We start from the raw sequence: 57,671 nt of genomic DNA, 5'->3' as shown, positions 1-57,671 counted from the left end.
CCTTGATACGGGCTCACATTGGCCATATTGCCGAGGACTTCCGCGCCTGATGTTTTGTCGGTATCAGAAAGGGTATAGGTATTTGTTCGATAAGGTGTTGAATTCGCAACCAATACGACACCTTGCTGATTGGTGAGGGTGGTTTTATCTGAATTGACCATCATGTTATTGGCTAACGGCGCTTCGATAATGGTGTAGGTTTGGCCTGTTTCACCTGAAAAAACAATATGTTCAGGAATGGCGACTACCGTTCCCCTTGCCCCCAAACCTGCTTGGCGGTAGTTATTGGCTTCGGTATATGAACCTGAAAGGGTCGTCGATGGAAGTTGATAACTGGCATTTGCACCTACTAAATTATTTCCACCGCTTTGATTAGTCGCGGTAACCGTATAATTGACTTGATCATTTTTACCTGCATTGCCGCTAACGCTCAACGCTGTTTGTTGGTAATGTGAATCGGTAAAGTAACTGCCGAGATTAATATTGGCGCGTTTCTCAAACAATGAGAATGGCACACTGACATTCGCATACACCCGTGTTTCTTCTTTATTATCATAATTACGAATACGAGAAACTGATACGCTGTAGGACACATCATTGTAGTTATTGGCATAGCCCGCTTGGTATTCACGGCTGCTGCCATGGGTATTCCAATAATCGCGATGGGTACCAGAAACAAAGACAGACCCATAACCATCCGCGAGTTGTTGATTCAAATTCAACGTAAAGGTGTTTTTTGCACGAGACCCCCGTAGGGCATCAAAATTGGTTAATGATAGGTCTGAAGGTGCATTATTCCCCAGCTGTTGAGAGAGGTCATCTTGATAAGATTTCCACGCGCGATAGTTATCTTGGGCGTAGATAGCATCCATAAAGCTATAATAACCACTTGTTGAATAGCGGTAAGATGCCAACGTTAAATTGGTTGAGGTTGAATTAATGTATTTACTGTAAGTTAGCCGGTAACTTTGTCCACTCTGAGATCCAGCATCTAGTTTCGCATTCGCGTGCGTCACATCGGCAGAAATAGCACCAAAACTGAAGTTCCAACCACTCCCCACAACACCAGAATAATATTTCTCACTGAACAGCATTCCTGCATAGAGAGTGACGAGGTTATTCAGGCCGTAGTGTATCTCACCTTGTGTAAAATTAGGCTGGTAGTGCGTGCTTTCAATTTTTGTTTTCCCAGCAAGAAGGTTGTAGGTGTAAATACCTTCTTTAAGCATATCAGGAACCGCAGAATAGGGGACGGTGAAGGTTTCTTTGCGGCCATCAGCCTCTTGTACAACGACAAATAAATCTCCCCCGCCTGCGCTGGGTTGAATATCATTAAAAGAGAACTCACCTGGTGGGACGTTTTCTTGGTAAACCAAGTTATTATTTTGATACACGCTCACCAATGCGTTGGTCTGAGCTACGCCGCGAATGATAGGAACAAAATTCTGACTCGAATTGGGGTACATTCCCATTTCGGTCGCCAGCGCAATTCCGCGAATACGTAAACTGTTAAACAGTGCCGCAGGGGTGTAAAAATCCCCCACTTTAACCCCTGATTTTATTTGGCTAATAGGCCGATAGGCATAACGCGTATTATTTTTCCATTTTGATGATCCATGGGAACTCTTGCGATAACTTGATTCATCACTAAATTGCCATGCCCCTAGATTAATGCCGGAATTTAAAGTTGCATAAAAATTATCGCTGCTAGTTTTGGTATTTTTCTTTTCTTTGTAGCTGTAATAGTTTGTATTGTAGGAAAAAATAATCGCGGGTTCGCCGTAATTCCATAAACTCGGGTCGACATAGTTGGCCTCAGATTGTTTTAATGCCACTTGGGGCACAGTCATGTCGAGCCGTAATTCATTGATATTGAGTTTGTAATGAACATTTGGCACTAAAGAGTCAATAGGAATAACATTTTGTTGTTGAATTTTTTCAATCACACTCGGCGATAAGTTTAAATTTAATTTTTCAACATCGTTAGAGGAAAGACTGATGAGCTTACCGTCATTATCAACCTCAATTTCAAATTGGCCTTTCCAGTTATTATTTACATAAAGGTCCGCTAACTGTTTACCCGAAGGAATTTTACTGTCTGTATAAAATCGTGAAATATCGCCCTGTGCGGATTTACCGACCAATAGGGATGTCTCAAATTCATCCGCTATCGCGTTTTTGAGACAACTTTGCAGACCTAATAGAATTAGGAAATAGAGATAGTTTTCTTTTTTCACGATGATATCTTCTTTTAAAGTTTAATATTATGAGATTTGAAAACGCCATAATCATCGACATAAACTAAAACAAGGTCACGGTTTTTTAATGCATGCTTTAATGGAAACGCAAGGGAAGACATTGGCGATACCATTCCCGAATCAATCAATGAGTTTTTTTTATCGTTTGTTGTTGTCAGTGCGGCAACCGTAAAGTGATATTGCGAGTTATTTTTTATTAATAGGGTGTTATTGTTTAATTGGTAATTAATTTTATTAATCACATCATCCGGTAATTCTGTTAATTCAATAGGACGATAAAAAACTTTTATTCGAGAACGTGTGGCTAACTGAATCGTATTTTTACCTTTAGCGGCATCGGGTGTTTTAGGAATATCTAATACATTTAAATAAAATACACTTTCAATATGGTTTGGTAGCGCCTTATCTATTTTTTTAATTTTAAGTTGTTGCCCTTGTAAACCCTCAATTTTAACAATAGGGGGGGACAGGTAAAAAGGGGCATCTGAATTTTCGGGAGTCGAGTTTTCATCGCCATTATCAATCCATGACTGAACAAGAGAAACTGTATGACTATTATTGGTTAATTGCACAGCAATGCTATCTGCACTTTCGGGGTAAATAACTCGAGTTCCTGTAATGATGACATTCGCAAATATCAATTGCGGAAATAATAATAAGGTAATTGTCATTAATATATTTTGCATAAACACCCCAAAAAACCAGACCCATTTTGAGTCTGGTTTCAATTTATTTTTATAAATAAGACACTGTGTAAATGACGTTAGATTGCAATGCACCAACTTGGGCTGCGGTTGCATTCGTTTTATAATAACTCGCAATCAGGTTTAGTGTTGCACCTGTTGCACCGGTGGTGTTTGCTGCGGTAAGGGCGGTATCAAATGTTGCATTTAAAGGGATAGCAACGGTTGGCGACGTGGTTTGTGACAAACTAAAACCCACATTACGTGCAACAGCTGGGTCGTTTTCATTCGCTGTGGTATTCACCAGATATAGGCCTGAAGGCGATATATTACTGGATGAAAAGTGCAGTTTTAACGTACTAGCAGGCGTTCCGCCGCCAACTTGAGCACAATTTGAAAACGTTAATGCAAATGTTTTTTGGTTTTTGGTTATCACTGTATTTGCCGTTGTTCCAGCATCACTTGCAACAATTGGATCTAAGGCAATGGACATATCAGCACTGTTGCCACCATTAATGGTACAAGTGGTATCACTGATAGCACCGGAGATTGAAATAATACCTCCAGGGCTGTTTGTCGCCGCGAGTGCTGAACCTGATATAACAGATAAAGAAAGTAAAGACAGAGGTAGTATATATCTAGACATAGTTAACCCCATTAAGGTCAAAGAGAATAAAGTTATATAACTTTGAATGGCAACCTGTTAATCATTAGCTGCCTTATTTTATGCTAGATATGGTTTTTATATTTTTCAAATATAAATTCAAAAAAATTAAAAATGAGATTGTCGTCTTTTGTATATTGATGAAAATAATGAAGATGCATTTTTATTTTTAAATGAAAAAATACACGCAATAAGCGTATTTTGGGTGTTAAGATATTAATGTGAATATTTCTGTGGTTTTTGTCATTAGCGTGATTATTTTTAATATCTAAAATTTTTATATTGATAATGATGGTTTTCAGTTTCAAACTGAAATAGTTTTTTTTGAAACAACCTAAATAGGTTGTTTCTTTAAGAATAAAAATAACTAATTAAAGGAGTAAAATGGCAGGTTTTTATGAAAAGCTATATTGATTAGAGCTAATCGTTATAAGTTTGAGATTGTTATGACTAATGTTTTATTAGCTTACGAATACTAATAAAATGTGTAATTTTATTTAGGGTAGGTTAATGGGTATAAAAAGCCCACATATAAAGTGGGCTTTTAACGAAAAAAGAAATTAACGTTTTAATGCTTCAGATAATTCATCTTTCATGACAGACAATATATCGCGAACGACGCGAGGGCTACCTGCAACTAAATTGCCAGAAGCTAAATAGTTATGGCCGCCGATAAAGTCAGTCATGATCCCGCCTGCTTCACGCATGATGAGTTCGCCACCTAAGAAATCCCATGGTTTTAAACCGATTTCAAAGTAAGCATCGACGCGACCAGCCGCCACATAGCATAAGTCTAATGCCGCAGAGCCTGTGCGACGGAAATCTGCGCATTTATCAAACATCGCTGTCATGATGTTCATAAATGCAGGTGCGTGTTGTTTTTGTTTGAATGGGAAGCCTGTTGCAACGATAGCACCGTCAAGGTCACGTTTCTCATCGATACGCACACGGTAGCCGTTCAACTGCGCGCCTTGTCCACGAACAGCGCTGAATAATTCATTACGCATTGGATCGTAAACCACAGCAACTTCGGTACGGCCTTTAACGCGTACGGCGATAGAAACAGAGAAGTGAGGGAGACGTTTTGTGAAGTTGGTAGTGCCATCCAGTGGATCGATTACCCATTGAACATCATCATCTTTACCTAATAATTCACCACTTTCTTCAGTGATGATTGTGTGGTCTGGATAAGATTTACGGATGATTTCAATAATTAACTGCTCAGATTCATGGTCAACGTTGGTGACGAAATCGTTCGTCCCTTTCTGAGTGACTTTAATATTGCTAGGCATTTCATAGTTTTTAGCTATGTGATTACCGGCCTTACGTGCGGCACGTATGGCGATGTTAAGCATCGGATGCATGGGCTTTTTCCACTGGAATGTTAAAGAACAAAAAACTTGAGAGCCGAAGTATATAGATGTTCGTCACAATAAGCAATTTTGTGTTAAGCTATGCCGATAATTTTTCATTAAACGTATAAACCATGTTAGATAATATTCGTATCGTTCTTGTTGAAACCTCACACACTGGCAATATGGGCTCCACAGCTCGTGCAATGAAAACTATGGGGCTTTCAAACCTGTATCTTGTTAATCCTCTTGTCGAACCTGATTCGCATTCAATCGCGCTCTCTGCTGGGGCGAGTGATGTCATTGGTAACGCGACCATCGTAAAAACCTTAGATGAAGCCCTCGAAGGGTGCAAATTGGTGATTGGAACCAGCGCACGTTCACGGACATTATCATGGCCAATGGTTGAGCCGCGTGAATGTGGCGTAAAATCTGTCGAGCAATCAAAAGAATCGCCAGTCGCAATTGTTTTTGGTCGTGAGCGAGTGGGGCTAACCAACGAAGAACTGCAAAAATGCCAGTATCATTTGTATATTCCAACTAACCCAGAGTACGGTTCGTTGAACCTTGCGATGGCAGTACAATTGGTGAGTTATGAGATCCGTATGGCGTATTTAGCCATGGATGAAAAAAATGCCGTGACCTCAAATGATGATGAGGTAGAATACCCACCTTCTGAAGATGTTGAACGTTTTTATGTGCACCTTGAGAGCGTATTAAACGAATCGGGCTTTATTCGAAAAGCACATCCAGGCTTAATTATGAATAAGTTACGTCGTTTATTTACCCGTGCACACATCGAGACGCAAGAGCTACATATCCTGCGCGGCATTTTAACGTCGATGGAAAAATGGGCGAAAAAGTGAGTTGAAATCCGTGGTGAAAGCCAGTGAATAATACTTGAGTAAAATAGTCAGGTAAATAGTTGACTAAATTACTCAGGAATGTCACAATTCAGCCATATTTTACCACGGAGTAATATGTTATGAGACTCACTTCCAAAGGACGTTACGCAGTAACTGCGATGCTCGATGTCGCGTTACACTCTCAGTCAGGTCCAGTACCTTTAGCTGATATTTCTGAACGTCAGGGAATTTCCCTCTCTTATCTTGAGCAACTTTTCTCTCGTTTACGTAAAAACGAGCTAGTTTCTAGCGTCCGCGGTCCGGGCGGTGGTTATTTGCTTGGTAGAGACGCTGACCAAATTTTTGTTGCTGAGGTAATCGCTGCGGTTGATGAATCTGTTGATGCAACCCGTTGCCAAGGTAATAAAGAAGGGTGCCAAAACGGCGACCGCTGCTTAACTCATGCATTATGGCGTGACTTAAGTGACAGAATCACCAGTTTCCTCAGCAGCATCAGTCTTGATGAGCTTGTGAAAAATCAAGAAGTGATGGTTGTTGCTGATAGACAAGATAATGAACAGCGCAAAACCATGCCAAACGGCATTACGCCTGAATCCATTATTAATGTACGTGCTTAAAATATTATATTAAAAATTGCAGTCGATACCGAGTAGTGAGTACCTAGACGAAGAGCTAAGTTCCGCCATCGGTATCTTTAAAAAATTAAAGGCAAGTTAACTTGTCCTTTGGAGTATGTGAGCAATGAAATTACCAATCTATCTTGATTATTCAGCAACAACACCGGTTGACCCGCGCGTAGCTGAAAAAATGATGCAATGCTTAACGATGGATGGGAACTTCGGTAACCCAGCGTCCCGTTCTCACCGTTTTGGTTGGCAAGCCGAAGAAGCGGTTGATATTGCACGTAACCAAATCGCTGAATTAGTGGGTGCTGACCCACGTGAAATCGTCTTTACATCAGGCGCCACTGAGTCTGATAACTTAGCCATTAAAGGCGCAGCGAACTTCTATAAGAAGAAAGGCAACCACATTATTACGTGTAAAACGGAGCACAAAGCCGTTTTAGACACTTGCCGCCAATTAGAGCGTGAAGGCTTCGAAGTGACCTATTTGTCACCACAAAGCAATGGCTTAATTGCGATGCAAGACCTGATTGACGCTATCCGCGAAGAAACTATCCTGATTTCTATCATGCATGTGAACAACGAAATCGGTGTGGTTCAGGATATCGAAGCTATCGGTGAATTATGCCGTAGCAAAGGGATTATTTTCCATGTTGATGCAACACAAAGTGTCGGTAAATTACCTATCGACTTAAGCGCATTAAAAGTGGATTTAATGTCATTCTCTGCACACAAACTTTATGGCCCTATGGGGATTGGCGCGTTATATGTTCGCCGTAAACCTCGTATTCGCCTTGAAGCACAACAACACGGCGGTGGTCATGAGCGTGGAATGCGCTCGGGCACATTACCTGTTCATCAAATCGTGGGCATGGGTGAAGCTTACCGTATCGCCAAAGAAGAAATGGCGGCGGAATCTGAGCGCTTGCGCAGTCTGCGTTTACGTTTGTGGAATGGCATTAAAGATATCGAAGAAGTTTACCTCAATGGTGATTTAGAACACGGTGCGCCGCACATTCTGAACGTCAGCTTCAACTATGTTGAAGGTGAATCACTGATGATGTCATTAAAAGATTTGGCTGTATCTTCAGGTTCTGCATGTACTTCTGCAAGCCTAGAACCTTCTTATGTACTGCGCGCTTTAGGGATGAATGATGAGCTAGCACACAGCTCAATCCGTTTCTCTTTAGGTCGTTTCACGACAGAAGAAGAAATTGACTATGCAATCAAAATGATTCATGGCGCAATTGGCCACTTACGCGAGCTGTCTCCTTTATGGGATATGTTTAAAGACGGCGTAGATCTTAACAGCATCGAATGGTCTCACCATTAATCAGACGGTTTCAGGAGTTTAAAAATGGCTTACAGTGAAAAAGTTATCGATCATTATGAAAACCCACGCAACGTTGGTTCGTTCGACAACAGCGACCCAAGCGTTGGTAGTGGTATGGTAGGTGCACCTGCTTGTGGTGACGTCATGAAGCTACAAATCAAAGTTAGCGATGACGGCATTATTGAAGATGCACGCTTTAAAACTTACGGTTGCGGCTCAGCGATTGCGTCAAGTTCACTGGTTACTGAGTGGATGAAAGGCAAGAGCTTAGACGAAGCGGAGTCAATCAAAAATACAGCGATTGCAGAAGAGTTAGAATTGCCGCCAGTGAAAATTCACTGCTCAATTTTGGCAGAAGATGCAATTAAAGCTGCTATTGCAGATTACAAAAGCAAACGCCAAAGCAAATAAGGTTTAAATCAGTTTATAGGGCAACCCATATTAATAAATAACAAAAAGTTATCGCCCTATAACTGGTCAAAATATCGGTCATCCAACATGTTGAATATCGTTAAGTAAGTGATTACTTATCAACGGGGTGAAAGGTATAAAAATAATTTGAAGGCGGATGCGACAATTGTGTAGCATCTGCCTTGTTTGTTTCTAAAGTGAGGTTTGCAATGTCTATTTCTCTTACAGAAAGTGCAGCGCTGCGTATTCAATCTTTCCTGCAAAATCGCGGTAAAGGTGAAGGTTTGCGTTTAGGTGTAAGAACTTCAGGTTGTTCAGGAATGGCATATGTTCTTGAGTTCGCTGATATAATCAATGAAGAAGACACAGTTTTCGAAGATAAAGGTGTAAAAGTCATTGTTGATGGCAAAAGCATCGTTTATCTGGATGGTACCGAGCTGGATTTCGTCAAAGAAGGCTTAAACGAAGGGTTTAAATTCAATAACCCTAACGTCAATAGCGAATGCGGATGCGGTGAAAGTTTTCACGTATAATGCCTTCATAAACGCATGATTTTCGACCAATGTAGCTGATACTGTTAAACAAGGTGTTTGTTGCATTGGTAACCGGTTCGAGACACTAAGCACTTATGGATTATTTTACTCTCTTTGGGTTAACCCAAAATTACGCAATTGATAGCGAACAACTCACACAGCGCTTTCAAGATTTGCAGCGTCAATACCACCCTGATCGTTTTGCTGCTTCTTCTGAGCAGGAAAAAATGCAAGCCCTTCAAAAAGCAGCCACGATAAACGCGGCTTACCAGTCTTTACGTCACCCGTTAAAACGGGCGGAATATCTGCTTTCATTGCATGGTTTCGATATTAATAATGAACAACATACTATGCATGATACGGCATTTTTGATGGAGCAACTTGAGCTGCGTGAAGAGCTCGACAATATTGAAAATAGTGCCAATGCGCTTGATTTATTGGCGGTGTTTATGAAAAACGTCAAAAAAATGCAGCAAGATAGAAGCCTGTTAATGGTCAACGAATTGGATGCGATGCAGTGGGAAAAAGCTGCTGATACTGTACGCAAACTGCGTTTTCTCGATAAGTTACAGCAACAAGCTGAGCAGCTCGAAGAACGGTTACTGGACGAATTTTAAGAGAAAACGATTATGGCCTTATTACAAATCAGTGAACCGGGTATGACCGCTGCGCCACACCAACGTAAATTGGCGGCGGGTATCGACTTAGGAACAACGCACTCGTTGATTGCCACGGTGCGCAGTGGTGAAGCTGCTGCACTACCTGATAGCCAAGGGCGCGTTTTGCTGCCGTCTATTGTCAATTACCAAGCCACCACAAAGCGTGTAGGTTGGGATGCAAAGCAACTGGCTGAACAAGACCCCGTGAATACCATTATTTCTGTAAAAAGAATGATGGGGCGTTCATTGGCTGACATTCAAAAACGCTATCCTGATTTACCCTATCAACTGACTGCTAGTGAAAACGGATTACCGTTCATCCATACCGCGGCAGGGCAAGTTGACCCGATCCAAGTGTCGTCAGATATCTTAAAAACACTGGCACAACGCGCTGAAAACACCCTTGGTGGTGAAATGGATGGCGTGGTGATCACGGTGCCAGCCTATTTTGATGATGCGCAGCGCCAAGGAACTAAAGATGCAGCACGTCTTGCAGGTTTACATGTATTGCGTTTGCTCAATGAGCCGACAGCTGCCGCAATTGCTTATGGATTAGATTCAGGCCAAGAAGGGGTTATCGCAGTTTATGACCTCGGTGGTGGCACATTTGATGTATCAATCTTACGTTTAAGCCGCGGTGTGTTCGAGGTATTAGCCACGGGGGGTGATACAGCGCTCGGCGGTGATGATTTTGACCAAGTGCTTGCGCAGTGGATTGCCGACCAAGCCAGTGTTTCACTGCAAGGTGACCACCATTTAAATCGCCAATTATTGAATATTGCCACTGACGTAAAAATTGCGCTGAGTGATGCAGATACCGCAACTATTCAGCTTGCCAATTGGCAGGGTGAAATTCACCGTGAACAATTTGAAGCGCTGATTGAAACGCATATCAAACGTACGTTAATGGCGTGCCGCCGTGCATTAAAAGATGCGGGGGTAGAGGCGGATGAGGTGCTGAATGTCGTGATGGTCGGCGGTTCGACTCGAGTGCCACTTGTGCGCCAAAAAGTAGGTGAGTTTTTTGGTAAAACTCCATTAACCTCCATCGACCCTGATAAGGTTGTCGCCATTGGCGCGGCTATCCAATCCGATATTTTAGTGGGTAATAAGCCTGATAGCGATATGCTGCTGCTGGATGTGATCCCGCTTTCCCTTGGTTTAGAAACCATGGGGGGCTTAGTGGAAAAAGTCATTCCACGCAATACCACTATCCCCGTTGCACGTGCACAAGAATTTACCACATTTAAAGATGGCCAAACTGCTATGAGTGTTCATGTAGTGCAAGGTGAGCGTGAAATGGTGGCAGACTGCCGCTCTTTAGCGCGTTTTACACTGCGTGATATCCCTGCAATGGCAGCGGGTGGTGCACATATCCGTGTCACATTCCAAGTGGACGCCGATGGTTTGCTCAGTGTGAGCGCTATGGAAAAATCCACGGGAGTGGAAGCCTCAATTCAAGTTAAGCCATCCTATGGTTTAACGGACAATGAAATTTCAAACATGATTAAAGATTCAATGACTAACGCGCAAGATGATTTAACTGCGCGCCGCCTCGCGGAGCAAAAAGTTGAAGCGGCAAGAGTGCTTGAAAGTTTAACGAGCGCATTAGAGCAAGATGCTAATTTACTGACGCCAACCGAAGAGTCAGAAATTGATAATGCGGTCAATGAGTTAATTAAAGCGGTTGAGGGCACAGACCCCGCCGTAATTGAAAATGCCATTAAACAACTGGATAAGCAATCGCAGGATTTTGCAGCGCGACGAATGGATGCCTCTATTCGCCAAGCGTTGTCAGGCCATTCTGTGGATGAGATATAATTATGCCTAAAATAGTTTTTTTACCTCATAGTGATTTATGTCCAGACGGTGCTGTTGTTGAAGCACAAGAGGGCGAGTCGATTTTAAACGTGGCGCTGCGTAGCGGTATCGAACTGGAACACGCATGCGAGAAATCCTGTGCCTGCACAACCTGCCACTGCATAGTTCGCGAAGGCTTTGATTCTCTAGAAGAAAGCAGCGAATTAGAAGACGACATGTTGGATAAAGCGTGGGGCTTAGAACCCGAGAGCCGACTGAGTTGCCAAGCAATGGTGACGGATGAAGACCTAGTCGTCGAATTGCCGAAATATACGATTAACCACGCCCGCGAACACTAATGCTCGTCATATTTCTCGTTGTCGCGGTGTTGGCTTCTTTCAAGTACTCGGGTCACATACTTGTGTATGCTCCCCGAAATACTTTCAATCGCCGCCTACCGACAACACGAACTATTTAGAGCATAGTATGGTTTGCCGTATTTCGCGTTGTCGCGGTGTTGGCTTCTTTCAAGTACTCGGGTCACATACTTGTGTATGCTCCCCGAAATACTTTCAATCGCCGCCTACCGACAACACGAACTATTTAGAGCATAGTATGGTTTGCCGTATTTCGCGTTGTCGCAGTATTGGCTACTTTCGACTACCCTAGTCACATACTTTTGTATGCTCCTAGGGATAGTCTCACTTGCCGCCTAGCGAGAACATGAATTATTAAAAAAATCGAAATGGTCGTCATATTTCTAGCATTGAAGTGCTGATGAAAGCTTGATAATCAAATAGGTGAGAGAACATGAGCTTAAAATGGTCAAATAGCCGTGAAATCGGTGAAGCCTTGTATGATGCATTTCCAGATGTTGATCCAAAAACAGTACGTTTTACCGACATGCACCAGTGGATTTGTGATTTAGAAGAGTTTGATGATGATCCGCAAAAATCGAACGAAAAAATCCTCGAGGCAATCTTATTAGTTTGGCTGGATGAGTTCGAATAATTAGCAATAAACACTAAAAACCGAGTGGCTATTAGAAATAGTGCTCGGTTTTTTATTTTATATCAGCACTATAATGATATCCCTAGCGCTATTAATCAGTTAAGGTAATGACATCTGCCGACAGAGTATTGGGCTTTTGCTGTCTGCAAAAATAGACAAAGTGAGAGAAACGATGACAAAACAAATTATGCCAGTAATGATTTCTTGTGAGCCTGCCGCACCATGTTGGGGGGAAGGCGCATTGTTAAGCTCTGGCGATAAAGGGATGACAATTCACCTGAAACATGCCGGTAAACTCTGTGCAGTGCAAAGTGCGGGCCGCAAATTAGATGGTCAAGGCATCCGCAATGTTGCATTGACTGGCGAAGGTTGGGATTTAGAAAAAAGCTGGGCATTTTGGCAAGGTTTTCGTGCACCCAAAGGGGCGAGAACCATTGAATGGCCAGTATTGCCAGAAGATGACCGTAAAGAATTAGAAAACCGTATTCGTACCGTTGATTGGGTGCGTGATGTGATTAACGCACCAGCAGAAGAGCTTGGCCCTGAACAATTGGCTCAACGTGCTATCGATTTACTCTGCACCGTTGGCGCGCAAGATATTAGCTATCGCATTGTAAAAGGTGACGACTTATTAGAGCAAGGCTATACCGGTATTCATACGGTAGGGCGTGGCTCTAGCCGTCCACCGGTATTCTTAGCACTCGATTATAACCCAGGTGCTAACCCAGATGCGCCCGTATTCGCGGCATTAGTGGGTAAAGGAATTACATTCGATTCAGGCGGTTACAGCATCAAGCCATCTTCTTCCATGAACTCCATGAAAGCAGATATGGGCGGTGCCGCAACACTGGCGGGCTCATTAGCATTGGCGATTTCACGCGGCTTGAAAAAACGCGTCAAAATGTTCCTGTGCCTTGCAGACAACATGGTCAGCGGTAATGCATTTAAATTAGGTGATATTATTCGCTACCGTAATGGTAAATCCGTTGAAATCATGAATACGGATGCAGAAGGCCGTTTAGTCCTCGCAGATGGCCTGATTGATGCAAGCAAAGAAAAACCGACACTCATCATTGATGCTGCAACCTTAACAGGTGCAGCCAAAACCGCAGTTGGTGGTGATTACCACAGCGTATTAAGCTTTGATGATAAACTCGTTGCTGACTTAATGAGCGCTTCCGATGTGGAGTTTGAACTGTTCTGGCGCTTGCCATTGGCTGAATTCCACCGCCAACAGTTGCCATCAGGTTTTGCCGATTTAAATAACATTGCAGCACCGTCACACACAGCGGGTGCGAGCACCGCAGCGGCGTTTTTATCTCACTTTGTCGAAAATTACCGTCAAAATTGGGTGCATATTGACTGCTCTGCAACGTACCGTAAATCACCAGTCAGCTTATGGGCTGAAGGCGCGACCGGTATTGGTGTGCGTACATTGGCGAATTTGTTAATCAGTAAAGCAAAATAAATCGCGATTATTGATATCAGGCACGAAGGGGAAACTTTTCGTGCCTATTTTTTTACCTCAACAATTTTTACCTCAACGAAAGTACGCGTATAATAGGCGATTATTTTTCATGGTAGGGGATGAGCATGTCGCAGCAATCGAACAATAATGCTAACCAAGAAACTGAGATCCAATTTACAGAGTTAACAGTGCCGAAAGGTTTCTCTCTAAAATTAAGTGTATTAGACGAAGAACCACAAGCGATTGTTGATGCACTGACTGAGTTCTTTAAGCAACATAAAGTCGTTAGACGGGCTTTTATGGTGTCAGCGCTTGAAAATGAAGAGGGTGACGAAAGCCCTATCTTAATGATTGCATTAGAATTTACGACAGGCGCAGAGAATATCGACACAATTATTCATGAAGCGGGTACATTGGCTTGTGAATATTTAAATGATGATGAATCAATTGATTTTTGTGTGGTTAATGAACATGAAAAAGGCATTAGCCATTTTATTACCCAACATGTTCAGCCATTTTATCAGCGCCGTTTAGGCAGTTTTTTACGAGATACCATCCCAGTAAAAAATACCTAATAAAATTCCGTATTGAGTGGGGGAATTGTATTTTCTCACTCATAAATGGATAATAGATAATTAATTACACTTATATTCCCCTTTCTATTTATAAAATATCCCGCAAATTTACTGTTTTTGCCCCTGATAGTTTTTTCCGTTTTGTCTGATAGGTCTTTTTATAACATTCTGTTAAATTATGTTGATGAATGAAACAAATATCTATCGTTTTCATTTATGCATAATTTAAAGCCATTCTAAATGCATAATGGGTTTTAACCTCCTGTTAGAACCTTAAAAAAACAGCATATTTCTAACTAATTAAAGGGCGGGCGGTAATGAAACAACAATCAAGTTGGGCTTCATTGGCGGGTCTAAAAACGAAAAAGCGTTATATTGCAATCGCATTAGCATCGGTCGTGGCACTATCTGGCTGTGATGACACGGCGAAAGAGCCAACGACTAAAGAAAATAATGTCGCATCGTCGGCAGAAAACCAAACCAAAACCGCACCGGTTGCCGAGCAGAAAAAAGTGGCACCTAAACTTTCCACTGAAGAGCTGATTAAAAAATACGCAGGGAAAGATTTAACGGTATTGGATGCGTCTGAACTGCAACTTGATGGCGCAAGTGCGATGGTCATTACGTTCTCGGTTCCACTACAAGCAAACCAAGATTTTGGGCAGTTTGTGAACCTGATTGATGTGAAATCAGGGAAATTAGATGGTGCTTGGGAACTGTCTGATAACCAAATGGAACTGCGTTTTCGCCATTTACCGCCGTCAAAAGAATTAAACCTCACCATTAACCCGGGTATTAAAGCGGTTAATGAGCGTACCATTTCTGAAACGTTCGATAAAAAATTCACCACGGCGCAAATCATCCCTACTGTCGGCTTTGCAAGTAAAGGTTCTTTGCTGCCAAGTAAAGTGGCGCAGGGCTTACCTGTTATTGCGTTGAATGTTGATAAAGTCGATGTGAATTTCTTCCGTGTGGACGAAAAACAGTTGCCACAATTTTTAGCCCAGTGGCAATATCGCAGTAATTACGAATATTGGTACTCGGAAGAGTTTCTCGATAAGGTCGAACTGGCTTATACCGGGCGTTTTGATTTAAACCCGGATAAAAATACACGCCAAACTGTTTTGTTGCCGCTAAAAGATATCAAAGAACTTCAGCAAGATGGCGTGTACCTCGCGATCATGCAAAAAGCGGGCTCATACAGCTATCAATTCCCAGCGACAGTGTTCACATTGAGTGATATTGGTGTATCGCTGCACAGTTACCAAGACCGTGTGGATATTTTCACTCAATCATTAGCGAAAGGTTCCGCAATTAAAGGCGTTGAACTGCGCATTTTGGATGAAAAAGGCCAACTAGTGACCAAAGGTACCACTGACGGTGACGGTCATGCGCAATTAGATAAACTGGCAGGCGGTAAGTTATTACTGGCAACCCACGATGGGCAAACCAGTATGATTGATTTAACGCAACCTGCGTTAGACCTGTCTGAATTCGATATTTCAGGGCCAGAAGGCTTTGCAAAACAATTCTTTACCTTTGGTCCTCGTGATTTGTATCGCCCGGGCGAATTATTACTCGTGAACGGTTTACTGCGTGATGGTGACGGTAATCCAGTTAAATCACAGCCAGTTAAAGTCGATATTTTGAAAACCGATGGGCAAGTGGTACGCAGCTTTGTTTGGCAACCTGAGGAAAACCAAAATGGGTTATATCAATACCAATTTGAAATTCCAAAAAATGCGGAAACAGGTGGCTGGTCATTACGCTTCGATTTAGGGGACGGTTCTCCTCAGCGTTACTACAAATTCAATGTTGAAGATTTTATGCCAGAGCGTATGGCATTAGAAATCGTTGGCAGTGATGTGCCTCGCTTAACGGATCAATCCGTTGATTTTGATATTCAAGGCCGTTATCTGTATGGCGCACCGGCAGCAAGTAATGAGCTGCAAGGGCAAATACTCCTGAAAGCCAACCGTGAAGCGGTCGCAAAATTACCCGGCTTTGAATTTGGTGCCGTCAACGAAGAAGGCTTGCCACGTAAGTTGGATGAATTTGACTTGACTCTCGATAGTAATGGCGAAACCGTTATTTCTATCCCAAATAGCAATTGGAGTTCAACTCGCTCGCCAATTTCTGCGGTATTACAAGCTAGCTTATTAGAAGCGGGTGGCCGTCCTGTGACGCGCCGTGCGGAACAAGCAATTTGGCCAGCGGAAAAACTGGTGGGTATTCGCCCATTATTTGCGAAAAAAGAAATCTACGATTACCGCACCGACCGCTATGTAAAACGCCATAATGTGGACGAAAATTCACTGGCGGAGTTCGAATTGGTCATGGCGGATGCGGCGGGTAATAAACTAGCTGCTGACAACTTAACCGTGCGTTTAGTGTATGAGCGCCGTGATTATTACTGGAGTTGGTCTGAAAGCGGTGGTTGGTCATCCAATTACGACCAAAAAGATTTAGTGATGGCGAATGAAAATATCGCGATTGCCAAAGACGGTACCGCCAAAGTTTCATTCCCTGTGGATTGGGGCGCGTTCCGCATTGAAGTGCTGAACCCAGAAAACCAGTTAGTCTCTAGCCTGCAATTCTGGGCGGGCTATTCATGGCAAGATAACACGGGCGGAAGCGGTTCTGTACGCCCTGACCAAGTGAAGTTAAGCCTGAATAAACCTGCTTATTTGCCGGGTGAAAAAGCGAAAGTTCGCATTGAATCACCAAAAGCAGGTAAAGGTTACGTCCTACTTGAGTCGAGCAATGGCCCGCTGTGGTGGGAAGAGATTGATGTGCCTGAAAAAGGCTTAGACGTTGAAGTGCCTGTGAATAAAGAGTGGGCACGTCACGACTTATATATCTCAGCCGTTGTCGTTCGCCCGGGTGATGACTCGAAAGAAGCCACCGTTAAACGTGCGGTAGGTGTGCTGCATCTGCCGATTGCAGATGAAAACCGTAAAATTGCCTTAGCATTAACGTCGCCAGGCAAAATGCGTCCAAACCAAGACTTAACGGTGAAAATTAAAGCGACAGCGCAAGATGGCAAGCCACTGCCTGAAAAAGTGAATGTGCTGTTATCTGCGGTGGATACGGGCGTACTGAATATCACTGATTTCAAAACGCCAGATCCATACGACGCGTTCTTTGGTCGTAAGCGCTACAGCGTTGACCAATATGACGTTTATGGCCATCTGATTGAAGGGCAAGGTAAAGTTGCAAACCTGCGCTTTGGTGGTGATAGCGAAGATGCAGCGCTGGAACGTGGTGGTATGAAGCCACTGACTGAAGTGCAAATTATCGCTGAGCAAGCCAAACCTGTCACGCTGGATAAAAATGGGGAAGGGGAAATCTCCCTCGCGATCCCTGATTTTAACGGTGAATTACGTGTGATGGCGCAGGCATGGAATGAAAAAGATTTTGGCCACGCAGACAGCAAAGTGATTGTTGCCGCGCCATTAGTGACGCAGATGTCGATGCCTCGTTTTATGGCGGGTGGGGACAAATCCTATTTTGCCCTCGATCTAACGAACATGACTGACAACACGCAAAACCTGACTGTGAATTTCAAAGCGTCAGGCATGGTGAAGCTAGATGGTGTGACGAGCCGTGAATTAGAGCTGCCAAAAGGTAAGCGCACGACAATCAACTTGCCTGTCAGTGCTGATTATGGCTTTGGTCAAGGTGAAGTATCGATGACCATTAACGGCATGAAGATTGATGGGGAAGCAAACAAGGATTACAGCAATAGCTGGAAAGTGGGTGTCCGTCCTGCACAGCCTGCGGAAACCGTTGCTTTCGCAACAGCAATTGAGCCGGGCACAGTGTGGTCATTGCCAGCCAACCAACTTGCCGCATTGAACCCTGAAACTCTAGAAGGGCAAGTGCTGTTGACTAGCCGTCCACCGTTAGATATTTCTCGTTATATTCGTGAGCTATTTGCGTATCCGTATGGTTGCCTTGAGCAAACAATCAGTGGCTTGTATCCATCCTTGTTCTCGACGCAAGCGGAGCTGAATAAGTTAGGCATTAAAACGCAAACAGATGCGGATCGCCATAAAGCGATTGAAATTGGCATTCCACACTTGTTAAGCATGCAACGCGGTGACGGCGGTTTCTCCTTATGGGATAGAAACGGACGTGAGGAATACTGGTTAACGGCTTATGCCGCAGACTTCTTAAACAAAGCGAACCAGCGTGGTTTTACCGTTCCACAAGACGCGTTGAGCAACGCCAACACGCGTTTATTAAGTTACTTGCAAGATGGTAATCAAATCAATTACCCATACACTGACAACCAGCCAGCAGCGCGCTTTGCGACTCAAGCGTATGCAGGTTTAGTGTTAGCATCACAGCAAAAAGCGCCATTAGGGGCATTGCGCCAGCTGTATAGCCAAAGTAACAATGCAATCAGCGGGTTACCACTGGTTCAGTTAGGGGTAGCATTAAACCTGATGGGGGATAAATCTCGCGGTGAAAGTGCGATTATTGAGGGCTTGAAAAAACAGCGTACCGGTTATAACTATATCGGTGATTACGGTTCAACCATTCGTGATGATGCAATGATTATTGCGCTATTAAACGAATACAATTTGATGCCAAAATCCCGTGACCAAAAACTGCAAACGCTGTCAAATAACCTGACTTCACAACGTTATTTCTCAACGCAAGAAAGCAATGCATTGTTCTTAGCGGGTCGTTTCTACTTGAATGAGTCTGAAGCACCGTGGAAAGCGTTAATTAACGGTCAAGAACCGCCAATGATTTCGGACAAACCGGTTAGCGAGTTCCTAAGTAAAGGCCAAATTCAAAACGGCTATAGTATTGAAAACAGCGGCACAAACACATTGTATACACGCTTGAATGTGGTGGGCTACCCACAACGTTCACCGAAGCCAATGTCGAATGTGCTGGGAATTCAACGCAGCTACTTTGATATGAAAGGTAACCGTATTTCACTGGATAGATTAAGAAGTGGTGAAATGGTGGTGGTGAAACTGGAAGTTCAAGCGTCACAAAGCGTGCCAGATGCGCTGGTGGTGGATTTACTACCTGCGGGCTTAGAGCTGGAAAACCAGAATTTAGCCAATAGCAGCGCGAATTTAAGTGAGTCTGCGCCGAACTTACAAGAACTGATTGATGACATGCAACAATCGCAAATTCGTCATATGGAATACCGTGACGACCGCTTTGTGGCTGCCGTTGAAGTTCAGCAGTATCGCCCAACAACCTTGGTTTACTTAGCGCGTGCCGTGACACCGGGTGTGTATAGCATCCCTGTCCCACAAGTTGAGTCAATGTATGTCCCTGATTGGCGTGCAACAGGCTACTCAGAAGGCCAAGTGGAAATCGTTCGCTAGTTATCACTTTAAGCCCTTATATTGAGTAACATAAGGGCTGAGCTTGTTGACAAAGCGGGGTAAAAGCGTAGTTTTTCCCGCTTTGTGTTATCAGTCGAAAATCAATGAATTGATTTTCCTCGTTTATTTTCAAAATCTATCAGATGGCTGAAAAATCGATTAGGTTTGCCGGCCATCTGAGCCCTTACATTGTGTAATATAAGGGCATTTTTTTACTTCTTTTTCGGTACCCCCATCAATGAAAAAATGGTTACGTCGCACAGGCATTACGTTCGTGTCTCTGGTCATTTTGCTGCCGTTGTTATTTTTCGTGGCAGACAAAATTTGGCCTTTGCCAATCAAACAGATAGAAATGGCACGAACCGTTGTGGCCGCTGATGGTACACCACTGTGGCGCTTTGCGGATAAAGACGGGATTTGGCGTTTTCCCGTCAAAATTGATGAGGTTTCTCCGGATTTTATCGAAGCGTTATTAACCTATGAAGACCGCCATTTTTACCAACACCCCGGTGTGAATCCATTTTCATTAGTGCGTGCGGCAGGGCAGTTTGTGAGCTCAGGGCGCATTGTATCGGGTGGCAGCACTATTTCCATGCAAGTGGCGCGGCTTATCGACCCTCATGAACGTACATTGGGTGGTAAACTAAAGCAGCTGTGGCGAACGGCGCAGTTGGAATATCATTATTCGAAAGATGATATTCTCGAAATGTATTTAAACCGTGCGCCTTACGGGGGCACGATAGAAGGTATTGGAGCCGCAAGCTGGGTGTATTTGAATAAATCCCCTGCCAAGCTCACTGCCAGTGAGGCCGCGTTATTTGCGGTGCTCCCTCAAGCCCCAAGTCGTTTGCGGCCAGACCGTTACCCAGAGCGCGCACAAGCCGCGCGGGATAAAGTACTGGATAGGCTTGAAGAGTACCAAGTGTGGAGTCACGAAAAAGTGGCGGATATCAAGCAAGAGCAAATTTGGCTCGCACCACGTAAAAACCCACACTCGGCGCCGTTATTGGCTCGACGAGTTACCAAAGACGCTCAAGAGTCGATTATTGAAACCACGATTGATGCCAGTTTGCAAAGCCAACTTGAAGACATGGCGATGAACTGGAAAAACCAGCTTCCCAAGCAAACTTCCTTGGGGATTTTAGTGGTCGATCATTCCGATATGGCGGTAAAAGCTTATATCGGCTCCATTGATTTTCAAGATGACAGCCGTTTTGGCCATGTGGATATGATCAGCGCATGGCGTTCTCCAGGCTCGACGTTAAAACCGTTTTTATATGCGTTAGCGATGGACGACGGGTTGATCCACGCCGAATCATTGTTACAAGACGTGCCTCGGCGCTTTAATGATTATCGACCGGGTAACTTCGATAGCGGTTTTAATGGTCCTGTGAGCGTGAGTGATGCACTCGTGCGCTCGCTAAATTTGCCCGTAGTGCAACTATTAGATGTGTATGGTAGTAAGCGTTTTACCGCACAATTGCGTAACGTGGGTACGGAATTACGCTTCCCTGTAGGTAGCGAGCCGAATTTATCGTTGATTTTAGGTGGTACAGCAACGCGAATGGAAGATTTAGTGTCGGCTTACAGTGCATTTGCCCGTAAAGGTAATGTGTCGCCACTGCGTTTTAAACCAACGGATGAAATTCGCGATAGGGCGTTAATGTCACCGGGAGCGGCTTGGATTGTCCGTCGTATTATGGGCGGGGAGGCACGACCTGTCCCAGAGGCCAATTTATCAGGGCAACTGAACTTGGCTTGGAAAACAGGTACAAGTTATGGTTATAGAGATGCATGGGCGATTGGTGTTAATCCGCGTTATACCATTGGGGTTTGGGTTGGACGGCCTGATGCCACGCCAGTCGCAGGGCAATTAGGTGTTGCAACGGCAATCCCAATTATGAACCAAGTCAATGGCATGTTATTAAGCCGAATTTACCTCTCCCACGAAACACTACCAAAAGACAACAAACCAGCGAGTGTGAGCCAAGCGGTGATTTGCTGGCCGGGGGGGACTGCATTATTGAAAAATGATAGCAACTGCCGTCAGCGGCGTTTAAGTTGGGTTTTGGATAACACTATCCCACCAACATTAATGGCGCGTGATCAAGAGTCGTTATTGGGGTTGAGGCAAAAAATTTGGGTCAATGACCAAGGTTTACAAGTCGCCGCGGATTGCCCGAATGCCCAAGAAAAAGAGGTGCATCTGTGGCCAATTACAGTTGAGTCTTGGCTACCATCAAGCGAAAAACGGGAAAGCCGGCTACCAAAAGCGGATTTAAGCTGCCCGCCATTGAAATTAGAAATGCCGCCATTATTGATTTCGGGTGTGCGTGATGGGGAAGTTTTACAGCGTTTGCCGGGGAAAACTAGCTTGGATTTGCGCTTAGTTACGCAGGGAGGGCAAGGGCAGAAGTGGTGGTTCTTAAATGGCGAACAAGTGAACTCCACTGAGCAAAATGGCTCTATTTTGCTCACGCTCGAAAAAAGCGGCAACTACCAAATATCTGTTTTAGATTTAAGCGGGCAAGTCACTGCGCTAAACTTTAGAGTTAAGTAACAGAGGAAAAACGTGACTTACCCGAAAAAATAGTGTTTTTTGCTATAAAAACTTTAACAAAATGTTGTTGTGACTGTAGGAAATTGTAATCAGAGCCCCTATAATCATCGCCTTATTTTTCTTTTTCCTAGGTGCGCTGATTTTTAGAGGCAAAAACCCTAATATCCGAATTAGAAATAATATAAAAAACTACAACATGCCCCTATTTTACGTTCTTGCATCCTAACTTACAGGGAAGAGCAAAGAATAAAGGCCTAATAAATCGCTAAGAGGTTATTTATGACTGTTCAACGTACATTTTCTATTATCAAACCAAACGCTGTGAAGAAAAACGTGATTGGTGCTATCTACAACCGTTTCGAAAGCGCGGGTTTCTCAATCATTGCTGCTAAAATGATGCATTTAACGCGTGAACAAGCTGAAGGCTTCTACGCTGAACACAAAGGCCGTCCTTTCTTTGATGGTCTGGTTGAATTCATGACTTCTGGCCCAATCATGCTGCAAGTGTTAGAAGGCGAAAACGCAATTCAACGTCACCGTGACCTGATGGGCGCAACTAACCCAGATAACGCATTAGCGGGTACTTTACGTGCTGACTACGCAGACAGCTTCACAGAAAACGCAACTCACGGTTCAGATTCTGAAGAATCAGCTGCACGTGAAATCGCGTATTTCTTCACTGCTGACGAAATCTGCCCACGTTAATAAACTCAACATCAAAGTGCATTAGCATTATTGTTGTAAAGTTTGTACAATGCCACGCCCTGCTATAATTAGCAGGGCGCTTATATTTTTAAGACTACCAAAATCTACGTCGTGCTGAATTCAGCACTGCCGAAAGTGTAACAACGAGGCAATACACATGTCCGATATGACGACTGATGCACAATGTGCAACATCTTCCGCTATTTCTGTCACCCCAGAAAAAACGAATCAAAAAATTAACTTACTCGATTTAAATCGCAAGCAAATGCGTGAATTTTTTGCGCAAATGGGCGAAAAACCATTTCGTGCCGATCAGGTGATGAAATGGATTTATCACTACTGCTACGATGATTTCGAGCAAATGACGGATATCAATAAAGTCCTTCGTGCCAAGTTGCAAGAAGTGGCTGAAATCCGCGCCCCTGAAGTGGCTGATGAACAACGTTCATCGGATGGGACCATTAAATGGGCTATCAAAGTTGGCGACCAACTGGTTGAAACGGTATACATCCCAGAGGCTGACCGTGCAACATTGTGCGTTTCATCCCAAGTGGGTTGTGCGCTGGAGTGTAAGTTCTGTTCAACAGCGCAACAAGGTTTCAACCGTAATCTGCGTGTTTCGGAAATTATCGGCCAAGTTTGGCGTGCCGCAAAAATTATTGGTTCACTAAAATCCAGCGGACGTCGTCCAATTACTAACGTTGTTATGATGGGAATGGGTGAGCCATTACTCAATTTAAACAATGTGGTGCCTGCGATGGAAATTATGTTGGATGATTTCGGTTTTGGTCTATCAAAACGCCGTGTCACGATTTCAACCTCAGGTGTTGTACCTGCGTTGGATAAACTCGGTGATATGATTGATGTGGCATTAGCGATTTCACTTCATGCACCAACGGATGATATTCGTGATGATATTGTTCCAATCAATAAGAAATACAATATCGAAACCTTCCTCAATAGTGTGAATCGCTACCTGACAAAATCGAATGCGAATGCAGGGCGCGTTACCGTTGAGTACGTGATGCTTGACCATGTGAATGACAGCGTAGAACAAGCGCACCAATTGGCTGAATGCTTGAAAAACACACCAAGTAAAATTAACTTGATCCCATGGAACCCGTTCCCAGGTGCACCATATGGTCGAAGTTCGAACAGTCGTATCGATCGTTTCTCTAAAGTATTGATGGAATACGGGTTTACGACTATAGTTCGTAAGACTCGTGGTGATGATATCGACGCAGCATGCGGCCAATTAGCTGGCGATGTGATCGATAGAACCAAGCGAACGTTGAAAAAACGCTTAGCAGGGGAACCTATCCAAGTAAAATCAGTCTGATTTATAGATATTATCCAATCAGTGAGTTAGGTAATGTTTCAAGGCGTTTTTACGTTAGGCAAAACGCCTTTGTTCACCTACAATAGTTAAAGCAATAAGATAAATTTAATTGTTGTTTCAAAACTATGATAAATTCTGACGAATAAAGCTTATGAATGTTTGCTTTATATTTTTTTAACTTGGAAATAGTGTTGCCAGCAAATGACTATCGAAAATAATACCGAACAAACTAGTGTCACTGTAGGAAAATTATTGGCGCAGGCACGTGAGCGCATGGGGCTAACGCAAGATGTTGTTGCGGAACGATTATGCCTTAAAATCAGTACGGTAAAAGAGATAGAAGAAGATATTGCTCCTGCTGGTGTTGAGCCCACATTTTTACGCGGCTACATCCGTTTATATGCACGCATGGTCGGTGTGCCAGAAAGTGACATTAAGGCATTCATGAAAGTGGAAGAGGCTGTTCCGCTGGCTAAAGTGTCGCCAATGCAAAGTTACTCGCTGGGTAAGAAACGCAAAAAACGCGAAGGTTGGTTAATGAAACTAACGTGGTTAATTGTGATTATCTTGATAGCTATGGTGGGTATTTGGTGGTGGCAAGACCATAACGCGCAAAAAGACGAATTAGTTTCGATGGCGAATCAAAGTGATTTGATTTTGTCTCAACAAGATAACAACACAAATCCTGTTGAATTACCGACCCCAATTGATGACTCTTCCATCACAGTGGGAACAGCGACACTGGAAAATACGCCAGAAACATTGGCACCAGAAGGCGCTGTATCAAATACCGCTTCTGAACAAGCGAGTGTGAGAACCATTCCATTACCGAATGCACCTCAATCAGCTGTTTCACAAGATAGAACGCAAAATACACAAACAGAAGAGCCTGCACCAGTTAGTAGTCGTGCTTTAGTCCTGAATTTTACAGGGCAGTGCTGGTTAGAAGTTCGTGATGCGAACAATAAAATTTTGTTTAGTGGTGCGAAAAATAATGGCGATAAACTGGAGCTCGATGGCACAGCGCCTTACCGTTTGAACATCGGTGCGCCAGCTAACGTGACTGTGCAATTCCAAGGAAATCCAGTTGATTTAAGCCGTTTTATTAAGGCGAAACGTCCTGCGAAATTTAAACTGCCAGAAGCTTAAAAATAAATTGTAAAGAAGAAGCAAACTATATCCGAAAACATCTTTTTTGATAGGTTATAGTTTGCTTTCTTGTGTATAGTGGAACGCATAGAAGCAATCGTTAATACTATACCACGGTAACAAAGAGCACATGGACGTTCGGAGAATTAAAGAAAAATGCATAACGAATCACCGATAAAAAGACGCAAATCCACCCGTATCAATGTAGGTAGCGTGCCAATAGGCGACGGTGCCCCTATCGCTGTTCAGTCGATGACTAACACCCGCACTACTGATGTCGAAGCCACTGTCCGCCAAATCAAAGCCCTCGAGCGTGTTGGGGCTGATATTGTGCGTGTTTCTGTTCCGACGATGGATGCTGCGGAAGCCTTTAAACTGATTAAACAGCAAGTTAACTTGCCATTAGTTGCAGACATTCACTTTGACTATCGCATCGCGTTGAAAGTGGCTGAGTATGGTGTGGATTGCTTGCGGATTAACCCAGGCAATATTGGTAGTGAAGAACGCATTCGCCAAGTGGTTGATTGTGCACGTCATTATGGCATACCTATTCGTATAGGGGTGAATGGCGGCTCTCTGGAAAAAGATATTCAAGAAAAGTATCGTGAGCCAACGCCTGAGGCGTTAGTGGAATCGGCGATGCGCCATGTGGATATTTTGGATAGATTGAACTTTGATCAATTTAAAGTCAGTGTTAAAGCCTCTGACGTATTTTTAGCCGTCGGTTCGTACCGTTTGTTGGCAAATAAAATCGACCAACCGCTGCATTTAGGGATCACCGAAGCAGGTGGTGCGCGTGCGGGTTCCGTTAAATCTGCTATCGGCCTTGGCATGTTACTGTCTGAAGGTATTGGTGATACCTTGCGTATCTCGTTAGCGGCTGACCCTGTTGAAGAAATTAAAGTTGGGTTTGATATCCTCAAGTCACTGCGTATTCGTTCTCGAGGGATTAACTTCATTGCGTGCCCAACCTGTTCACGCCAAGAGTTTGATGTGATTGGCACAGTGAATGAACTTGAGCAGCGTTTAGAAGACCTGATTACGCCAATGGATGTCTCGATTATTGGCTGTGTGGTCAATGGCCCTGGTGAAGCCGAAGTCTCAACGTTAGGCGTTGCGGGTGCTAAAACCAAAAGCGGTTTTTATGAAGACGGCAAGCGCCAAAAAGAACGTTTTGATAATGATAAAATTATCGACCAGTTAGAAGCGAAAATTCGCGCTAAAGCGGCCATGATGGACGAAAGCAACCGAATTGAGATTAATTTAAAAAACTAGGTTTGCTCATATAATTTCAAGCTGCATCGTTATCTGTTGTAGCTTGAATTTTTAGTGCACAATTCAAATTATTATCTGTGTTTGTGTTTTAAATCGGTCAAGGACTGCGCAAATCAACGGATAAATCTCGATTCGTATCAGGATTTGCTGTTTGTTGATTGAACCTGATGATATTTCGCTCTTATAATCAAACTAATGTAATTCTGAAAATAGAGAAAGAACGTGGGAAAAAATATCCAAGCCATTCGCGGCATGAATGATTACTTGCCAGCTGACACACGTGTATGGCAGAAAATCGAAGCAACATTAAAAAATATTTTACAGGGTTATGGTTTTAGTGAGATTCGTACCCCGATTGTAGAGCAGACCCCGCTATTTCGCAGAGCGATTGGTGAAGTGACGGACGTTGTTGAAAAAGAAATGTATACCTTCAACGACCGTAACGAAGAAAGTCTGACATTACGCCCTGAAAATACCGCGGGTTGTGTCCGTGCGGGTATTGAGCATGGCCTGCTGTACAATCAGGAACAGCGTTTATGGTATTTAGGGCCTATGTTCCGTTATGAGCGCCCACAAAAAGGCCGCTACCGCCAATTCCACCAACTAGGTGCTGAAGTGTTTGGTTTAGCGGGTCCAGATATCGACGCTGAAGTTATTCTGATGACTGCGCGCTGGTGGAAAGCGTTAGGAATTAGCGAACATGTCACCCTAGAGCTGAACTCCATTGGTTCTTTAGAGGCGCGTGCCAATTACCGCGAAGCACTGGTGGCATTCTTAGAACAACACAAAGACAAGTTGGATGAAGACTGCAAACGCCGCATGTACAGTAATCCATTACGCGTATTGGATTCTAAAAATCAAGATGTTCAAACTTTATTGAACGACGCGCCGGAACTGTTTGACTACCTAGATGTCGAATCACGTGAGCACTTTGATGGCTTGTGCAAACTATTGGATAATGCGGGGGTTAAATACCGCGTTAACCAGCGTTTAGTCCGTGGTCTTGACTACTATAATCGCACTGTTTTTGAGTGGGTAACGACAGCCTTAGGTTCACAAGGAACGGTGTGTGCTGGTGGTCGCTATGATGGCTTAGTTGAACAACTGGGTGGTCGTGGAACGCCTGCGGTTGGCTTTGCAATGGGTATGGAGCGCATGGTGTTATTAGTGCAGGAAGTGAACCCTGAGTTTACAGCTGACACTTCAGTTGCTGATGTTTATTTGGCCTCTTTTGGTGATAACAGCCAACAAGCCGCGCTTTTGGTTGCAGAAAAAGTGCGTGACGAATTACCAACATTGCGGTTAATGACTAACCACGGTGGCGGAAACTTCAAGAAACAGTTAGCAAGAGCCGATAAACAAGGCGCTAAAATTGCCCTGATCTTGGGGGAAGATGAAATTAATAATAGCCAGGTTACCCTAAAAGATTTACGTACTGGCGCGCAAGAAACCATTTCACAGCAACTAATGGCATCACGTATCACTGAGCTGTTAGGTTAAGGAGAGACAAGTGGAAGTCTATACAAACGAAAATGATCAAGTTGACGCGATTAAACGCTTTTTCGCGAATTATGGCGCGCCATTAGTCATTGGTCTCGTCATTGGTGTGGGTGGGGTATTCGGTTGGAACTATTGGCAGTCTCATAAAGTCAATGTTCTACAAGAAAGTGCGCAAAAATATGAAACCATCAACACCCAATTACGCTCAGGTTCAGAGCAGGGTGTTATTGCTGCACAAAAATTTGCGGCTGAAACGGATGATGTTTACAGTGCCATGATGGGGCTGGAGCTCGCACAAATCGCAGTGGATAAAGGTGATTTGGCAAATGCACAAACAGCATTAAGCAACGCGCTAGCAAAAGCGAAAACGGTTGACATGCAAGACCTTATCAATCTACGTTTAGCGCGAGTGCAACTTGCACAAGGCAACGCTGATGCCGCAATCGCTTCTGTAGCGAACATTAAAGGTAAGTCATGGCAAGCGACGGCACAGGATGTTCGTGGTGATGCCTTACTCCATAAGGGCGATAAAGCTGGTGCAAAAGCGGCTTACGCACAGGGGTTAGAAAGTGAAGGTTCTCAATCTCTTAGAGGTATTTTGACTCTGAAATTGAACAACGTATCTAATTCATAAGAAGAAAGGAAACGACAAACATGCAGTTGCGCAAAACTCTTTTGATAGGCCTCGTCGCTTCAGCTTTACTTGCCGGTTGTTCCAGCGAAACTGATTCTATCATTATGGCGCCACTTCCACAGGTTGAGAATCAATTTACCCCATCAATTGTTTGGGATAAATCTGTTGGTAATGGCGTTGAACAATTTTACTCTGAATTAGCGCCTGTTTGGGATGGTTCAGCAGTCTATGCGGCTGATCGTAAAGGTTTAGTGAAAGCATTAGAGCTCGATAGCGGTAAAGAAATTTGGTCTGTTGATCTCTCTAAGCGTACTGGCTTCCTTTCTGCTAATTTGTCTGCGCTACTGTCTGGTGGTTTAACCGTTGATGGTGATAAAATCTTTATTGGTACAGAACGTGGTACAGTGATTGCGTTGAACAAAGACGATGGACAAGTTGTTTGGGATGTGGAAGTTGCTGGTGAAGCACTGTCTAAACCAACGGTTAGCAATGACTTAGTGATGATTCATACCAGCAATGGTCAGTTGCAGGCGTTAGATGTTAACAGCGGTGAAATCAAATGGACCGTGAACATGGATACGCCATCACTGTCTTTACGTGGTGAGTCAGCGCCAGCGGTCGCCTTTGGTGCCGCAATCGTCGGTGGTGATAACGGCCGTGTGAGTGCGGTATTATTATCCCAAGGCCAACTAATTTGGCAGCAACGTATTTCACAAGTGACTAGCTCCACTGAAATCGGTCGTTTGAATGATGTCGATATGTCACCAATCATTGACGATGGCAAAGTGTATGCGATTGCATACAACGGCACATTAGCTGCGTTAGATATGCGCTCAGGGCAAATTCTGTGGAAACGCGAATTAGGCTCAGTAAACAACATGGTTTTATCCGGTGAAAACTTATATCTGGTAGACCAAAATGACCGCGTGCTATCTGTGCGTAAAAGTGATGGCGTGACTCTGTGGACGCAAGAAGAGCTATTAAACCGTGGGTTATCTGCACCAGAAATGTATAATGGCTACCTTGTTGTTGGTGATAAAGAAGGTTATTTACACTGGTTGGATATGAACACTGGTGGCTTTGTTGCACAAAACAAATTGAATAGCTCCGGTATTCATGCACGTCCAGTTGTGGCGAGTGATAAGCTCATGGTTCAGGCGAAAAACGGAACAGTTTATCTGTTAACACGTTAATTTCCTGACAAACCGCCATTTTACCGATAAAATAAACGGTTCCTGATAACAGGAGCCGTTTCGTTTTTTTGTTTTCTGAGTTTAAGCCTCAGAATTCCTTAGTTAATTAAAGTTGTGAGGCATCTAAGAATGATACCCGTCGTAGCGCTGGTAGGGCGTCCAAACGTAGGAAAATCCACGTTATTTAACCGTTTAACCCGTACCCGTGACGCATTAGTAGCGGACTTTCCCGGTCTGACTCGTGACCGTAAATATGGGCGTGCTGAAGTTGAAGGGCATGAATTCATTATTATCGACACGGGTGGTATCGATGGGACTGAAGAAGGTGTGGAAACACACATGGCAGCACAGTCCTTACAAGCGATTGAAGAAGCAGACATCGTACTCTTTATGGTTGATGCGCGCTCAGGCTTAATGCCTGCGGATGAAGGCATCGCTAAACACTTACGTAGCCGTAAGAAAAAAACCTATTTAGTTGCCAACAAAACTGATGGTATTGATGTTACCACAGCAATTGGTGATTTCTATTCCCTTGGTCTAGGTGAAATTCATCCTATCGCCGCCTCCCACGGTCGTGGCGTCACTCAATTAATTGAACAATCATTGAAACCATTTGTTGGTGAAGATGAAGAAGAAGTTGAGTTAACGGAAGAAGAAGAAAATGCGGCATATTGGGCTGAGTTAGAGGCCGAAGGTGAGCTTGCTGAGGACGAAGTAGATGATTTTGACCCAACAACGCTACCGATTAAATTAGCGATTGTTGGTCGCCCTAACGTGGGTAAATCAACATTAACAAACCGTATTTTAGGTGAAGAGCGTGTGGTTGTATTTGACATGCCAGGCACCACCCGTGACAGTATCTATATTCCAATGGAACGTGATGAGCGTGAATATATTCTTATTGATACGGCAGGGGTGCGCAAGCGCGGTAAAGTTACTGAAACGGTTGAAAAATTCTCTGTCATCAAAACGTTGCAAGCTATTGAAGATGCTAACGTAGTTTTATTAGTTATCGATGCACGTGAAGGCATTTCTGACCAAGACTTATCTTTGCTGGGCTTTATCTTGAATGCGGGGCGTTCATTGGTCATTGCGGTCAATAAATGGGATGGTATGAAGCCAGAAGATCGCGAACACGTCAAAGACATGCTTGAGCTACGTCTTGGTTTTGTGGATTTTGCGCGCATTCACTTTATTTCTGCGCTACATGGTAGCGGTGTGGGCAATTTATTTGAATCTGTTCAAGAAGCCTATGAATCTGCAACACGTCGTGTTGGTACGGCATTGCTGACCCGTATTATGAAAATGGCTGAAGATGAGCACCAACCACCGTTGATCCGTGGCCGTCGCGTGAAAATGAAATATGCGCACGCAGGGGGGCATAACCCACCGATTGTGGTGATCCACGGTAACCAAGTGTCTGATTTACCAGATAGCTATAAACGTTACTTGATGAACTATTTCCGCCGTTCATTACAAGTAATGGGAACACCAATCCGTATTCTGTTTAAAGAGGGTGAAAACCCGTATGCGGATAAGAAAAACAAGCTGACAGCAACACAGTTACGTAAGCGTAAGCGTTTGATGCAGCATTTGAAAAAACGTTAGTCTGTCATTAAGGTACTTTAGCCTTAACAGACGTTAAAGCCGTAACATATCAAGCTGTTACGGCTTTTTGTTATATGATATTTTGACAATTTTAGTGATTCAAGTGCAAATCCGTGTGGCCAATAACTCATAATAATGGTGTCGGCGGGGCATAACTGATTGAGGGAATTTATGGATACTCGTTCTTCTACACGTCTTAACAAATATATTAGCGAAAGTGGTATTTGCTCAAGGCGCGAAGCCGACCGTTATATTGAACAAGGTAATGTGTTTATCAACGGGAAACGAGCAGGCATCGGTGACCAAGTTTTTGCAGGTGATGTGGTCAAAGTAAATGGCCAACTGATTGAAGAGCGCAATGAAGATGACTTAATTCTTATTGCCCTCAATAAACCCGTGGGGATCGTCAGTACGACAGAAAGTGGTGAGAAAGATAATATTGTTGACTATGTGAATCACAGTACACGCATATTCCCGATTGGGCGGTTAGATAAAGACTCACAAGGGCTGATTTTTTTAACCAATCACGGGGATCTGGTCAATAAAATTCTGCGTGCAGGCAACTCCCATGAGAAAGAGTACCTTGTGACGGTAAATAAACTCGTTACCGATGAGTTTATCCGTGGCATGGGCGCAGGTGTTCCTATACTTGGCACAATGACCAAAAAATGTAAGGTCAAAAAAGAAGCGCCATTTGTTTTTCGCATTACCCTTGTGCAAGGGCTTAACCGTCAAATCCGCCGTATGTGTGAACACTTTGGTTTTGAGGTGACTAAGCTTGAACGTATTCGTATTATGAATGTGGGATTGGCAGGGATACCTGTTGGTGAGTGGCGAGATTTAACTGACGATGAGCTTATCGATCTATTTGAACTGATGGAAAAATCAGAATCGGATATTAAGCCGAAAAAACCACAAAAGGCACAGGCAAGCAGTAATAGTGGTAATGGTACGAAGCAAAATACAGGAAGTAAGCCAAAAGCGAAACCTGAAAACCCTACACGTAAAAAATTTACACAACCGGGTCGTAAAAAGAAAAAACGTTAACGTGTGGGTTTAGTTAAAATTTTACTGCAATATAAGGCTGAGTGATTGGGCATTTACCGTGCTTAAACATCGGCCTTTTTTATATAAAAACTAAAAAACGATTGGATAATCAATTACATTTTAATGTATTGGTTTGTCGTGAACAATTAAGGTTTATCGAGTACCAGCCCAACATCTTCCCAGCTTTTTTGTGTTTGTAAGGCCACTTTTTCCCCAAATAGTTTACGTGCATTATTCACTGTTGCGGTTGCAAACTGTTTGAAGTTAGATTTTGATGTAATTTCAGGATCGGAAACCGCAGCAATCCATATTTTCCCAGCAACATCCCAAGTATTGCCGCCTAATTCAGTTGCCAACAAGTAGAATGCCCGATTTGGAATACCTGAATTGATATGAACACCACCGTTATCAATAGTATAAGGTAGATCTTTATACTCTTGCATATGAGCAACTTGTGGGTCTTTATTGTATTTTGAAAAATAATATGCGCTACCTGGTTTAGACATAGAACGCAGGGCAGGGGCTTTCACTTTATCAATAAAAAGGTTTTCACCGAGTAACCAATTGGATGTGCTAGCACTTTCATTGTTGACATATTGCTTGACCATGATGCCGATAACGTCAGCAACAGATTCATTTAATGCACCAGATTGAAATATATAGTTAAAATTAGCTTCCGAACTAATGTAGCCGTGGGCGAGTTCGTGCGCGATTATGTCAATATCATTGTAGAATGGACCAAAAGTTTTTCCATCTCCATCCCCAAAGAAAATAGCTTGAGAATCCCAGAAAGCATTGGCGTAGTTTGTTCCAAAATGAATAATCGCATTGATATTAGCAGCACAGCCAAACATTTGACCAATATTTAATTTATCCTTAAAAAATGTTCGAATAGTCCCAATTGAATCAAAAACATGACCTGCAGGTTTTGATGGGGCTTTTGCATCTCCTTCACTCATCACAACTTTATAGTCATCATAGAGCATGTGTTCATCATCAGACAGTTCATCAAGTTGGCAAATAGGAAGTTCAGAATGCTGATGGTTGGAGTGTGCAACAAGTTGTTGAGCATCGCGAATAACGCGATTATAGCTGTTATCAGCATTAACCTCACAGCGAGAAAGCAAGTTACGTTGGCGCTGGACTTCTTCATCGGTATAGATACGGCTCATCATATCATTGATATGTATCAGTGTAGATTTAAGCTCAGTCGAATCATTTTCAGTAATAAGATTAGAAACTAAACATGGGGATAATAATGAACGAGCAAGGATATGATTCATGATAATAACTCCATTTCAATTGAGTGAGATGGAATCATAATCGGTTATGTTATGATTGTAACTATCTGATATTTAAGGAATTAAATTAATGACTGTTGCATTTTATTAGAAAGGTAAAAAACTATTTTTTCTACCTTTCTCTATAAGCGCATATTATTAATTAAGGTGATAACCACTCTTTACCTGGAATTAAAAAGTCGGTATAGAGTTTTTCTTCGGGGCTATTTGGCTCAGGATGATAGTCATATTCCCAGCGAACAAGGGGGGGCATTGACATTAAAATCGACTCGGTTCGACCACCACTTTGCAGACCAAATAATGTACCTCTATCCCAAACAAGATTAAATTCGACATAGCGGCCACGACGATATAACTGAAACTGTCTTTCTCGTTCACTCCATAAATAGTCACGGCGTTTTTCAACAATCGGGACATAAGCGTGTAAAAAACCATTACCGACAGCTTGGGTAAAGTTAAAACAGTTATCGAAACCACCTTGATTGAGGTCGTCATAGAACAAACCGCCAACGCCACGAGGCTCATTTCTATGCTTTAAAAAGAAGTATTCATCACACCAATTTTTGTATTTTGGATAAATATCCTCACCAAAAGGAAGGCATAAGTCGCGTGCAACCGTATGCCAATGAATAACATCCTCAGTGAAACCATAATATGGCGTTAAATCAAACCCGCCGCCAAACCACCAAACGGGGGTTTCTCCCGCTTTTTCGGCTATAAAAAAGCGCACATTAGCATGAGTCGTTGGGATATACGGATTTAAGGGATGAATAACAAGTGAAACGCCCATCGCTTGGTAACTACGACCAGCCAGTTCAGGTCGGTGTGCAGATGCAGAGGCTGGCAGTTGTGCACCTTTTATGTGCGAAAAATTAACACCTGCCTGTTCGAAGAGGGTGCCATTTGTTAAAACACGGCTACGGCCACCACCACCTTCAGCGCGCTCCCACGTTTGTTCTAGAAAAGTTTCCTTACCATCTAGTTCAGTAATTTTTTTGCAAATTGACTCTTGCAAGCTTTGCAAATAGGCTTTTACACGATCAATATCAGGGTAATTCATTGTTTTCTAATAAAACCAAAGGGAAAAAATTATGGTTAAAGTATACCCCTTTAAGGTAAAAAAGGCATATTGAATATTGATTGTGTTGTAAAACCAGTGATAATGGCAGGAAGATTAGTTTAAACGGGCAAATGTTATGGAAATACGGATCTTCCGCCAAGGTGATTATGAAGAGGTGCTGACATTATGGGAGCGCTGTTCCCTTAATGAATTCTCAGGTGACCCTGAGCTAGACATCGAACGTAAATTACAATGTGGTGCAGACTTGTTTTTAGTTGCTGAAGTAACTGGGGAAGTTGTTGGCACTATTATGGGCGGTTATGATGGGATCCGTGGCACCGCCGTTTACCTTGCTGTACACCCTGATTACCGCGGGCGTGGCATCGCAAATGCGTTAGTGAGCCGCCTTGAAAAGAAATTGATTGCCCGTGGATGTGGCAGGATAGAATTATTAGTTAGCGAAGAATCTGATGCCGCTATCTATATGTTTGAAAAAATGCAGTATGAAGAAGAACAGCCTGAGCGTTTTATTTACTCGAAAAAATTAACCCACGAAACGGATTTCTAAGTTAATTGCTATTTGTTGCTTCATTGATTTGAATGTTTCGGCAAATAGATTGTCACAATATGCATTATGCGACGAATTAAAGAGGATGATATGTCCCAACATGCAAATCTCAATGGCCAAACATGGCTAGCCCCGGCATTAAAAGTTTCCCTTTTAGGCTCGATATTAATGTTATCTGGTTGTGCGGGGTTCAAAGCTTTTTCGCCATCAACGTGGTTTAGTAGCCCATTAATGGTGTCCAGCTCAGGCCTTGGCCAAGTGACTAATTTTACCCCCATGCAGGCGGATGCTGTTAAAGAACAACTGAATAACCGTTATGCCATTCGTAATGGGATGCAATTGGAAAATGGCGAGGTCGTCACGATTTTCCAAGGTATGGATGACGATAAAGTTAAAGTTGAAATTATTGGCCCTGAGCATGGTTATGTCTCACGAATTGTGGTGAGTGACCCGAATGTTGTGACGGAATGGGGGCCAAAAATCGGTACACCATTTAGTGACATTTATGAAAAAGCCTTTGGTGTCTGTGGGTTAGGTGAGCGCATTGATAATGTCCCTACTGTGGAATGCAATTCACCACAATCTAGCCAAGTGGTGTATCGCTTTACAGGTAAGTGGCAAGGCCCTGAAGATTTAATGCCATCAGATAACGACCTAAAAGAGTGGGAAATCTCTCAAATTCTTTGGCATAAATAAGTATTTTTCTAAAAATACCGTAAGTAGTTAAATCATTTACGGTATTTTTTTATCTCTCCAATATTTTTTCTATTAAGTTTCTTAAAGAAATTTCCCCTTTGTTAAATTTTCTTTCTTATAATAGAGAGCGAAACCTATAAAGCCTTGCGTTAAAACAAGGTGAAGAACATGACGATAGGGTACGATAGTGATATCGTCCTAGATAATAGATAGGTTAGATAACATATTCATTTTACGAGGTTTACCGTATGTCTCATTCTCAAAGTGGTATTTTGAAAGAACATAGTCGTTTCGGTATTTTTATTGAAGCATTGGTGCAAGAAGGTTCGCTGGATGAGGTGAAAGCAGGTTGCAAAAACTTTGTCGATGCTTTAACAAAATTACAGGCGCAATACCCAGATGACCGCCTAGGGGCCGTGATTGCATTTGGTTCTGATACGTGGAAGCAAATGGGGCGTGCAGACAGTGCACCTGAATTAAAGCCATTTAGAGCGTTAGGTAAAGGGCTAGCACCTGCAACTCAGCGCGATATGTTCATTCATATTCAGTCTTTACGCCATGATATTAACTTCTCATTAGCGCAAGCGGCACTAAAAGCATTCGGTAAGTCCATCAATGTCGTTGAAGAAATTCATGGTTTCCGTTGGGTTGATGACCGCGATTTAAGTGGCTTTATTGATGGTACTGAGAACCCGCAAGGGGAAGAGATTGCCGAAGTCACCTTGATTGAAGAAGGTAATGATAAAGGCGGAAGTTACGTTTTAGTGCAACGCTATGAGCACGATTTAAGAAAGTGGGATCGTTTTTCTGAACATGAACAAGAAAAAATGATTGGCCGCACGAAGAAAGACAGCGTTGAACTGGATGAAGATGCTCGAAATATCACTTCCCACGTCTCTCGTGTCGTGATTGAAGAAGATGGTGAAGAGCTTTCCGTGATGCGCCACAGCTTGCCATATGGCACAGCAAGCGGTAAACACGGGTTATTTTTCATTGCCTATTGTGCAAGGTTACACAATATTGAACAGCAACTGTTAAGCATGTTCGGTGAAAAAGACGGTAAACATGATGACCTGCTGCGTATGACTAAAGCGGTCTCTGGTAGCTATTATTACGCGCCTTCGATTGAAACCTTGCTTGCGCTATAGATGACTCCTTGCCGCACGGATGCGGCGATTCCCTTTTCTTTAAAGCACTTTACTGAGTTACTATTTTTCGTGATTTTTCATGGCTTTTTGCAACTCTTTACGTGCTGCTTCGGCGAGAAAAGCACTTCGACTATCGTACTCAGGAGTCATTTTTACTAACCTATCAATACGATATAATAACCGATGTGGCAAAGTGATATTAATTCGCTCAGCTCGTCCATCATATTTATCCATATCAATATCTACAAATACCCAGACACCCTGCTGGTAGTCATTTGCGTTTGTTGTAACATGGTACTGCTGTGATTGAGGTAATGGAATATCGAATCCTTTTTCACATAATAATTCAAAATGTGCATCAATTGCTGATTTTGCTTCGGTGTAAGCCTGCTCAACGTTATCACCAGCAAACGTGCATCCTGCAATATCAGGGAACCAGCCACTTGCACTGCCATCCTGATCAATCTCTATAAAGGCAGGATAAAGCATGAGTTCATCTCCATAAAGATGGCGCTCAGTGACGAACGCTTCTTTCGATTAGTGTTTCAGTTTCGCGGCCTTAAGAATTTGATTTAATGTGCTTATTTTCAAATCTTTTTGTGGATGCGGAACTGTAATGATAATTGAAAAATGTGGATGGGAAAATTGATGATGGCTTCCTTTTATACGCTCAAGTTCCCAACCATTTTTCTGTAATATATTTATCAGTTCCGAACTTTTCACGATCCCTCCATTTCGTTAACTGATATACACACGATACACACGACGTTATGACTGCTCAAGTATAAAGTGGATGTCATGTGTTTTTTGAGACAATTTATCAACGTATCACCAAGCTTAATTTTATAACTGAACAGTATTCACGTACTTAACTTGCTAATACTTAATAAAATTTTAGTGCTTATTTCCTCTGTTTCTTTGTTATTCTAATTTGATATATCAAAACTTGATTGATAACTACCCAGTTATAACCAAAACCGCTACAGTGGAGCCATACAGGTATTTTGGTTTAGTGACGAATGGGAATGACATGAAAACAACTTTTTTTAAGAAAACGGCTTTAGCCAGCTTAGCGACCGTGTCTTTATTAGGTAGCCCGCATTTATTCGCTGCTGAACTGCTTAACAGTTCATATGATATTGCTCGTGAGTTATTTGTGGCGCTTAATCCAACGTTTGAAAAACAGTGGAATGAGGCTCACCCTGATGACAAATTAACTATCAAGCAATCTCATGCAGGTTCATCAAAGCAAGCCTTAGCAATTTTGCAGGGGCTAAGAGCCGATGTGGTGACTTATAACCAAGTGACTGATGTGCAAATTTTGCATGATAAAGGAAATTTGATCCCCGCAGATTGGCAGGCGCGCTTACCGAATAACAGCTCACCTTACTATTCCACGATGGCGTTTTTAGTGCGTAAAGATAACCCTAAAGGGATTAAAACGTGGGATGACCTTGTTCGCAGTGATGTGAAATTGATTTTTCCAAATCCAAAAACATCTGGCAATGGCCGTTATACCTACCTTGCTGCTTGGGGTGCATTTAACCAAGAAAATAAAGGCGATACCGCGAAAACACGTGAGCAAATGAAGCAGTTCCTTAAAAATGTGGAAGTGTTTGATACCGGTGGTCGTGGTGCGACAACCTCATTTATTGAGCGCGGCCTTGGGGATGTGCTGATAAGTTTTGAGTCAGAAGTGAACAATATTCGTTCACAATACGGTGAAACTGATTACGAAGTGATTGTGCCGCCAGTGGATATTCTTGCTGAATTCCCAGTCGCTTGGGTTGATAAAAATGTGCAAAAAAATGGCACGGAAGGCGTCGCTAAAGCTTATTTAAATTATTTATATAGCCCGCAAGCACAAGAAATTATTACTAGCTTTAATTACCGCGTGAATGACAAAGCAGTGATGGAAGCGAACAAAAGCAAATTCCCAGAAACAAAATTATTCACGGTTGAATCCCAATTTGAGAGCTGGCCAAAAGTGATGGACGTGCATTTCTCAACGGGAGGGGAGTTTGATGAACTAATGGCACAAGGGCGCCGTTAATGAGTCGGTCTGGAAAGCGTTTTTTGCCGGGCTTTGGCCTGACGCTAGGTAGCAGCTTGTTTTATACCTGTTTGATTTTGCTGTTACCCATGAGTGCGTTAGTGATCCAATTGTCTGAAATGACATGGCAACAATATTGGGCGGTGATTAGCTACCCACAAGTCGTTGCGGCTTATAAAGTGACATTATTGTCTGCTTTGGTGGCAAGCTTATTTAATGCGGTGTTTGGCATGTTATTGGCATGGATCTTAACGCGCTATCGCTTTCCAGGTAGAACATTACTAGACGGTTTAGTGGATTTGCCCTTTGCATTGCCAACGGCAGTTGCTGGATTAACACTGGCCACTTTATTTGCGACGTCAGGTTGGTATGGTCAATATCTTCACCAGTTTGATATCAAGGTGGTGAATACTTGGTTAGGAATTGCCGTGGCAATGGCATTTACCAGCATTCCATTTGTAGTCCGCACTGTTCAGCCTGTCTTGGAAGAACTGGGGCCAGAATACGAAGAAGCAGCACAAACATTGGGTGCAAGTCGCTGGCAAACTTTTCGCCGTGTGATCATGCCGGAGCTTTCCCCTGCATTGCTGGCGGGAACCGTTCTGTCATTCACACGTAGCCTCGGCGAGTTTGGTGCGATTATCTTTATTGCAGGAAATATTGCTTGGCAAACAGAAGTAGTTTCCTTAATGATTTTCAGCCAGTTACAGCAATTTGATTACCCTGCGGCAAGTGCGGTTGCATCGGTAATTCTAGCCGTCTCACTACTTTTGTTATTCAGTGTCAATTTAGTACAAAGCCGCTTTGGTAAACGATTGGGGGGGAAATAATGGCACAAATCACTCCGTTACAAACCGCCCAACGGTCACAGATAAACTGGGGGAAATGGTTTCTTATCGCCGCAGGTATTTTCTTTGCCATCCTGTTGTTAGTGATCCCAATTATTTGGATTTTTATTACGGCGTTTCAAAAAGGGTTAGGGGAAGTTCTGCTTAATTTATCTAACCCCGATATGTTGCATGCGATTGGATTAACAGTATTAATTGCATTGATCACGGTTCCTGTTAATTTAATTTTTGGCACCATGATGGCGTGGCTAGTGACGCGCTTTCGGTTCCCTGGACGGCAATTATTACTCACATTAGTAGATATCCCTTTTGCGGTTTCACCAGTGGTGGCGGGGCTGTTATACCTGCTGTTTTATGGCTCAAACAGTTGGCTTGGGGGATGGCTTGAAGGCTTTGATATTCAAGTGATGTTTTCATGGCAAGGAATGGCATTAGTCACCATATTTGTGACTTGCCCGTTCGTGGTGAGGGAATTGGTTCCATTGATGTTAAGCCAAGGCAGCCAAGAAGATGAAGCCGCAGTATTACTTGGTGCATCAGGCTGGAAAATGTTTTGGAGAGTCACATTACCGAATATTCGCTGGGCGCTGTTATACGGCGTTGTGTTAACTAATGCGCGGGCAATTGGTGAGTTTGGTGCGGTATCGGTCGTTTCAGGCGCTATCCGTGGTGAAACCTACACATTACCGTTACAAGTTGAACTATTGCATCAGGACTACAACACGGTCGGTGCATTTACCGCTGCGGCTATTCTTGCGCTCATGGCCATTATTACGTTAATCCTTAAAAGTGCATTACAGTGGCATTTAAGCCGTCAGCAGTCTGAATCAGGAGTCCATTAAACATGAGTATTGAAATTGAAAAAATCGGTAAGTTCTTTGGGAAAACCCAAGTACTCAACGATATTTCACTGGATATTGCATCGGGTGAAATGGTGGCCTTATTAGGCCCTTCCGGTTCAGGAAAAACCACCTTATTACGGATTATTGCAGGGCTTGAGCAGCAAAGTGGGGGCATATTACGCTTTCACGGGCAAGATGTGAGCCAAATTCACGCAAAAGATAGGCATGTTGGTTTTGTTTTTCAACACTATGCATTATTTCGCCATATGACGGTATTCGATAATGTGGCGTTCGGCTTAACGGTGTTGCCACGCAAGCAGCGACCATCATCCCAAGCGATTAAGCAAAAAGTGATGCAATTGCTGGAGATGGTACAATTAGCTCATTTAGCTTCGCGCTTTCCTGCTCAACTTTCAGGGGGGCAAAAGCAGCGTGTTGCGTTAGCGCGAGCGCTTGCCGTTGACCCGCAAATTTTACTGCTAGATGAGCCCTTTGGCGCGTTAGATGCACAGGTGCGTATCGAACTGCGTCGCTGGTTACGCCAATTGCATGATGAGCTTAAATTTACCAGTGTATTTGTGACGCATGACCAAGAAGAAGCGATGGAAGTTGCGGATAGAATTGTGGTCATGAGCCAAGGACACATTGAGCAGGTTGGCACACCAAATGACATTTGGCAGCGACCAGAAACCCGCTTTGTACTGGAGTTTATGGGGGAGGTTAACCAGATATCTGCCCAGATCAAAGGCTCTGCTTTAGCGATTGATGGTTATGAGTTTTCGTTAAATCATACCAGTGCTCACCAAGGGGAAGTGGATGTCTTTTTACGTCCATGGGATGTTTCATTGAGGTCTGAAGTGGATGCATTGCACCGTCTTCCTGTTAGAGTGATAGAATCAGGCCCAAGAGGACATTTCTGGCAGCTGACCGTGCAACCTATAGGGTGGGGGAATGGCCCATTATCCGTGATTTGGCAATCAAATACGGTAATTCCTAATCGCGGTGAGCATTATTTTCTTGGCAGTCAAGAAGCAAAAATATATCAAGGTGATACTGAATTAGTGTTTCCCCAATTAGCGCAAAGTGCTTGAATATAACTTTCCATTATTTATAACACCGATAAGTTAAACATTATCGGTGTTGATTTCTATTATTCCTATCATTTATATATCCTTTTATTCATCCATGCATTGATTATTGCCAATGGGTGTCTTTCGTTATTTCATTTCTTTAATGTATTGATATATAAAATCTTTTTTTGCCATGAAAATAAGAAATATAGCTGGTAATTCTATAAACTTATTGTAATATAATATATCAATTAGCTATATCATTATGGGTAATAAAGATAATCTATTTTTCTAATAATAATATGAAGAGAATTCATGTCCACTCATAGGCTTATTGGGGTAATATCTTATTTCTATTAATTCTAAATGATAAATAAAAATTATAAGGATACGAAAGTGTCAACTCTGGAACAATTTATTGGTCACACCCCATTAGTAAAACTTCAGCGTTTGACGCAAGGGATTGATGCTGAAATTTGGGTAAAACTTGAAGGGAATAATCCGGCAGGCTCAGTAAAAGATAGAGCAGCCTTTTCCATGATCAGCGAAGCTGAAAAACGCGGTGAAATTAAGCCGGGTGATACATTAATTGAAGCAACGAGTGGTAATACAGGTATTGCGCTGGCAATGATTGCCGCGGTAAAAGGGTATAAATTAAAGCTTTTAATGCCTGAGAACATGAGTAAAGAGCGCCAAGCATCAATGCAAGCTTACGGCGCTGAGTTAATTTTGGTCAGCACCACCGTCGGTATGGAAGGGGCGCGAGATCTTGCGAAAGAGATGGAAAAAAATGGGGAGGGGAAAGTCTTAGACCAATTTAATAACCCGGATAACCCACTTGCCCATTTTAAAACAACAGGCCCTGAAATTTGGCAGCAAACGAACGGTAAGATCACCCATTTTGTATCAAGCATGGGAACAACCGGCACTATCACGGGTGTTAGCCGTTATTTGAAATCGCAATCAAAAGACGTGCATATTGTTGGTTTGCAGCCTGCTGAAAAAAGCCAAATACCGGGTATTCGCCGCTGGTCACCGGGGTATCTTCCTGGGATTTTTGATGGTGAACTTGTGGATAGCGTACTGGATGTTAACCAGCAAGATGCTGAAGAGACCATGAAAGCGCTAGCTAGGCTTGAAGGCATTTTCTGTGGCGTAAGCTCAGGCGGTGCGGTGTCAGGGGCTTTACGCGTGGCGAAAGCAAATCCAAGTGCGGTGATTGTTGCAATTATTTGCGATAGGGGTGATCGCTACTTATCGACAGGTGTTTTTGATTCTTAATAGTTTGTTTTTAGGTGGAAGGTCAGACTTTCATTAGGAAATGCTAGAACGAACCAAACCATCAGGTTATGCACCTGATGGTTTTTCAATTATTATGCGTAGTAATTATTTCTTGATACGCATAATGACAGTTTCACCCACTGTCACTGAACCCGTCAGTTTATTTAACTCTTTGATTTCGTCCATGTTAGAAATCACAACTGGCGTCAGAACAGATTTCGCTTTTTCTTCTAACAGTGCTAAATCAAATTCAATGACTAAATCGCCTTTTTTGACCGCTTGGCCTTCTTCAGCGATACGCTTGAAGCCTTCGCCTTTGAGCTCAACGGTATCAATACCGAAGTGAACAAACAGTTCAATACCATCGTCTGACTCAATAGAGAACGCATGATTGGTTTCAAAGATTTTACCAATTGTACCGTCTACTGGAGCAACAATTTTATTGCCAGCAGGTTTGATGGCGATACCGTCACCGACAATTTTTTCTGCGAACACAACGTCTGGAACATCTTCAATATTGACGATTTCGCCTGATAGTGGGGCGATAATTTCAATACTGCCACTGCTACTTTTGTCTTCCGAAACTAGTGATTTCAGTTTGTCAAACAGACCCATGGACCTTCTCCTAATCGTTTTATATGGGACCGAACTAATGTGCTGTTCTTAGCATAACGTTTTTTCTTGGATAAAGGTATCTACAAGTTTCATCAATTCATCCGCTGTTGGTTGAGCAAGTGCTTGTTCAGCCAAAGCTTGGGTATCAGCAAAGTTCGCATTGCGAATTAATTTTTTGATACGCGGAATTGAGATTGCGCTCATACTAAATTCATCCAGCCCCATGCCAAGTAGCAATAAGGTTGCACGTTCATCACCGGCTAACTCGCCACACATACCTGTCCATTTACCTTCCGCATGTGATGCATCGATCACTTGTTTGATTAGGTTAAGAACAGCTGGTGACATCGGGTTATAAAGGTGAGAAATCAGTTCATTACCACGGTCAACCGCTAAGGTGTATTGAGTGAGATCGTTCGTCCCAATACTAAAGAAATCAACTTCTTTAGCCAAATGACGTGCAATCACAGCGGCGGCTGGGGTTTCTACCATCACGCCAACTTCAATTGTTTCGTCAAAGGCTTTACCTTCTTCACGTAACTGAGCTTTTAGCATTTCTAGCTCTGCTTTTAGTTCACGAACTTCTTCAACGGAAATAACCATTGGGAACATAATACGCAGTTTACCAAAATTTGATGCCCTTAAAATAGCCCTTAATTGTGAGTGTAAGATTTCTTTGCGATCAAGACAAATACGAATTGCACGCCAGCCGAGGAATGGGTTCTCTTCTTTCGGTAAATTCATATAAGGCAGGTCTTTATCGCCACCGATATCCATAGTACGGACGATAACGGCTTGGCTGCCCATTGCTTCGGCAACCGCTTTGTAGGCTTGGAATTGTTCTTCTTCGGTCGGGAAAGCGTCTCTATCCATAAATAAGAACTCGGTACGATAGAGGCCTACGCCTTCAGCGCCATTACGTTCGGCACCTGCGACATCGCGCACAGTCCCTATGTTGGCACAAACTTCAACCTGATGACCATCTAAAGTAATGGCGGGTAAGTCTTTTAATTTAGCCAGTTCTTCTTTTTCTTGCAGATAATCATCACGGAATGCTTTGAGTTTATCAATTTCCGCATCTGACGGGTTCAAGTGAATGGTATTATTCACGCCATCTAAGACAATGAAATCGCCATTTTTAATTTTGCTGGTGGCATCGCTAGTCCCAACAATCGCTGGTAACTCTAATGAGCGAGCCATGATGGACGTATGAGAGGTACGGCCACCTAAATCTGTAATAAAGCCTAAGACTTTATCTAAGTTTAATTGTGCGGTTTCTGACGGGGTTAAGTCAGCGGCAACTAAAATAACTTCTTGGTTGATAGCGCTTAAATCAACAATAGGAATATTTAAAATATTCTTTAATAAGCGTTTGCCGATGTCACGTACGTCAGCGGCACGTTCTTTGAGGTATTCGTCATCAAGAGCTTCAAGTGCTTGGGCTTGGTCTTCAATCACAGAATAGGCCGCGGCATCAGCGGTTTTTTTGTCGCCTTTGATTAAAGAGACAATTTCTTGCTCAAGTTCTTCATCTTCCAGCAGCATGATATGACCTTCAAAAATCTCAGCTTTTTCAGCACCAAGATTTTTTTCAGCTTTTTCTTTAATTAGGCTAAGTTGTTCGGCGGATTTATTTCGCCCCTCAATGAAGCGTTGAATTTCTTTTTCGACCTGATCGTCTGAGATTTTTTTTGTGCTAACAACGATAGGATCTTCTTTGAGGATCAAAGCCTGACCAAAAGCAAAACCTGGGGATACTAAAATTCCTGAAATCATAATATTACCTTACTGCGGTTAGTGCTGGGAGTTCTGATGTTGCAGAGACTGCGCTGCGTTTTATTGATTATGCAGATATCCCCGAATGAAATCATTCAGGGACAGAGAATGAAATCGATTAAACGCGTTCTCTTACGTGCGAAATTATTCCAATTCGCCCATCAGTTTAACTAAGTATTCAACGGCTTCTTTTTCATCTTCGCCTTCTGCGGAGATGGTCACAACAGTACCTTGCGTTAAACCTAAAGTTTGTAACTTGAATAGGCTTTTCGCGCTAGCGGATTTGCCGCCAGAAATCAAAGAAATATCAGAAGTGAATGCTTTTGCTTCTTTCACAAATTGCGCTGCAGGACGAGTATGTAAACCGTTTGGTGCTGTAATAGTGACTTCTTGCTGGAACATAGTATTTCCTCAATAACTTTAGTTTTTTTAATTACCCAGCCAATTGTAGATGAAATCGACTAGGTTTGCGTATAAGTTAGATTATTAACGCGCAAAAAGGTTTCCTACTTTGTGCGGTATCAATCCTTTTTACGTTTTACCCTCAAAATCATGATTCACTAGGTTAGCCGAAAAACATTTTAATAGGTATGTTCATTTGACTAAAATTTGATTAATTTCGAGGTGCAAAATAATTACTATGTTTAATACTAAACCCCAGATTAGAAATCATCCCTATCCGTGCTAAACTTTGATCCGTGCCACAAAAAAAGCACCTTTTAGGTGCTTTTTTAACGATTGTGTAACGAAAGTAGGCTACTCAGCAGAGATATCCGCGAACAACACGGTAGAGAGATAACGCTCACCAGAAGACGGTAAAATCACTACAATATTTTTGCCTTTGTAAGCAGGGTCAGCGGCAATTTTTGTAGCGGCTGCAATCGCTGCACCCGAAGAAATTCCCGCTAAGATACCTTCTTTTTCCATCAACTCACGTGCGGTTTTAATTGCCTCGTCATCGCTGATTTGAATGACTTTATCCAGCAGAGCGAGGTCTAAGTTACCGGGAATGAAACCTGCACCGATCCCTTGGATTTTATGTGGGCCTGGTTTGATTTCCTCACCCGCTAACGCCTGGGTAATCACTGGAGAGGTTTCAGGTTCAACGGCAACGATGGTCACATCTTTACCTTTGGTTTTTTTCAGGTAGCGCGCGATACCCGTGATGGTACCGCCAGTACCTACCCCTGCGATGATGACATCAACATTACCGTCAGTATCTTCCCAAATTTCTGGACCTGTGGTTTTTTCATGAATTTCAGGGTTAGCAGGGTTATTAAACTGTTGTAGTAGGAGGTATTTTTTTGGGTTGCTGTTAACGATTTCTTCTGCTTTCGCAATCGCGCCTTTCATCCCTTTAGCGCCTTCGGTCAGCACGAGGTTAGCCCCTAATGCTTTTAATAGCTTACGGCGCTCAATACTCATGGTTTCAGGCATGGTGAGTGTGAGTTTATAGCCCCTTGCCGCTGCCACATAAGCAAGCGCAATCCCAGTGTTACCGCTGGTTGGCTCGACTAACTCTTTGTCTTTATTCAGGATACCTTTTTTTTCTGCATCCCAAATCATGTTTGCACCGATACGGCACTTAACGCTGAAACTTGGGTTACGAGATTCCACTTTTGCCAAAATATTGCCACTACCAAAATGCTTTAAACGAACAAGTGGGGTGTGGCCAATGGTCAACGAATTATCTTCATAAATTTTGCTCATGGGATATCCTTAAAAAATCGGTTAGCCAATAAAATAGTCTTCGGCATTCACTATAAAGTAGGGTATGGATTCAACATACGTGAAGAAGAAATTAATGCAAATATGATTTAGGTCTAAGCTTATAACAAAAGGCTATTTTAGATCCAATAGTTCTAACGGGTGGAATAATAAGGAAGAATAAGATAAAAAATAGGTAAGTGCGCAGGCGGCTAAACCTGCGCAAAGAGAGATTAATAACGTGCGTAACGGCTATGGTAGCGGTCAACCCACATTAAAGTTGCACCACACACGGCAACAGGCATGATAACCAAGTTGATAAACGGTACCATCATCAGTAAGCTGACGACGCCACCAAATTGAATGTTTTTCATGCGATCTTTAGCAAGGGCTTGCTTCATTTCGCTAAAACCGACACGGTGGTTATCAAAGGGGTAGTCGCAATACTGGATTGACATCATCCATGCACCAAATAGGAACCATAAGATGGGGGCAACGGTTTGGCCAATGCCGGGTATCAAAAATAAAATTAATAAGCCAATTGCCCGCGGTAAATAGTAACCGATACGGACAAATTCACGCTTGATCATCCGTGGAACATCTTTTAACAACTCAGCCATGCCACCGTCTGGAGCCGGTTTACCCGTGAGTTCTGCTTCGAGCTTTTCGGATAACCAACCATTAAACGGTGCTGCAATAATATTGGCAATGGTGCTGAAAAAATAGGTGAACACCAATAAAATAGAAATCAAAGCAACGGGCCAAATAAGATAATTAAGCCATTGTAGCCAATCAGGAACATAGCTCATCACTTGGTCAATCCAGCCACCAAGCTTAGTGTATAACCACCAAAATGCGCCTCCTAAGAAAAGAATGTTTGCTAATAGGGGCAAAATCACAAAACGTTTAATGCCAGGACGTGTAACTAGTCGCCATCCTTGTGTAAAATAATAAAAACCAGAGTGGTCTTTTTGTGGCGAAAATGTCGATTGGGTCATACTTCTTGTTCTCTCCTTTTCGGTTGACCTTGTATCATATAGATATGAATTTAGGCTGACTAGCCATTATTCGCTTAAAAAAGCAGCAAACGAAAGCGGAATATTCTCTTTCTTGTAAGAAAATCGTTCTGAGGGTTGCACTTAGAGCAATTGAGAAATAATCTTAAGGTAGTTTCCGCCGTGATGGCACTTTCATTCATCAACTAGAGATAGCAGCGATGCAGGATTTGCGTCTAATATTAGTGGTCGTAGGTGCGATAGCGATTGTCGCTTTATTACTGCATGGTTTATGGACCAGCCGTAAAGAGCGATCAAAGTTATTTCGCGACAGACCTGTAAAACGTAGAAAAAATGATACGCAGGAGAATTCATCGAATTATGATGATTCTGCATTATTTACTGAAAATCAATCAACACAGCAGGTGTCAGATCAACCCGCTGCGACTGAGCCTGTATATCCGGTAAAAAATGAATCTCAAGTTGAACCTAATATACAGCCATTACCGTCAGTTGAACCTGAAATTAAAATGAGTGCTACACCAGCGCAGCCTGTTCATCATGAACCAGCTGAACAGCGTGTTCAAGCACCGCACGTACCGGAGCAGCTCACCATCAACATGAATGATGAGGTTGTTGCTGAGCCTGAAATACGTACTCAACCGGTGCACCATAATGCATCGGAACCGCATATCGACACCCATAATCTACACGAAGAGACACAACCGATACATCATGAACAGACGCCGCCGCACGTTGAGACGAAAACTGAGCCACAGGAAAATTCTGCTACAACAAATAGCAAGGAGACAGTCCTGGTACTTCATGTAGCAGCGCATCAGGGGCAAGAATTGCAGGGCGAAGTATTACTGCAAAGTATTCTTCAAGCGGGCTTCCAATACGGTGAAATGAAAATTTTCCATCGTCACGTAAACCCGTCAGGTACTGGGCCTGTCCTGTTTAGTTTAGCGAATATGGTAAAACCGGGTTCTTTTGACCCTGAAACCATGGCTGATTTCTCTACACCAGGTATTTCCATGTTTATGATGGTGCCATCCTACGGTGATGCGAGCCAAAACTTTAAACTGATGTTACAAGCAGCGCAGCGCATTGCATCTGATGCAGGCGGAGTGGTGCTAGATGATGAGCGTAAGATGCTGACACCACAAAAAATAGAGGTGTATCATGCGCGGATCAGAAATACACTAAATTAAACAAGCGTTTCACAAAACCCCCTTGATTGGGGGTTTTTTATCTTTACGAGTGGATCATGACTACCAAAAACGAAATCGAAGAACTAAAAAAACAGTTACGCCATCACGAATACCAATATCACGTACTTGATGCCCCTGAAATTCCTGATGCTGAATATGATAAGTTGATGCAGCGCTTGAAAGCGTTAGAAGAAGCGAACCCTGAACTTATCACCAGCGATTCACCGACTCAGCGTGTCGGTGCTGCGCCTTTGTCCGCATTTGAAACGGTACGCCATGAAATTCCGATGCTGTCTTTGGATAACGTATTTGATGAAGAGAGTTACTTGGCTTTTGATAAACGGGTAAGAGATCGCTTAAAAAACCACGATGAACTCACATTTTGCTGTGAATTGAAACTTGATGGTTTAGCGGTCAGTTTGTTATATGAAAATGGCGAACTTGTACAAGCTGCGACTCGTGGAGACGGAACTGTCGGTGAAAATATTACGGCAAATGTGCGCACTATCCGCGCTATCCCTTTGCGTTTAACGGGGGATAATATCCCTGTTCGTGTGGAAATTCGTGGTGAAGTCTTTATGCCACAAAAAGGGTTTGAAGCGCTAAATGAAGAAGCGCGTCGAACCGATGGTAAAGTTTTTGCTAACCCACGTAATGCCGCTGCGGGCTCTTTGCGCCAGCTTGACCCACGTATCACAGCGAAAAGGCCACTGACATTCTACTGTTATGGGGTTGGGCTGATTGAAGGCGGTACATTGCCAGACACGCATTATGATCGCTTGCAGCAATTTAAAGCGTGGGGCCTACCTGTCAGTGACTATGTACAACTGCGCCAAGGTCATAAAGCAGTATTGGATTTTTATCACCAAATCGAACAAGTTCGCCCTGAATTAGGGTTTGATATCGATGGCGTTGTGATTAAAGTTAATTCAATTGCGATTCAAGAGGAATTGGGTTTTGTTTCCCGCGCACCGCGTTGGGCTACGGCATTTAAATTCCCAGCACAAGAGCAAATTACGTTATTGAAAGACGTGGAGTTCCAAGTTGGGCGTACGGGGGCAATTACCCCTGTAGCACGTCTGGAGCCTGTCCAAGTAGCGGGTGTTATTGTCAGCAATGCCACATTGCATAATGCAGATGAAATCGAGCGCCTTGGCGTGCATATTGGCGATACGGTGATTATCCGCCGTGCTGGGGATGTTATTCCGCAGATTGTCAGTGTGGTTACGGATAAACGTCCCGCAGATAGCCGTGAAATCGTCTTTCCAACCCAGTGCCCTGTTTGTGGTTCAGACATTGAACGCATTGAAGGTGAAGCTGTTGCGCGTTGTACTGGTGGGTTAATTTGTGGTGCGCAGCGTAAAGAAGCGCTCAAACACTTTGTGTCTCGTCGTGCTATGGATGTGGATGGCATGGGCGATAAAATTATCGACCAGCTGGTTGAAAAAGAATATGTGCAAACTCCTGCTGACCTTTATCAGTTAAGTGCAGGCAAGTTAACGGGGTTGGATAGAATGGGGCCAAAATCTGCACAAAAGCTGATTGATGCGCTCGAAAAGTCTAAACAAACGACGTTAGCCCGCTTTATTTATGCATTAGGGATCCGTGAGGTTGGGGAAGCGACAGCCGCCAATTTGGCGGCGCACTACGCAACATTAGATGCGGTCATGGCTGCGGATGAGGAGTCTTTAAAAACGGTACAAGATATCGGCCATGTAGTTGCTAAACATGTGGTAAATTTCTTTCATGAAGCGCATAACCAAGTGGTTATTAACGATTTAATCACCAAAGCGAATATCCATTGGCCTGAAGTGAAAGTGGTTAATCGTGCAGAAATCGATAGCCCATTTGCAGGTAAAACCGTGGTATTAACAGGCTCGATGAGTGTTTTAACCCGTGATGAAGCGAAAGATAAGCTAGTAGCTTTAGGGGCAAAAGTCGCAGGGAGTGTTTCGAAAAAAACGGATATGGTGATTGCGGGGGAAGCTGCCGGTTCGAAATTAGCAAAAGCGAATGAGTTAGGTATTCCTGTTATTGATGAAGAGGAATTGATTCGTTTGCTGAATATTGAATAGTGAACTATATTCTATTTGGCTTAGTTATCTCACTGAGGTGACTAAGCCACAGATAGCGTGTTGTAAGACCTAAACTAAATTTTCAATTAAATTTCTGTGCAAAAAAGGTCATCTGTCCCTTTTCCTTTGTTTGAAACGTGATCTCCTTCTTCTTTTTGCAAAATACACCTACCTGGTTTTCATATTAATGTGACATCTGTCTCATTTAAATGTTACCTATTACATAGAATATGCACATAGACTGATTCTTAAATTTGTTGGAGTCGCATATGACCTCGATCCTGCATTTCGTTTTATCTTTAGTAGTAATCGCTGCTCTTGCCATTTTAGCAAGTAGTAACCGTAGGGGGATCCGTCCTCGCTATGTTGTTCAACTGCTTGTTATTCAAATTGCATTAGCGTATCTGTTCTTGAAATCAAATATTGGTGAATCCTTTGTTCTGGGTGTCGCTGGTGTGTTTACTCACTTGTTGGGTTACGCAGCAGAAGGGACAAAATTTATCTTTGGTGGCATGATTGAAGGGAATTTAGCGTTCTTCTTCTTACAAGTTCTGTGCCCAATCATCTTTATTTCTGCGTTAATCGGGATTTTGCAGCACATTAAAATCCTGCCAATTGTGATCCGTATCATCGGTACCGTGTTATCTAAAGTGAACGGAATGGGTAAACTGGAATCTTTCAACGCAGTAAGCTCACTGTTACTGGGTCAGTCTGAAAACTTTATCGCCTATAAAGACCAGCTTAACCGCATGTCTGAACGCAGAATGTACACCATGGCGGCTACCGCGATGTCGACAGTATCTATGTCAATCGTGGGTGCATACATGACAATGCTGGAGCCTCGTTTTGTGGTTGCCGCACTGGTTCTGAATATGTTTGGTACGTTCGTGGTGCTGTCTTTAATCAATCCGTACCCACCAGAAGGTGAAGAAGACATTCAAATGAGCAACCTGCATGAAGGCCAAAGCTTCTTTGAAATGTTAGGTGAATATATTCTTGCAGGGTTTAAAGTTGCGATTATCGTTTCTGCAATGTTGATTGGTTTTATCGCCTTGATTGCAATGGTTAATGGTATTTTCTCTGCTATTTTCGGCATCGACTTCCAAACTATGCTGGGCTATGTGTTTTATCCATTTGCTTGGATCTTAGGTATCCCAGCGGATGAAGCGCTGCAAGTGGGGGGGATCATGGCGGTTAAAATGGTAACGAATGAATTCGTTGCAATGGATGGTCTGCAAGCTATCGCAGGTGGCTTATCTGAGCGTTCTGTTGGTATCTTGTCTGTGTTCTTAGTGTCTTTCGCTAACTTCTCTTCAATTGGTATCATCGCTGGTGCTATCAAAGGGTTAGATGAAAAACAAGGTAACACAGTGGCGCGTTTCGGTCTGAAATTACTGTATGGTTCAACCTTAGTCAGCTTCTTATCCGCTGCGGTTGTCGGATTAGTATTGTAATTCGCAAAAAAGTGTTAGATTAAGAGCGGCGTTCATTAGGACGCCGTTTTTTATGGGAGCGATAATGGAAAAACAAGATCTTATCGATATGGCAAATACCTATATGCCATTTGGTAAATACAAAGGCTGTATTTTGATTGATTTACCAGAGGAATACCTTCTTTGGTTTTATAAGAAAGGAGAGTTCCCAGCTGGGCGCCTTGGGCAGTTGATGGAAATGGCCCTTGGTTTGAAAATTGAAGGGTTAGAAGGGTTAGTAAAGCCGTTAAAACGGGCTAAGTGATGAGATCACTCATGCCCTAAAGCGTCAGTAATTTTCTTACTCAACTGAATAAAAATGTCTTGTTCTTGCTGTGTTAATGCGGCTTTAACTTTTACTGCATTTTCTGCTCGGCCTGTTGCCGCACGTTGTAAAAAATGAGCCCCTTTGTCTGTTAAGTGGGTGATCAATTCCCGCTTGTCTTCTTCAGACTGATATTGTTCGACAAACTCAAAAGATTTTAATACCCGTAAAAGCTTCGATAAGTTTTGTCGAGAAATGCCCAGCAATTGACTGAGTTGGCTTGGTGTTAAATCACCTTTAAGCCTCAAAATCTCCAGTACATCATATTGCCCCCACGTAATTTGCTCTGGTGTAAAACTGACACGGCGTGCAACTAGTGTGCATTGCAACAATGATAATGCGTCTTCAAGGGAACGGGGCATAAAAATTCTTCCTTATTATTCAATGGGGAAAGTATACCTTGACGCTAAGCAGAAAACGAGTGATTGATTAACTTTAGTTAATTAATCATAGTTAACTAAAGTTAATTATAATTGAGGTGGCTATGCAACAATTCACAAACCAAATTGCGTTGGTGACAGGAGCATCTACAGGGGTAGGTTTTGGCATTGCATTAAAAATGCACTCATTAGGTGCGACAGTGGTTATGACAGGGCGTCATGAAGAGGCCCTAACGCGAGCAGTCCACGAAATTGCGCCAACAGGTGAGCGAATCAGTGCAATAAAAATGGATGTGGCAAATGCAAAGGATTTCCAATCAACCATTGGGCAGATAGAAGCAAAATATGGTGCGCTGCATTTTTTAGTCAACAACGCAGGTGTGACAGGCCCGCATGGTGTGAATATTGAAGATTACCCATTAGAGGCATGGCATGGTGTGATTGAAACAGACATCACAGGGACATTTCATGGTTTGAAATGCGCCATACCTGCAATTCATCGCAGCGGCGGTGGGGCAATCGTCAATTTATCTGCCTGCAATGGTGTGACAGGGATAGCGGGTATTGCACCTTATACTGCGGCCAAACATGCGGTATTAGGACTTACACGTTCAGCTGCGTTAGAGAATGCCAAAAAAGGTATACGGATTAATGCCGTAGGGCCTGGCTATGTTGAAACACCGAATATTGCATTGCTACCGCGGGATACGCAAGATTGGATGGCATCTACACATCCAATGGGGCGGATGGCGAAAAGAGAAGAGATAGCTAATGTGGTGGCTTTTTTATTATCTACGGACAGCAGCTTTATAACGGGTGCGTTTATTCCCATTGATGGTGGTTATACAGCACAGTGATTCTTTTAGGCGCCTTATGTAGCAAGATAAGGCGCCTCAACACTACCAGTCTACAGGCTTTCCTTGTATTGCTTGGTGGCTTGGGAAGTGCGGTAAAATCTCTTCAGCCATTTCTTGCAGAACCTCTGCCGCTGGGCGCTGCGAATATTGAATACCTAATGCGGCATGGTTTACCCCTGCGGCCTGCCATTCTTCAAGTAATTGGATTAAACCGTGGCGGCCAGTACGCAGGGTAAATCCTCCACGCAACGGTGTTCTTGGGTAGTTCGGGTCATCTACAAGGTCAATCCATTCGTTTGTCATGTGTGGGCGGAAATCGTTATTTGGAATGAGGGAGCGCCATGCCTCAATTTTCTGTCCTAATCGGATTGCCCCTTCAGAGTGGCTGGTGGCTTCAGGGTAGGATAGCCAGCCATCAGCGTAATCCGCTACCCATTGTTTGGATTGGCCAGATGAGCCTGTCACAATTAAGGGGATTTGCCCCGCAACGGGTTTAGGTAACAATTCTGCGCGGCTTATTGTGCCTAAAGGTGACTGAATTTCTAGAGAGCCGTGTTGCATCAGCTGGCGGAAGTAATCAATCGATTGAGCAAAACGTGCTGCACGCTGGTCATAATCAATCCCATAGGCTGGGTATTCAATGGCTCTATCCCCAGAGGCTATCCCCATCACTAACCGGTTACCAGAAAGTTGGTCGATAGTGGTGGCAGCTTTAGCCAAATCAATCGGGTGGCGCAGTGAAAAAATAGAGCTACCCGTGACGAGTGCAACCTGCTTTGTTCTGGCGGCAATAAACGATAAATAAGCCAGTGGATCGAAAAGTTGCCCCGCATCACCAAACATTGGGTCGAATAAGGGAATGTCTCGCACCCAGACCGCAGCAAAATTCTTTTGGTCAATGTATTCAATTAATTCTATTTGCCCTTTTAATATTTGTTCATCCCCTTGGTAAAAGCGTAAGGGAAGAAAGATCCCCACTGTCAGTTTACCAGGGGTGAACATGCGGCGGTAACCAATATGGTTAGCAAATGAAGCAGAAGGTAATGCTTTGTTTTTAGGTAAAAAAGCCGTTGTATTCACATGAATTTCCTATTTTATGCTTCAGTTGCAGGGGCTGGGAGCGCAATGCCTTTTCTGACAGCAGGTCTGGCTGCAATACGTTGATACCACTCAAATAAATGCGCGTGTTGGCTAAAGTCGAAGTCAATCACCTCTGCGATATGTAGCCAAGAAAAGTTAGCAATATCTGCAATTGTGTAGCTATCTCCTGCAATAAATGCGTTATTTTGCAGTTGTTGGTCTAGTACCTTGAATGCTTTGTGTGTCATTGTGAAATAGCGTTCAACCACCTCGGGTTTGGTTGATTTATCGAAAATCGCGAAATTGACCCACTGGCCAATAATCGGGCCAAGGCTAGCGGAATGAAATTGCAGCCATTTAATGGCTTCCCATTTCTGTTTAGGAGTGTTAGGCAAAAGTTTGCCTGTTTTCTCTGCGAGATACAGTAAGATAGCCGCGGATTCAAATAATGTAATATCCGCTTGTGGGTCATGAAGGACAGGGATACGACCGTATGGATTAAGCTGTAAAAAAGCAGACTGTTGATGATCCCCACGGGAAATCTGTATATGGTTAAGGTGATAATCCAAGTTTAGCTCTTCTAATGCTATGGTTGCCTTGAACCCATTTGGGGAGCTATCGGTATACAGTTCAAACATAATTGCCTTCTGGTTATTATCTGGATAGTATTGAGATTACCTTTTGATTATTGGTTTTTTGATGAAAAAAATAAAACCATATAAACTCAATCTAAATTTAGAAAATCTAAACTATGAATCCAGTGCTCCCCTTACTTGCCTTACGCGCTTTCACTGAAGTGGCAAAACATAAAAGTATCAAGCAGGCTGCAAGCTTTCTTGGTGTGACTTCGGGGGCTATTAGCCAGCAAATTCGTTTGTTAGAAGAGCGGGTGGGGGTGCCACTCTTTGTGCGTAGTCATCACAGTATGGAATTAACACATGCGGGGCAGCGAGTTTACCCTGCATTGTTGCAGGCGTTTGAACAAATCGAGGGCTCGATGTATGTGCTCGAAAATATACAGCAAGAACAAACGATTACCCTTAGCACAGTTCCTTCGTTTGCGGCCTCTTGGTTAGTGCCTCGTTTGGGGAGCTTTACCCAGTTACACCCTGAAATCGAAGTGCATATTGAAGCCTCTTCAACATTGGTTAATTTGCACCAACAGCGAGTGGATATTGCTATTCGCCATGGGTTAGGGAATTACCCAAATTTAGTCAGTGAGCAGCTAATTAGCCCCGTTTTATTGCCTGTGATGAGTCCACATTTTCCGCTTAACGGAGCAATTGAAACCCCTCAAGATTGCCTTAATTACCCATTATTGCAAGATAACGACCGTATGGATTGGTCGCTTTGGCTGGCGGCTCATGGGGTGGAATACAACGAAAAGGCAAAACGCGGAAGTGCATTTGATGATGATTATTTGTTGATCCGTGCAGCAATTGCAGGGCAAGGATTGGCGTTGGTACCTAAAGAGTATGCCATGCAAGAAATTGCAGAGAAACGTTTGGTACAAGTACTTGATAAGCCATGGCCCGCTAGGTTCGCCTATTATTTGGTGATGTTGTCTGAAACAATTGAAAGACCAGAAATTATTAAATTTATAAATTGGATAAAAACGGAAGCAGAAGGAAATTAATAAAGGGAAGAAATATGGTGGAGCTAAGCGGGATCGAACCGCTGACCTCTTGCATGCCATGCAAGCGCT

The 57,671-nt window shown here is 43.1% G+C and carries 52 protein-coding genes (1 of these 52 running past the window's edge); 36 read left to right on the top strand and 16 right to left on the bottom strand.

The features are described from left to right. The 4 genes from ABWP91_RS11415 to suhB form a co-directional block, all read right to left on the bottom strand. Positions 1–2,237 carry the 5' portion of a fimbria/pilus outer membrane usher protein gene (locus ABWP91_RS11415; RefSeq protein ID WP_353243392.1) on the bottom strand. It extends 274 nt beyond the left edge of the window, so 2,237 of the gene's 2,511 nt are visible here — the first part of the coding sequence; it begins with the start codon at positions 2,235–2,237; its stop codon lies off the left edge, out of view. A 14-nt stretch (positions 2,238–2,251) separates the two neighbouring features. Then, positions 2,252–2,944, bottom strand: a complete 693-nt coding sequence (locus ABWP91_RS11410; RefSeq protein ID WP_353243391.1) for a fimbrial biogenesis chaperone — start codon at positions 2,942–2,944, stop codon at positions 2,252–2,254. A gap of 49 nt (positions 2,945–2,993) precedes the next feature. Further along, complete coding sequence (locus ABWP91_RS11405; RefSeq protein WP_353243390.1) at positions 2,994–3,587, bottom strand: fimbrial protein; 594 nt, start codon at positions 3,585–3,587, stop codon at positions 2,994–2,996. Positions 3,588–4,165: 578 nt separating this feature from the next. Next, positions 4,166–4,969: an inositol-1-monophosphatase gene (gene suhB / locus ABWP91_RS11400; protein ID WP_353243389.1), complete on the bottom strand. Its 804-nt coding sequence runs from the start codon at positions 4,967–4,969 to the stop codon at positions 4,166–4,168. 122 nt (positions 4,970–5,091) lie between these two features. Between suhB and trmJ the strand changes: the two genes are divergently transcribed. The 22 genes from trmJ to rluF all read left to right on the top strand — a co-directional run bounded on the left by trmJ (position 5,092) and on the right by rluF (position 32,603). Next, positions 5,092–5,823, top strand: coding sequence for a tRNA (cytosine(32)/uridine(32)-2'-O)-methyltransferase TrmJ (gene trmJ, locus ABWP91_RS11395; protein WP_353243388.1), 732 nt, complete (start codon positions 5,092–5,094; stop codon positions 5,821–5,823). A gap of 119 nt (positions 5,824–5,942) precedes the next feature. Further along, positions 5,943–6,440 carry a Fe-S cluster assembly transcriptional regulator IscR gene (gene iscR, locus ABWP91_RS11390; RefSeq protein ID WP_004264917.1) on the top strand — a complete coding sequence of 166 codons (498 nt, stop codon included), beginning with the start codon at positions 5,943–5,945 and terminating at the stop codon, positions 6,438–6,440. Between the two features lie 124 nt (positions 6,441–6,564). After that, a complete protein-coding gene (locus ABWP91_RS11385) occupies positions 6,565–7,779 on the top strand; it encodes an IscS subfamily cysteine desulfurase (protein WP_353243387.1) in 1,215 nt (404 codons plus the stop codon). Positions 7,780–7,803: 24 nt separating this feature from the next. Next, positions 7,804–8,190, top strand: a complete 387-nt coding sequence (gene iscU / locus ABWP91_RS11380; RefSeq protein ID WP_206082463.1) for a Fe-S cluster assembly scaffold IscU — start codon at positions 7,804–7,806, stop codon at positions 8,188–8,190. Positions 8,191–8,399: 209 nt separating this feature from the next. Continuing rightward, on the top strand, positions 8,400–8,723 hold the full coding sequence (gene iscA / locus ABWP91_RS11375; RefSeq protein ID WP_047756461.1) for an iron-sulfur cluster assembly protein IscA: 324 nt from the start codon (positions 8,400–8,402) through the stop codon (positions 8,721–8,723). 95 nt (positions 8,724–8,818) lie between these two features. Then, positions 8,819–9,340, top strand: a complete 522-nt coding sequence (gene hscB, locus ABWP91_RS11370; protein ID WP_353243386.1) for a co-chaperone HscB — start codon at positions 8,819–8,821, stop codon at positions 9,338–9,340. Between the two features lie 12 nt (positions 9,341–9,352). Continuing rightward, entirely contained in the window at positions 9,353–11,203 is a 1,851-nt protein-coding gene (gene hscA, locus ABWP91_RS11365; protein WP_353243385.1) for a Fe-S protein assembly chaperone HscA, read from the top strand. A 2-nt stretch (positions 11,204–11,205) separates the two neighbouring features. Then, on the top strand, positions 11,206–11,541 hold the full coding sequence (fdx, locus tag ABWP91_RS11360) for an ISC system 2Fe-2S type ferredoxin (protein WP_353243384.1): 336 nt from the start codon (positions 11,206–11,208) through the stop codon (positions 11,539–11,541). A 451-nt stretch (positions 11,542–11,992) separates the two neighbouring features. After that, positions 11,993–12,193, top strand: a complete 201-nt coding sequence (gene iscX, locus ABWP91_RS11355; RefSeq protein ID WP_004912658.1) for a Fe-S cluster assembly protein IscX — start codon at positions 11,993–11,995, stop codon at positions 12,191–12,193. A gap of 172 nt (positions 12,194–12,365) precedes the next feature. After that, positions 12,366–13,661: an aminopeptidase PepB gene (gene pepB, locus ABWP91_RS11350; RefSeq protein ID WP_353243383.1), complete on the top strand. Its 1,296-nt coding sequence runs from the start codon at positions 12,366–12,368 to the stop codon at positions 13,659–13,661. 125 nt (positions 13,662–13,786) lie between these two features. Continuing rightward, on the top strand, positions 13,787–14,236 hold the full coding sequence (locus tag ABWP91_RS11345; protein ID WP_353243382.1) for an enhanced serine sensitivity protein SseB C-terminal domain-containing protein: 450 nt from the start codon (positions 13,787–13,789) through the stop codon (positions 14,234–14,236). Between the two features lie 317 nt (positions 14,237–14,553). After that, positions 14,554–19,593, top strand: a complete 5,040-nt coding sequence (locus ABWP91_RS11340; RefSeq protein WP_353243381.1) for an alpha-2-macroglobulin family protein — start codon at positions 14,554–14,556, stop codon at positions 19,591–19,593. Between the two features lie 238 nt (positions 19,594–19,831). Next, entirely contained in the window at positions 19,832–22,153 is a 2,322-nt protein-coding gene (pbpC, locus tag ABWP91_RS11335) for a peptidoglycan glycosyltransferase PbpC (protein ID WP_353243380.1), read from the top strand. A gap of 279 nt (positions 22,154–22,432) precedes the next feature. Next, the gene (gene ndk, locus ABWP91_RS11330) at positions 22,433–22,858 is read left to right on the top strand and encodes a nucleoside-diphosphate kinase (RefSeq protein WP_219247027.1); all 426 of its coding nucleotides are present in this window, start codon (positions 22,433–22,435) and stop codon (positions 22,856–22,858) included. 157 nt (positions 22,859–23,015) lie between these two features. Then, positions 23,016–24,197 (top strand): dual-specificity RNA methyltransferase RlmN, encoded by a 1,182-nt coding sequence (gene rlmN / locus ABWP91_RS11325; RefSeq protein ID WP_273838181.1) that lies wholly within the window; start codon positions 23,016–23,018, stop codon positions 24,195–24,197. Positions 24,198–24,398: 201 nt separating this feature from the next. Continuing rightward, the gene (gene rodZ, locus ABWP91_RS11320; protein WP_353243379.1) at positions 24,399–25,346 is read left to right on the top strand and encodes a cytoskeleton protein RodZ; all 948 of its coding nucleotides are present in this window, start codon (positions 24,399–24,401) and stop codon (positions 25,344–25,346) included. A gap of 156 nt (positions 25,347–25,502) precedes the next feature. Beyond that, positions 25,503–26,621 carry a flavodoxin-dependent (E)-4-hydroxy-3-methylbut-2-enyl-diphosphate synthase gene (ispG, locus tag ABWP91_RS11315; protein ID WP_219247031.1) on the top strand — a complete coding sequence of 373 codons (1,119 nt, stop codon included), beginning with the start codon at positions 25,503–25,505 and terminating at the stop codon, positions 26,619–26,621. A 222-nt stretch (positions 26,622–26,843) separates the two neighbouring features. Then, entirely contained in the window at positions 26,844–28,121 is a 1,278-nt protein-coding gene (hisS, locus tag ABWP91_RS11310; RefSeq protein WP_353243378.1) for a histidine--tRNA ligase, read from the top strand. A 10-nt stretch (positions 28,122–28,131) separates the two neighbouring features. Beyond that, positions 28,132–28,755 carry a YfgM family protein gene (locus ABWP91_RS11305; protein ID WP_219247035.1) on the top strand — a complete coding sequence of 208 codons (624 nt, stop codon included), beginning with the start codon at positions 28,132–28,134 and terminating at the stop codon, positions 28,753–28,755. Positions 28,756–28,775: 20 nt separating this feature from the next. After that, positions 28,776–29,948, top strand: coding sequence for an outer membrane protein assembly factor BamB (gene bamB / locus ABWP91_RS11300; RefSeq protein WP_353243377.1), 1,173 nt, complete (start codon positions 28,776–28,778; stop codon positions 29,946–29,948). A gap of 129 nt (positions 29,949–30,077) precedes the next feature. Further along, positions 30,078–31,556: a ribosome biogenesis GTPase Der gene (der, locus tag ABWP91_RS11295; protein ID WP_353243376.1), complete on the top strand. Its 1,479-nt coding sequence runs from the start codon at positions 30,078–30,080 to the stop codon at positions 31,554–31,556. A gap of 171 nt (positions 31,557–31,727) precedes the next feature. Continuing rightward, a complete protein-coding gene (rluF, locus tag ABWP91_RS11290; protein ID WP_353243375.1) occupies positions 31,728–32,603 on the top strand; it encodes a 23S rRNA pseudouridine(2604) synthase RluF in 876 nt (291 codons plus the stop codon). 146 nt (positions 32,604–32,749) lie between these two features. Here the strand turns inward: rluF and ABWP91_RS11285 are convergent, their stop codons facing one another. Both ABWP91_RS11285 and hemF read right to left on the bottom strand, forming a co-directional pair. Then, positions 32,750–33,886, bottom strand: a complete 1,137-nt coding sequence (locus ABWP91_RS11285; RefSeq protein WP_353243374.1) for a M4 family metallopeptidase — start codon at positions 33,884–33,886, stop codon at positions 32,750–32,752. Positions 33,887–34,046: 160 nt separating this feature from the next. Continuing rightward, positions 34,047–34,964 carry an oxygen-dependent coproporphyrinogen oxidase gene (gene hemF / locus ABWP91_RS11280; RefSeq protein ID WP_353243373.1) on the bottom strand — a complete coding sequence of 306 codons (918 nt, stop codon included), beginning with the start codon at positions 34,962–34,964 and terminating at the stop codon, positions 34,047–34,049. Positions 34,965–35,100: 136 nt separating this feature from the next. Between hemF and ABWP91_RS11275 the strand changes: the two genes are divergently transcribed. The 3 genes from ABWP91_RS11275 (at position 35,101) to ABWP91_RS11265 (ending at position 37,376) form a co-directional block, all read left to right on the top strand. Next, the gene (locus ABWP91_RS11275) at positions 35,101–35,532 is read left to right on the top strand and encodes a GNAT family acetyltransferase (RefSeq protein ID WP_353243372.1); all 432 of its coding nucleotides are present in this window, start codon (positions 35,101–35,103) and stop codon (positions 35,530–35,532) included. 90 nt (positions 35,533–35,622) lie between these two features. After that, positions 35,623–36,228, top strand: coding sequence for an RpoE-regulated lipoprotein (locus tag ABWP91_RS11270; RefSeq protein ID WP_353243371.1), 606 nt, complete (start codon positions 35,623–35,625; stop codon positions 36,226–36,228). Positions 36,229–36,476: 248 nt separating this feature from the next. Then, a complete protein-coding gene (locus ABWP91_RS11265) occupies positions 36,477–37,376 on the top strand; it encodes a Dyp-type peroxidase (RefSeq protein ID WP_353243370.1) in 900 nt (299 codons plus the stop codon). 60 nt (positions 37,377–37,436) lie between these two features. Here ABWP91_RS11265 and ABWP91_RS11260 read toward each other — a convergent pair whose 3' ends face one another. Both ABWP91_RS11260 and ABWP91_RS11255 read right to left on the bottom strand, forming a co-directional pair. Then, entirely contained in the window at positions 37,437–37,865 is a 429-nt protein-coding gene (locus ABWP91_RS11260; protein ID WP_353243369.1) for a type II toxin-antitoxin system HicB family antitoxin, read from the bottom strand. A gap of 48 nt (positions 37,866–37,913) precedes the next feature. Beyond that, positions 37,914–38,099 carry a type II toxin-antitoxin system HicA family toxin gene (locus ABWP91_RS11255; RefSeq protein ID WP_353243368.1) on the bottom strand — a complete coding sequence of 62 codons (186 nt, stop codon included), beginning with the start codon at positions 38,097–38,099 and terminating at the stop codon, positions 37,914–37,916. Positions 38,100–38,406: 307 nt separating this feature from the next. On the opposite strand from ABWP91_RS11255, the gene ABWP91_RS11250 reads away from it, so the two are divergent. The 5 genes from ABWP91_RS11250 to cysM all read left to right on the top strand — a co-directional run bounded on the left by ABWP91_RS11250 (position 38,407) and on the right by cysM (position 43,470). Next, entirely contained in the window at positions 38,407–39,429 is a 1,023-nt protein-coding gene (locus ABWP91_RS11250) for a sulfate ABC transporter substrate-binding protein (RefSeq protein WP_353243367.1), read from the top strand. After that, positions 39,429–40,259 (top strand): sulfate/thiosulfate ABC transporter permease CysT, encoded by an 831-nt coding sequence (cysT, locus tag ABWP91_RS11245; RefSeq protein WP_353243366.1) that lies wholly within the window; start codon positions 39,429–39,431, stop codon positions 40,257–40,259. Before ABWP91_RS11250 ends, cysT begins: the two co-directional genes overlap by 1 nt. Then, complete coding sequence (cysW, locus tag ABWP91_RS11240) at positions 40,259–41,119, top strand: sulfate/thiosulfate ABC transporter permease CysW (protein ID WP_353243365.1); 861 nt, start codon at positions 40,259–40,261, stop codon at positions 41,117–41,119. The genes cysT and cysW overlap by 1 nt, the downstream gene beginning before the upstream one ends. A 2-nt stretch (positions 41,120–41,121) precedes the next feature. Then, on the top strand, positions 41,122–42,210 hold the full coding sequence (cysA, locus tag ABWP91_RS11235; RefSeq protein WP_353243364.1) for a sulfate/thiosulfate ABC transporter ATP-binding protein CysA: 1,089 nt from the start codon (positions 41,122–41,124) through the stop codon (positions 42,208–42,210). 375 nt (positions 42,211–42,585) lie between these two features. Then, positions 42,586–43,470: a cysteine synthase CysM gene (gene cysM, locus ABWP91_RS11230; RefSeq protein ID WP_353243363.1), complete on the top strand. Its 885-nt coding sequence runs from the start codon at positions 42,586–42,588 to the stop codon at positions 43,468–43,470. A gap of 105 nt (positions 43,471–43,575) precedes the next feature. Here cysM and crr read toward each other — a convergent pair whose 3' ends face one another. The 5 genes from crr to cysZ all read right to left on the bottom strand — a co-directional run bounded on the left by crr (position 43,576) and on the right by cysZ (position 48,566). Further along, positions 43,576–44,085 carry a PTS glucose transporter subunit IIA gene (gene crr / locus ABWP91_RS11225; protein WP_206082435.1) on the bottom strand — a complete coding sequence of 170 codons (510 nt, stop codon included), beginning with the start codon at positions 44,083–44,085 and terminating at the stop codon, positions 43,576–43,578. A 48-nt stretch (positions 44,086–44,133) separates the two neighbouring features. Next, positions 44,134–45,861, bottom strand: coding sequence for a phosphoenolpyruvate-protein phosphotransferase PtsI (ptsI, locus tag ABWP91_RS11220; RefSeq protein ID WP_219247061.1), 1,728 nt, complete (start codon positions 45,859–45,861; stop codon positions 44,134–44,136). Positions 45,862–46,005: 144 nt separating this feature from the next. After that, positions 46,006–46,263 carry a phosphocarrier protein Hpr gene (gene ptsH, locus ABWP91_RS11215; protein WP_047756382.1) on the bottom strand — a complete coding sequence of 86 codons (258 nt, stop codon included), beginning with the start codon at positions 46,261–46,263 and terminating at the stop codon, positions 46,006–46,008. A gap of 354 nt (positions 46,264–46,617) precedes the next feature. Next, positions 46,618–47,571 carry a cysteine synthase A gene (gene cysK, locus ABWP91_RS11210; RefSeq protein WP_353243362.1) on the bottom strand — a complete coding sequence of 318 codons (954 nt, stop codon included), beginning with the start codon at positions 47,569–47,571 and terminating at the stop codon, positions 46,618–46,620. A 230-nt stretch (positions 47,572–47,801) separates the two neighbouring features. Continuing rightward, complete coding sequence (gene cysZ, locus ABWP91_RS11205; RefSeq protein ID WP_353243361.1) at positions 47,802–48,566, bottom strand: sulfate transporter CysZ; 765 nt, start codon at positions 48,564–48,566, stop codon at positions 47,802–47,804. Positions 48,567–48,784: 218 nt separating this feature from the next. Between cysZ and zipA the strand changes: the two genes are divergently transcribed. The 4 genes from zipA (at position 48,785) to ABWP91_RS11185 (ending at position 53,589) form a co-directional block, all read left to right on the top strand. Continuing rightward, positions 48,785–49,777: a cell division protein ZipA gene (gene zipA, locus ABWP91_RS11200; RefSeq protein WP_353243360.1), complete on the top strand. Its 993-nt coding sequence runs from the start codon at positions 48,785–48,787 to the stop codon at positions 49,775–49,777. A gap of 56 nt (positions 49,778–49,833) precedes the next feature. Then, positions 49,834–51,852 (top strand): NAD-dependent DNA ligase LigA, encoded by a 2,019-nt coding sequence (gene ligA / locus ABWP91_RS11195; protein ID WP_353243359.1) that lies wholly within the window; start codon positions 49,834–49,836, stop codon positions 51,850–51,852. 269 nt (positions 51,853–52,121) lie between these two features. Beyond that, entirely contained in the window at positions 52,122–53,306 is a 1,185-nt protein-coding gene (locus ABWP91_RS11190) for a NupC/NupG family nucleoside CNT transporter (RefSeq protein ID WP_353243358.1), read from the top strand. A gap of 64 nt (positions 53,307–53,370) precedes the next feature. Continuing rightward, the gene (locus ABWP91_RS11185) at positions 53,371–53,589 is read left to right on the top strand and encodes a DUF3820 family protein (protein WP_353243357.1); all 219 of its coding nucleotides are present in this window, start codon (positions 53,371–53,373) and stop codon (positions 53,587–53,589) included. A gap of 5 nt (positions 53,590–53,594) precedes the next feature. On the opposite strand, the gene ABWP91_RS11180 is transcribed toward ABWP91_RS11185, so the two are convergent. Then, positions 53,595–54,011 carry a MarR family winged helix-turn-helix transcriptional regulator gene (locus tag ABWP91_RS11180; RefSeq protein ID WP_353243356.1) on the bottom strand — a complete coding sequence of 139 codons (417 nt, stop codon included), beginning with the start codon at positions 54,009–54,011 and terminating at the stop codon, positions 53,595–53,597. Positions 54,012–54,133: 122 nt separating this feature from the next. On the opposite strand from ABWP91_RS11180, the gene ABWP91_RS11175 reads away from it, so the two are divergent. Continuing rightward, positions 54,134–54,886: an SDR family NAD(P)-dependent oxidoreductase gene (locus ABWP91_RS11175; protein ID WP_353243355.1), complete on the top strand. Its 753-nt coding sequence runs from the start codon at positions 54,134–54,136 to the stop codon at positions 54,884–54,886. Between the two features lie 42 nt (positions 54,887–54,928). Here ABWP91_RS11175 and ABWP91_RS11170 read toward each other — a convergent pair whose 3' ends face one another. Both ABWP91_RS11170 and ABWP91_RS11165 read right to left on the bottom strand, forming a co-directional pair. Next, positions 54,929–55,966 carry an LLM class oxidoreductase gene (locus ABWP91_RS11170; protein ID WP_353243354.1) on the bottom strand — a complete coding sequence of 346 codons (1,038 nt, stop codon included), beginning with the start codon at positions 55,964–55,966 and terminating at the stop codon, positions 54,929–54,931. A gap of 14 nt (positions 55,967–55,980) precedes the next feature. Continuing rightward, the gene (locus ABWP91_RS11165) at positions 55,981–56,604 is read right to left on the bottom strand and encodes a glutathione S-transferase family protein (RefSeq protein ID WP_353243353.1); all 624 of its coding nucleotides are present in this window, start codon (positions 56,602–56,604) and stop codon (positions 55,981–55,983) included. Between the two features lie 113 nt (positions 56,605–56,717). Between ABWP91_RS11165 and ABWP91_RS11160 the strand changes: the two genes are divergently transcribed. Further along, positions 56,718–57,602: a LysR substrate-binding domain-containing protein gene (locus ABWP91_RS11160; protein WP_353243352.1), complete on the top strand. Its 885-nt coding sequence runs from the start codon at positions 56,718–56,720 to the stop codon at positions 57,600–57,602. The last annotated feature ends 69 nt before the right edge of the window (positions 57,603–57,671 follow it).

Source organism: Providencia sp. (assembly GCF_040396775.1).
Lineage (GTDB): Bacteria > Pseudomonadota > Gammaproteobacteria > Enterobacterales > Enterobacteriaceae > Providencia.
The sequence above is the reverse complement of the archived record's forward strand: the minus strand, read 5'-3'. Positions and strand labels throughout refer to the sequence as shown.

Excerpts from the sequence above, each read along its gene's own strand:
- pepB (WP_353243383.1), top strand. The coding sequence starts at position 12,366 with ATGACAAAACAAATTATGCCAGTAATGATTTCTTGTGAGCCTGCCGCA.
- trmJ (WP_353243388.1), top strand. The coding sequence starts at position 5,092 with ATGTTAGATAATATTCGTATCGTTCTTGTTGAAACCTCACACACTGGC.
- hscB (WP_353243386.1), top strand. The coding sequence starts at position 8,819 with ATGGATTATTTTACTCTCTTTGGGTTAACCCAAAATTACGCAATTGAT.
- rluF (WP_353243375.1), top strand. The coding sequence starts at position 31,728 with ATGGATACTCGTTCTTCTACACGTCTTAACAAATATATTAGCGAAAGT.
- ABWP91_RS11185 (WP_353243357.1), top strand. The coding sequence starts at position 53,371 with ATGGAAAAACAAGATCTTATCGATATGGCAAATACCTATATGCCATTT.
- zipA (WP_353243360.1), top strand. The coding sequence starts at position 48,785 with ATGCAGGATTTGCGTCTAATATTAGTGGTCGTAGGTGCGATAGCGATT.
- ndk (WP_219247027.1), top strand. The coding sequence starts at position 22,433 with ATGACTGTTCAACGTACATTTTCTATTATCAAACCAAACGCTGTGAAG.
- ABWP91_RS11265 (WP_353243370.1), top strand. The coding sequence starts at position 36,477 with ATGTCTCATTCTCAAAGTGGTATTTTGAAAGAACATAGTCGTTTCGGT.
- ABWP91_RS11275 (WP_353243372.1), top strand. The coding sequence starts at position 35,101 with ATGGAAATACGGATCTTCCGCCAAGGTGATTATGAAGAGGTGCTGACA.
- ABWP91_RS11165 (WP_353243353.1), bottom strand. The coding sequence starts at position 56,604 with ATGTTTGAACTGTATACCGATAGCTCCCCAAATGGGTTCAAGGCAACC.
- ligA (WP_353243359.1), top strand. The coding sequence starts at position 49,834 with ATGACTACCAAAAACGAAATCGAAGAACTAAAAAAACAGTTACGCCAT.
- ABWP91_RS11270 (WP_353243371.1), top strand. The coding sequence starts at position 35,623 with ATGTCCCAACATGCAAATCTCAATGGCCAAACATGGCTAGCCCCGGCA.
- ABWP91_RS11260 (WP_353243369.1), bottom strand. The coding sequence starts at position 37,865 with ATGCTTTATCCTGCCTTTATAGAGATTGATCAGGATGGCAGTGCAAGT.
- ABWP91_RS11410 (WP_353243391.1), bottom strand. The coding sequence starts at position 2,944 with ATGCAAAATATATTAATGACAATTACCTTATTATTATTTCCGCAATTG.
- cysA (WP_353243364.1), top strand. The coding sequence starts at position 41,122 with ATGAGTATTGAAATTGAAAAAATCGGTAAGTTCTTTGGGAAAACCCAA.
- ABWP91_RS11345 (WP_353243382.1), top strand. The coding sequence starts at position 13,787 with ATGTCGCAGCAATCGAACAATAATGCTAACCAAGAAACTGAGATCCAA.
- cysT (WP_353243366.1), top strand. The coding sequence starts at position 39,429 with ATGAGTCGGTCTGGAAAGCGTTTTTTGCCGGGCTTTGGCCTGACGCTA.
- rlmN (WP_273838181.1), top strand. The coding sequence starts at position 23,016 with ATGTCCGATATGACGACTGATGCACAATGTGCAACATCTTCCGCTATT.
- iscR (WP_004264917.1), top strand. The coding sequence starts at position 5,943 with ATGAGACTCACTTCCAAAGGACGTTACGCAGTAACTGCGATGCTCGAT.
- ABWP91_RS11190 (WP_353243358.1), top strand. The coding sequence starts at position 52,122 with ATGACCTCGATCCTGCATTTCGTTTTATCTTTAGTAGTAATCGCTGCT.
- ptsH (WP_047756382.1), bottom strand. The coding sequence starts at position 46,263 with ATGTTCCAGCAAGAAGTCACTATTACAGCACCAAACGGTTTACATACT.
- ABWP91_RS11405 (WP_353243390.1), bottom strand. The coding sequence starts at position 3,587 with ATGTCTAGATATATACTACCTCTGTCTTTACTTTCTTTATCTGTTATA.
- ABWP91_RS11385 (WP_353243387.1), top strand. The coding sequence starts at position 6,565 with ATGAAATTACCAATCTATCTTGATTATTCAGCAACAACACCGGTTGAC.
- hemF (WP_353243373.1), bottom strand. The coding sequence starts at position 34,964 with ATGAATTACCCTGATATTGATCGTGTAAAAGCCTATTTGCAAAGCTTG.
- ABWP91_RS11175 (WP_353243355.1), top strand. The coding sequence starts at position 54,134 with ATGCAACAATTCACAAACCAAATTGCGTTGGTGACAGGAGCATCTACA.
- ABWP91_RS11340 (WP_353243381.1), top strand. The coding sequence starts at position 14,554 with ATGAAACAACAATCAAGTTGGGCTTCATTGGCGGGTCTAAAAACGAAA.
- bamB (WP_353243377.1), top strand. The coding sequence starts at position 28,776 with ATGCAGTTGCGCAAAACTCTTTTGATAGGCCTCGTCGCTTCAGCTTTA.
- crr (WP_206082435.1), bottom strand. The coding sequence starts at position 44,085 with ATGGGTCTGTTTGACAAACTGAAATCACTAGTTTCGGAAGACAAAAGT.
- suhB (WP_353243389.1), bottom strand. The coding sequence starts at position 4,969 with ATGCATCCGATGCTTAACATCGCCATACGTGCCGCACGTAAGGCCGGT.
- ABWP91_RS11180 (WP_353243356.1), bottom strand. The coding sequence starts at position 54,011 with ATGCCCCGTTCCCTTGAAGACGCATTATCATTGTTGCAATGCACACTA.
- ABWP91_RS11285 (WP_353243374.1), bottom strand. The coding sequence starts at position 33,886 with ATGAATCATATCCTTGCTCGTTCATTATTATCCCCATGTTTAGTTTCT.
- iscA (WP_047756461.1), top strand. The coding sequence starts at position 8,400 with ATGTCTATTTCTCTTACAGAAAGTGCAGCGCTGCGTATTCAATCTTTC.
- iscX (WP_004912658.1), top strand. The coding sequence starts at position 11,993 with ATGAGCTTAAAATGGTCAAATAGCCGTGAAATCGGTGAAGCCTTGTAT.
- ABWP91_RS11250 (WP_353243367.1), top strand. The coding sequence starts at position 38,407 with ATGAAAACAACTTTTTTTAAGAAAACGGCTTTAGCCAGCTTAGCGACC.
- ispG (WP_219247031.1), top strand. The coding sequence starts at position 25,503 with ATGCATAACGAATCACCGATAAAAAGACGCAAATCCACCCGTATCAAT.
- hscA (WP_353243385.1), top strand. The coding sequence starts at position 9,353 with ATGGCCTTATTACAAATCAGTGAACCGGGTATGACCGCTGCGCCACAC.
- pbpC (WP_353243380.1), top strand. The coding sequence starts at position 19,832 with ATGAAAAAATGGTTACGTCGCACAGGCATTACGTTCGTGTCTCTGGTC.
- iscU (WP_206082463.1), top strand. The coding sequence starts at position 7,804 with ATGGCTTACAGTGAAAAAGTTATCGATCATTATGAAAACCCACGCAAC.
- cysZ (WP_353243361.1), bottom strand. The coding sequence starts at position 48,566 with ATGACCCAATCGACATTTTCGCCACAAAAAGACCACTCTGGTTTTTAT.
- fdx (WP_353243384.1), top strand. The coding sequence starts at position 11,206 with ATGCCTAAAATAGTTTTTTTACCTCATAGTGATTTATGTCCAGACGGT.
- rodZ (WP_353243379.1), top strand. The coding sequence starts at position 24,399 with ATGACTATCGAAAATAATACCGAACAAACTAGTGTCACTGTAGGAAAA.
- der (WP_353243376.1), top strand. The coding sequence starts at position 30,078 with ATGATACCCGTCGTAGCGCTGGTAGGGCGTCCAAACGTAGGAAAATCC.
- ABWP91_RS11160 (WP_353243352.1), top strand. The coding sequence starts at position 56,718 with ATGAATCCAGTGCTCCCCTTACTTGCCTTACGCGCTTTCACTGAAGTG.
- cysW (WP_353243365.1), top strand. The coding sequence starts at position 40,259 with ATGGCACAAATCACTCCGTTACAAACCGCCCAACGGTCACAGATAAAC.
- ptsI (WP_219247061.1), bottom strand. The coding sequence starts at position 45,861 with ATGATTTCAGGAATTTTAGTATCCCCAGGTTTTGCTTTTGGTCAGGCT.
- cysK (WP_353243362.1), bottom strand. The coding sequence starts at position 47,571 with ATGAGCAAAATTTATGAAGATAATTCGTTGACCATTGGCCACACCCCA.